The 57,671-nt window shown below is 44.2% G+C and carries 53 protein-coding genes (2 of these 53 cut by a window edge); 27 read left to right on the top strand and 26 right to left on the bottom strand.

Translation table 11 applies throughout. The features are described from left to right. From IQP38_RS15120 to rnk, 4 genes are all read right to left on the bottom strand, one after another. Positions 1-1,167, bottom strand: the 5' portion of a protein-coding gene (locus IQP38_RS15120; RefSeq protein ID WP_226977227.1) for a GGDEF domain-containing protein. 39 nt of this gene lie to the left of the window's left edge; only the first 1,167 of its 1,206 coding nucleotides appear in the window; its start codon is at positions 1,165-1,167; its stop codon lies beyond the left edge, outside the window. Positions 1,168-1,300: 133 nt separating this feature from the next. Next, positions 1,301-2,287: an ABC transporter substrate-binding protein gene (locus IQP38_RS15115; protein ID WP_193837705.1), complete on the bottom strand. Its 987-nt coding sequence runs from the start codon at positions 2,285-2,287 to the stop codon at positions 1,301-1,303. Between the two features lie 227 nt (positions 2,288-2,514). After that, positions 2,515-3,474: a GGDEF domain-containing protein gene (locus IQP38_RS15110; RefSeq protein WP_193837761.1), complete on the bottom strand. Its 960-nt coding sequence runs from the start codon at positions 3,472-3,474 to the stop codon at positions 2,515-2,517. A gap of 238 nt (positions 3,475-3,712) precedes the next feature. Then, positions 3,713-4,120: a nucleoside diphosphate kinase regulator gene (gene rnk, locus IQP38_RS15105; RefSeq protein ID WP_005390213.1), complete on the bottom strand. Its 408-nt coding sequence runs from the start codon at positions 4,118-4,120 to the stop codon at positions 3,713-3,715. 527 nt (positions 4,121-4,647) lie between these two features. On the opposite strand from rnk, the gene nirB reads away from it, so the two are divergent. The 4 genes from nirB (at position 4,648) to cobA (ending at position 9,566) form a co-directional block, all read left to right on the top strand. After that, entirely contained in the window at positions 4,648-7,212 is a 2,565-nt protein-coding gene (gene nirB, locus IQP38_RS15100) for a nitrite reductase large subunit NirB (RefSeq protein WP_193837704.1), read from the top strand. A 13-nt stretch (positions 7,213-7,225) separates the two neighbouring features. Next, entirely contained in the window at positions 7,226-7,549 is a 324-nt protein-coding gene (gene nirD / locus IQP38_RS15095) for a nitrite reductase small subunit NirD (RefSeq protein ID WP_054575426.1), read from the top strand. Positions 7,550-7,752: 203 nt separating this feature from the next. After that, positions 7,753-8,601, top strand: coding sequence for a formate/nitrite transporter family protein (locus IQP38_RS15090; RefSeq protein WP_005387971.1), 849 nt, complete (start codon positions 7,753-7,755; stop codon positions 8,599-8,601). Positions 8,602-8,807: 206 nt separating this feature from the next. Next, the gene (cobA, locus tag IQP38_RS15085; RefSeq protein WP_136976402.1) at positions 8,808-9,566 is read left to right on the top strand and encodes a uroporphyrinogen-III C-methyltransferase; all 759 of its coding nucleotides are present in this window, start codon (positions 8,808-8,810) and stop codon (positions 9,564-9,566) included. Between the two features lie 16 nt (positions 9,567-9,582). On the opposite strand, the gene IQP38_RS15080 is transcribed toward cobA, so the two are convergent. Further along, positions 9,583-10,023: a DUF4174 domain-containing protein gene (locus IQP38_RS15080; RefSeq protein WP_017820187.1), complete on the bottom strand. Its 441-nt coding sequence runs from the start codon at positions 10,021-10,023 to the stop codon at positions 9,583-9,585. A gap of 119 nt (positions 10,024-10,142) precedes the next feature. On the opposite strand from IQP38_RS15080, the gene IQP38_RS15075 reads away from it, so the two are divergent. Further along, positions 10,143-10,631, top strand: coding sequence for an NYN domain-containing protein (locus IQP38_RS15075; protein WP_005387978.1), 489 nt, complete (start codon positions 10,143-10,145; stop codon positions 10,629-10,631). Between the two features lie 87 nt (positions 10,632-10,718). Here IQP38_RS15075 and IQP38_RS15070 read toward each other — a convergent pair whose 3' ends face one another. Then, positions 10,719-12,050 carry an anaerobic C4-dicarboxylate transporter gene (locus IQP38_RS15070; RefSeq protein WP_005376060.1) on the bottom strand — a complete coding sequence of 444 codons (1,332 nt, stop codon included), beginning with the start codon at positions 12,048-12,050 and terminating at the stop codon, positions 10,719-10,721. Positions 12,051-12,469: 419 nt separating this feature from the next. Between IQP38_RS15070 and IQP38_RS15065 the strand changes: the two genes are divergently transcribed. Both IQP38_RS15065 and IQP38_RS15060 read left to right on the top strand, forming a co-directional pair. Next, positions 12,470-13,207, top strand: a complete 738-nt coding sequence (locus IQP38_RS15065; protein WP_193837703.1) for a siderophore ferric iron reductase — start codon at positions 12,470-12,472, stop codon at positions 13,205-13,207. An 89-nt stretch (positions 13,208-13,296) separates the two neighbouring features. After that, positions 13,297-15,468: a TonB-dependent receptor gene (locus IQP38_RS15060; protein WP_193837702.1), complete on the top strand. Its 2,172-nt coding sequence runs from the start codon at positions 13,297-13,299 to the stop codon at positions 15,466-15,468. 49 nt (positions 15,469-15,517) lie between these two features. Here the strand turns inward: IQP38_RS15060 and IQP38_RS15055 are convergent, their stop codons facing one another. Next, positions 15,518-15,709 (bottom strand): DUF2986 domain-containing protein, encoded by a 192-nt coding sequence (locus tag IQP38_RS15055; RefSeq protein WP_042520968.1) that lies wholly within the window; start codon positions 15,707-15,709, stop codon positions 15,518-15,520. A 136-nt stretch (positions 15,710-15,845) separates the two neighbouring features. On the opposite strand from IQP38_RS15055, the gene IQP38_RS15050 reads away from it, so the two are divergent. Together IQP38_RS15050 and IQP38_RS15045 are read left to right on the top strand one after the other, a co-directional pair. Then, entirely contained in the window at positions 15,846-16,355 is a 510-nt protein-coding gene (locus IQP38_RS15050; protein WP_193837701.1) for a GNAT family N-acetyltransferase, read from the top strand. A 14-nt stretch (positions 16,356-16,369) separates the two neighbouring features. Continuing rightward, entirely contained in the window at positions 16,370-16,759 is a 390-nt protein-coding gene (locus tag IQP38_RS15045; protein ID WP_054575964.1) for a nitrous oxide-stimulated promoter family protein, read from the top strand. 49 nt (positions 16,760-16,808) lie between these two features. On the opposite strand, the gene IQP38_RS15040 is transcribed toward IQP38_RS15045, so the two are convergent. Both IQP38_RS15040 and trxC read right to left on the bottom strand, forming a co-directional pair. Then, the gene (locus IQP38_RS15040) at positions 16,809-17,969 is read right to left on the bottom strand and encodes an MFS transporter (RefSeq protein WP_033907039.1); all 1,161 of its coding nucleotides are present in this window, start codon (positions 17,967-17,969) and stop codon (positions 16,809-16,811) included. A gap of 176 nt (positions 17,970-18,145) precedes the next feature. Then, positions 18,146-18,580, bottom strand: coding sequence for a thioredoxin TrxC (gene trxC / locus IQP38_RS15035; RefSeq protein ID WP_005387991.1), 435 nt, complete (start codon positions 18,578-18,580; stop codon positions 18,146-18,148). Positions 18,581-18,742: 162 nt separating this feature from the next. Between trxC and IQP38_RS15030 the strand changes: the two genes are divergently transcribed. After that, the gene (locus IQP38_RS15030; protein WP_053349917.1) at positions 18,743-19,837 is read left to right on the top strand and encodes a ketoacyl-ACP synthase III; all 1,095 of its coding nucleotides are present in this window, start codon (positions 18,743-18,745) and stop codon (positions 19,835-19,837) included. 86 nt (positions 19,838-19,923) lie between these two features. Here IQP38_RS15030 and IQP38_RS15025 read toward each other — a convergent pair whose 3' ends face one another. The 10 genes from IQP38_RS15025 to IQP38_RS14980 form a co-directional block, all read right to left on the bottom strand. Then, positions 19,924-21,249 (bottom strand): DUF1501 domain-containing protein, encoded by a 1,326-nt coding sequence (locus IQP38_RS15025; protein ID WP_104976075.1) that lies wholly within the window; start codon positions 21,247-21,249, stop codon positions 19,924-19,926. Positions 21,250-21,258: 9 nt separating this feature from the next. After that, positions 21,259-22,827, bottom strand: a complete 1,569-nt coding sequence (locus IQP38_RS15020) for a DUF1800 domain-containing protein (RefSeq protein ID WP_104976076.1) — start codon at positions 22,825-22,827, stop codon at positions 21,259-21,261. A gap of 407 nt (positions 22,828-23,234) precedes the next feature. Next, on the bottom strand, positions 23,235-24,497 hold the full coding sequence (locus IQP38_RS15015; protein ID WP_104976077.1) for a hydroxymethylglutaryl-CoA reductase: 1,263 nt from the start codon (positions 24,495-24,497) through the stop codon (positions 23,235-23,237). Positions 24,498-24,851: 354 nt separating this feature from the next. Then, positions 24,852-26,069, bottom strand: a complete 1,218-nt coding sequence (manA, locus tag IQP38_RS15010) for a mannose-6-phosphate isomerase, class I (RefSeq protein WP_193837700.1) — start codon at positions 26,067-26,069, stop codon at positions 24,852-24,854. Positions 26,070-26,193: 124 nt separating this feature from the next. Further along, positions 26,194-27,534, bottom strand: coding sequence for an MFS transporter (locus IQP38_RS15005; RefSeq protein ID WP_017634643.1), 1,341 nt, complete (start codon positions 27,532-27,534; stop codon positions 26,194-26,196). A 6-nt stretch (positions 27,535-27,540) separates the two neighbouring features. Next, positions 27,541-29,043 (bottom strand): signal transduction histidine-protein kinase/phosphatase UhpB, encoded by a 1,503-nt coding sequence (gene uhpB, locus IQP38_RS15000; RefSeq protein WP_104976079.1) that lies wholly within the window; start codon positions 29,041-29,043, stop codon positions 27,541-27,543. Next, entirely contained in the window at positions 29,043-29,651 is a 609-nt protein-coding gene (uhpA, locus tag IQP38_RS14995) for a transcriptional regulator UhpA (protein WP_005376090.1), read from the bottom strand. The genes uhpB and uhpA overlap by 1 nt, the downstream gene beginning before the upstream one ends. A 138-nt stretch (positions 29,652-29,789) precedes the next feature. Further along, positions 29,790-31,184, bottom strand: coding sequence for a hexose-6-phosphate:phosphate antiporter (gene uhpT / locus IQP38_RS14990; RefSeq protein WP_021707729.1), 1,395 nt, complete (start codon positions 31,182-31,184; stop codon positions 29,790-29,792). A 406-nt stretch (positions 31,185-31,590) separates the two neighbouring features. Then, complete coding sequence (gene fdhD, locus IQP38_RS14985; protein ID WP_005460891.1) at positions 31,591-32,421, bottom strand: formate dehydrogenase accessory sulfurtransferase FdhD; 831 nt, start codon at positions 32,419-32,421, stop codon at positions 31,591-31,593. Between the two features lie 53 nt (positions 32,422-32,474). Next, positions 32,475-33,359 (bottom strand): LysR family transcriptional regulator, encoded by an 885-nt coding sequence (locus IQP38_RS14980; RefSeq protein ID WP_054730252.1) that lies wholly within the window; start codon positions 33,357-33,359, stop codon positions 32,475-32,477. A 667-nt stretch (positions 33,360-34,026) separates the two neighbouring features. Between IQP38_RS14980 and IQP38_RS14975 the strand changes: the two genes are divergently transcribed. Continuing rightward, positions 34,027-36,351 carry an FdhF/YdeP family oxidoreductase gene (locus IQP38_RS14975; protein ID WP_085569020.1) on the top strand — a complete coding sequence of 775 codons (2,325 nt, stop codon included), beginning with the start codon at positions 34,027-34,029 and terminating at the stop codon, positions 36,349-36,351. A 195-nt stretch (positions 36,352-36,546) separates the two neighbouring features. Then, entirely contained in the window at positions 36,547-37,023 is a 477-nt protein-coding gene (locus IQP38_RS14970) for a DM13 domain-containing protein (protein ID WP_005376099.1), read from the top strand. A 198-nt stretch (positions 37,024-37,221) separates the two neighbouring features. Here IQP38_RS14970 and IQP38_RS14965 read toward each other — a convergent pair whose 3' ends face one another. Beyond that, entirely contained in the window at positions 37,222-37,671 is a 450-nt protein-coding gene (locus tag IQP38_RS14965; RefSeq protein WP_005376100.1) for a YkgB family protein, read from the bottom strand. Positions 37,672-37,818: 147 nt separating this feature from the next. Between IQP38_RS14965 and IQP38_RS14960 the strand changes: the two genes are divergently transcribed. Continuing rightward, positions 37,819-38,619, top strand: a complete 801-nt coding sequence (locus IQP38_RS14960) for a PhzF family phenazine biosynthesis protein (protein WP_031781164.1) — start codon at positions 37,819-37,821, stop codon at positions 38,617-38,619. Positions 38,620-38,758: 139 nt separating this feature from the next. Continuing rightward, positions 38,759-39,457, top strand: coding sequence for an aspartate/glutamate racemase family protein (locus IQP38_RS14955; RefSeq protein ID WP_053349909.1), 699 nt, complete (start codon positions 38,759-38,761; stop codon positions 39,455-39,457). A gap of 67 nt (positions 39,458-39,524) precedes the next feature. Here IQP38_RS14955 and IQP38_RS14950 read toward each other — a convergent pair whose 3' ends face one another. After that, on the bottom strand, positions 39,525-41,228 hold the full coding sequence (locus tag IQP38_RS14950) for an FAD-dependent oxidoreductase (RefSeq protein WP_104976080.1): 1,704 nt from the start codon (positions 41,226-41,228) through the stop codon (positions 39,525-39,527). A 151-nt stretch (positions 41,229-41,379) separates the two neighbouring features. Here IQP38_RS14950 and IQP38_RS14945 point away from each other — a divergent pair, with 151 nt between their 5' ends. From IQP38_RS14945 to IQP38_RS14935, 3 genes are read left to right on the top strand one after another with little or no spacing between them, the layout of a single operon-like run. Next, on the top strand, positions 41,380-41,670 hold the full coding sequence (locus IQP38_RS14945) for an ArsR/SmtB family transcription factor (RefSeq protein ID WP_005376206.1): 291 nt from the start codon (positions 41,380-41,382) through the stop codon (positions 41,668-41,670). 5 nt (positions 41,671-41,675) lie between these two features. Then, positions 41,676-42,089, top strand: a complete 414-nt coding sequence (locus IQP38_RS14940) for a YeeE/YedE family protein (RefSeq protein ID WP_372036149.1) — start codon at positions 41,676-41,678, stop codon at positions 42,087-42,089. A 14-nt stretch (positions 42,090-42,103) separates the two neighbouring features. Continuing rightward, the gene (locus IQP38_RS14935) at positions 42,104-42,544 is read left to right on the top strand and encodes a YeeE/YedE family protein (protein ID WP_017820171.1); all 441 of its coding nucleotides are present in this window, start codon (positions 42,104-42,106) and stop codon (positions 42,542-42,544) included. Between the two features lie 36 nt (positions 42,545-42,580). Here the strand turns inward: IQP38_RS14935 and IQP38_RS14930 are convergent, their stop codons facing one another. Further along, positions 42,581-43,444 (bottom strand): endonuclease/exonuclease/phosphatase family protein, encoded by an 864-nt coding sequence (locus tag IQP38_RS14930; protein ID WP_104976081.1) that lies wholly within the window; start codon positions 43,442-43,444, stop codon positions 42,581-42,583. 309 nt (positions 43,445-43,753) lie between these two features. Here IQP38_RS14930 and nrdD point away from each other — a divergent pair, with 309 nt between their 5' ends. Together nrdD and nrdG are read left to right on the top strand one after the other, a co-directional pair. Beyond that, positions 43,754-45,874: an anaerobic ribonucleoside-triphosphate reductase gene (nrdD, locus tag IQP38_RS14925; protein ID WP_005388026.1), complete on the top strand. Its 2,121-nt coding sequence runs from the start codon at positions 43,754-43,756 to the stop codon at positions 45,872-45,874. Between the two features lie 84 nt (positions 45,875-45,958). Further along, the gene (nrdG, locus tag IQP38_RS14920; RefSeq protein ID WP_017634628.1) at positions 45,959-46,429 is read left to right on the top strand and encodes an anaerobic ribonucleoside-triphosphate reductase-activating protein; all 471 of its coding nucleotides are present in this window, start codon (positions 45,959-45,961) and stop codon (positions 46,427-46,429) included. 84 nt (positions 46,430-46,513) lie between these two features. On the opposite strand, the gene IQP38_RS14915 is transcribed toward nrdG, so the two are convergent. Further along, positions 46,514-47,899, bottom strand: a complete 1,386-nt coding sequence (locus IQP38_RS14915; protein WP_193837699.1) for an MATE family efflux transporter — start codon at positions 47,897-47,899, stop codon at positions 46,514-46,516. Between the two features lie 120 nt (positions 47,900-48,019). Here IQP38_RS14915 and IQP38_RS14910 point away from each other — a divergent pair, with 120 nt between their 5' ends. From IQP38_RS14910 to IQP38_RS14900, 3 genes are all read left to right on the top strand, one after another. Next, positions 48,020-48,877 carry an AraC family transcriptional regulator gene (locus IQP38_RS14910; RefSeq protein WP_025767758.1) on the top strand — a complete coding sequence of 286 codons (858 nt, stop codon included), beginning with the start codon at positions 48,020-48,022 and terminating at the stop codon, positions 48,875-48,877. Between the two features lie 155 nt (positions 48,878-49,032). Further along, positions 49,033-50,220 carry an aromatic amino acid transaminase gene (locus IQP38_RS14905; RefSeq protein ID WP_047101084.1) on the top strand — a complete coding sequence of 396 codons (1,188 nt, stop codon included), beginning with the start codon at positions 49,033-49,035 and terminating at the stop codon, positions 50,218-50,220. Positions 50,221-50,231: 11 nt separating this feature from the next. After that, positions 50,232-50,915 carry an ATP-dependent zinc protease gene (locus IQP38_RS14900; RefSeq protein WP_005388032.1) on the top strand — a complete coding sequence of 228 codons (684 nt, stop codon included), beginning with the start codon at positions 50,232-50,234 and terminating at the stop codon, positions 50,913-50,915. Positions 50,916-51,044: 129 nt separating this feature from the next. Here the strand turns inward: IQP38_RS14900 and IQP38_RS14895 are convergent, their stop codons facing one another. Both IQP38_RS14895 and IQP38_RS14890 read right to left on the bottom strand, forming a co-directional pair. Continuing rightward, positions 51,045-51,581: a hypothetical protein gene (locus tag IQP38_RS14895; protein WP_017634623.1), complete on the bottom strand. Its 537-nt coding sequence runs from the start codon at positions 51,579-51,581 to the stop codon at positions 51,045-51,047. A gap of 154 nt (positions 51,582-51,735) precedes the next feature. Further along, positions 51,736-52,110 carry a YgiW/YdeI family stress tolerance OB fold protein gene (locus tag IQP38_RS14890; RefSeq protein ID WP_005376220.1) on the bottom strand — a complete coding sequence of 125 codons (375 nt, stop codon included), beginning with the start codon at positions 52,108-52,110 and terminating at the stop codon, positions 51,736-51,738. A gap of 155 nt (positions 52,111-52,265) precedes the next feature. Between IQP38_RS14890 and IQP38_RS14885 the strand changes: the two genes are divergently transcribed. The 4 genes from IQP38_RS14885 (at position 52,266) to modC (ending at position 56,362) form a co-directional block, all read left to right on the top strand. Next, entirely contained in the window at positions 52,266-53,717 is a 1,452-nt protein-coding gene (locus IQP38_RS14885; RefSeq protein WP_193837698.1) for a cobyric acid synthase, read from the top strand. A gap of 69 nt (positions 53,718-53,786) precedes the next feature. Beyond that, a complete protein-coding gene (modA, locus tag IQP38_RS14880) occupies positions 53,787-54,542 on the top strand; it encodes a molybdate ABC transporter substrate-binding protein (RefSeq protein ID WP_047101088.1) in 756 nt (251 codons plus the stop codon). A gap of 27 nt (positions 54,543-54,569) precedes the next feature. Beyond that, positions 54,570-55,259 carry a molybdate ABC transporter permease subunit gene (modB, locus tag IQP38_RS14875; RefSeq protein WP_017634621.1) on the top strand — a complete coding sequence of 230 codons (690 nt, stop codon included), beginning with the start codon at positions 54,570-54,572 and terminating at the stop codon, positions 55,257-55,259. Further along, positions 55,256-56,362 (top strand): molybdenum ABC transporter ATP-binding protein ModC, encoded by a 1,107-nt coding sequence (gene modC, locus IQP38_RS14870; protein WP_005388041.1) that lies wholly within the window; start codon positions 55,256-55,258, stop codon positions 56,360-56,362. Before modB ends, modC begins: the two co-directional genes overlap by 4 nt. Positions 56,363-56,438: 76 nt before the next feature. Here modC and IQP38_RS14865 read toward each other — a convergent pair whose 3' ends face one another. After that, the gene (locus IQP38_RS14865; RefSeq protein ID WP_005376232.1) at positions 56,439-56,876 is read right to left on the bottom strand and encodes a DUF3069 domain-containing protein; all 438 of its coding nucleotides are present in this window, start codon (positions 56,874-56,876) and stop codon (positions 56,439-56,441) included. Positions 56,877-57,149: 273 nt separating this feature from the next. On the opposite strand from IQP38_RS14865, the gene IQP38_RS14860 reads away from it, so the two are divergent. Next, positions 57,150-57,671 carry the 5' portion of a diguanylate cyclase gene (locus IQP38_RS14860; protein WP_017634619.1) on the top strand. It continues 438 nt past the right edge of the window, so the window shows 522 of its 960 coding nt (coding positions 1-522); it begins with the start codon at positions 57,150-57,152; its stop codon lies beyond the right edge, outside the window.

The raw sequence follows: 57,671 nt of genomic DNA, 5'->3' as shown, positions 1-57,671 counted from the left end.
GACAATAGTGAACGAGCTAGCTTTAGAACGTTTTGACTGATACATAGACTTGTCTGCCGCTGTTAATAATTCATGTACATTCGACCCATGCTCAGGATAGAGTGCAATACCAATGCTAGCTCCGACGCATAACTCTTTACCTTTAAAATGAATTACTTTTTCTATTTCTTGGATATAGCGTAGTGCACATGCAGACAGAGACGTACCTGTTGTGTGTGAACGATGAATAATAATAAATTCATCTCCACCAAAGCGGCCTACCATGTCTGATTCGTCGATAATACTTGATAATCTACTAGCTACAGATTTTAACACTGCATCACCTGCCTCATGGCCATGGCTATCGTTAATATCCTTAAATAAATTTAAATCTATAAAAAACAAACTAAAACTATTCTCACTGCCTCTGAAATTACGCGTAAGCTGGATCAAATGTTTTTCTATTGCTCGACGATTGTAGATATTAGTTAAGGAGTCGTGCTCAGACAAAAATACCAAACTTTCTTTTTGACGATTTAGAACTGAAGTTTGATTCTCTACTTCTTCTTTAAGTTTTGATTTTGATATTGTTGTGTGGTTTAACAATGCCGCCATTTTATTGAAGTAACAAGACAGATTTTCAAATTCCGTGAATTGATTTTCTGAAGGGATTTTATAGTCAAAATTTGACCTGCTTAATTGTTTTATTCCATTTATAAACCTTTGAAAGCTTCTCTTGAACTTTATTTTTATATAAAAGCATAATAGCATAACAACCAGAGAGATAAAAATAATACCTGCTTGAGTGTAATAATTTAAATTTTGTAGTTTTGTAGACTTATTATTAAGTATTTTTTTATAAATATATATTATTTCATTATTCATATCCTGGGATACAATGTTTATTCTGGATTGTATGACAGGATTTGATTTATTATAATTTACGACTGAATCATAATGGCGATCTTTGTCTAGTAAATGATTATTTTCGTATTGAACTAAAAAATACAGTTCGAGATTCATTTTTTTTAGGTCTTTAGTAAGGTATAAAACATCTTCATTTTGAGATAATAATTCGTTTAATTTGTTATGAGAAATCATGAATTGTGTGAAATTGTTTTTTCCCCTATTTTGAGTGTAAGCCCAAAGATAACTACTTAATGACTCTAATGATATTTGTATGTCCATTATTTGGTTTAATTGTTTCTTGGCTTTATAATCTTCTATTTTTATGAAGCTTATGTATACTATAACGCTGATACATAGTATTACGCTTAGACTGAATAGTGATGCTAAATAGTGGTTTAACGAACGATGCATTTTAATCTAGACCATCAAAATATGAATTGATATAGTTTTCTTTAAATATTTTTCTGTAATTTGGAATCTGTCCTTCTACATAGTTTTGTTTTAATGCCCAATTAGCTTCTGATTGTAATGTAAATAATAAAGAATTCGTTAAATTTAATCGAAAGTTATAATCATCCCAACTCCAAGATATTTTTTCAACTGTTGTGTTAAGTTTTTGTGATAGTATTTTCATTGTTAAATGAGGGTTTTTATCCATCCAGTTAATTGAGTGATGAAGTGACTTTATTATTTTCATTACTTCTTGATCTGATTTTTCAATGTGTATTTCTTTTGATACAAGCAAAAAGTAAAGTTTATACACGCCAATAATTCCTATGTTCTTTACTTCTTCATTTATTCTATTCTTGGCCATAAATCCGTATGGCTCCCAAGTAGATATTGCATCGACGTTTCCTTGCATTAAATGATTTATAATAACCTGCGTTGTTGATGATATTTTTTCTACTTTTTCTAAATCAATGTCATTTACCTGTAGCAACAAGTCTAAGTAATATTCGCTAGCGCTCTTTTTTATTACACCAACCTTTTTTCCTGGTAATTTATCTATACTTTCTATGCCAGACCGCTTTTTAGTTAGCAGCTTAATATCATTCGTAGAAGATGCAAAAGAAGTGATTAATGCTAAATCTTTGTATTCAAAGCTTTTAAACATCAGTACGCTTTCAGAAAAAGTGGCGTAATTAACATGGTTTTCTAGAAGTAGGTTTGAACATTCGACCCCTCCAAAGCACATGATAAGTTCGACGTTTAAATCGTTTTCTTCAAACGCACCTATGTGCTCTGCAATGATAAAAGGGGCTGACAGAGGCGTCTTAGATATACCGATTGTTGTAGGTTTGTGGATAGCATTTGATACCGTTGTTAACTTTAAATAAGCAACTACTAATGCAGAAAGAACTAAAATTATGATAACTGTAGAAATCTGTTTTGTATCCATCAAAAACAACTCCCTTCATAATAGTAGTAATTAATCTATCAGTTAAATGAGTGTAGTTGCTTATTGGGTTGATGCTAGGAGAGGAGGGGATTTATTTGTATCGTGCCAAATTTATGAGTACCTAGGGGTAATTTCGGTAACTGGCTTAGATATAAAGAATTTATCTTTAGTTAGTTCAAGTTGTAGCAAATGACTGATTTCATAACATGATGATTTATGGAGAGATATCAACTTTTTAAGTTGAAAAATTGTACTCCATTTTTGCCATTTTTCTTTATCTCATACATTGCGTGATCGGCTTTTTGATACACTTCATTAAACGGTTGCTTTCCTTTGTTAAAGAGACAAACACCGATACTCATTCCTATCGTTACTTTATGTAAGTCTTGATTTATCGCTGGAATGATTGAATCTAAGAGTTGATTGCAAAGTTGGGATATTTCCTCTCGACTTGAATGCCAGTTTAAGACAACAAATTCATCGCCTCCTATGCGTCCAACTTGAGACTTGCTTGACGCAAGCTCTGTTAAGCTATTGGCGATATTGATGAGGAGGGTGTCGCCAGTATGATGGCCTAGCTGGTCGTTAACTGCTTTAAAATTATCTATATCAACAAACACTAAAGCAGACTGCTGAGACGGTTCGGTTTGAGGTTGATGATTAAAGTTTTCCTCAATTGCTTTTCTATTTAACAATCCAGTCAATGGATCACTCGAAGCCAACTTGGCCAGTTGCTGCTCATAACGCTTTTCTTTTGTAATATCGATATGAGTACCCATCATCCGTAGTGGTTCGCCATCAGAACCATACTCGACGATGCGCCCTCGATCGTAGACCCAGCTATCACTGCCGTCTTTATGAATCATGCGATGCACTACCTCATAAAGGTCGGTCTTGCCTGCTAGGTGATCTTCAAATGCACCCACCGCAAGATCATAATCTTCAGGGTGGAGATTGTTTTTCCACGTTTCAACCGTCGCGGTTAACTCATGGGGCTGATAACCTAGCATTTTTCCCCACTGCATATTGAATATCGTCAAAGTACCTGAAGGAATATGCTGCTCCCACAAACACAGTCCATTACTGTCGAGTGCAGCATTCAACTTTTCTTGTAGTCGCGCATTCTTCCGCTTCAGCTCTTCATTTTCTTTTTCTAAGCAGGCAATTCGAGTTAGATATTCTTCCATTTTGCGCATAATTTACGTCGTTTTCGGAGCGACAATATACGAAAAATACTTTGCAATTTCTATGATTGAGCTTGGAGATATAAATATTGAATATGCGGTAAATAATAAAGAATCGGTGATGTTACTTAAGAGCAGTAAAGTAAATGCTTGGAAAACAAAGAAGGAAATAGGGGGTAAGCGAGGGGCTCTCCTGGTGCAAAGTCTTAAATGGAGGCCTTTGCACCGGGACTACTGAGGGTTAGCGGTTTAGTGCACCACAACGCTCAGGTTGGTATGTGATATCGACAATTTCAATTGTCTTCACTTGATTATTTGGCATTGGCCAGTCAAGTTTTTGGCCGACAGACAAACCGATCAGTGCGCTGCCTACGGGTGCAAAAATAGAGATATCATCACTGCTTTTCAGTTCAGAAGGGTAAACCAGTGTCTTTGTCATGGTTCTATCTTCACCTGAAAATTTAAACTCTACAGTCGAGTTCATCGTGACCACGTTATCTGGCATTTGTTCTGGCTCAAGAACTGTTGCTCGGTCGAGCTCTGCTTCTAATTCCACAAGCTCCGCTGCGATGTTTGGCATTTTATCCAACAAAGCCGTGATTCGGTTCATATCTAAGCTTGAGATGTAGATAGAATTGTTTTCTGACATTTTATGACTCCCAAATAAAAGGCCGCCTCACAAAAATGGGACGGCACTCTATATGTCAATTACGGTATCAATCATATGGACGCTATTCCATATGAACTAAACCTGATTTTAGTCTTTATAGTGCGACTTAGCTAGTAAAAAATTTTTGTTGTGAAGCTTGATTTTTCTAAATCTTTCAATCACTTCAGATATTGTTCTCTGATCACCTTGAAACGGTGAAGTCAAGTGAGTGCGTCGTTTAGAAGCAAAGCAGGATTTATCGTAGGTGTGCTCGGTTTCGATGGTCAGCCTAACTTCATAAAAGCAAAACGGTATAGTCCGTTGCTAGCATGGCTTCGGTTATCTCAGTTTGTTAAAACTACCAATATCCGTTAATAAATTACTTTTTATTTCGCAATAGTCAGATAAATACGTTCATCTACCCCTTTAGGGTAGTTTGAAATTGTAATTGATTTACATCATGTATTAATTTTCTTTCACAATTAACAATGAGCTCAGTGATAAGAACCTAACCCTTAGGAATTATAATGAGCAAGTTGAAGCTAGTAGTCATCGGTAACGGTATGGTAGGGCACCGTTATATTGAAGACTTAGTCGAGAAAGCTGATATGTCTAATATAGACATTACGGTTTTCTGTGAAGAACCTCGTGTCGCATACGACCGTGTGCACCTTTCCTCTTACTTTTCTCACCATACTGCAGATGAACTTTCTTTAGTAAAAGAAGGCTTCTACGAGAAACACGGTATTAACATGCTGATCGGCGAACGCGCGATTAACATCAACCGTGAAAACCGCATTGTTTACTCAAGCACTGGTCGCGAAGTTCAATACGACAAGCTGATTCTTGCTACTGGCTCATTCCCATTTGTTCCACCTATCAAAGGTCACGAAAGCAAAGACTGTTTTGTTTACCGTACTATCGAAGATCTTAAAGCGATCGAAGCGTGTGCGAAGAAGAGCAAATCAGGCGTTGTTGTCGGTGGTGGTCTGCTAGGTCTTGAAGCTGCGGGCGCATTGAAAGCACTAGGTGTAGAAACACACGTTGTTGAGTTCGCACCAAAGCTAATGGCTGAGCAACTTGACCTTGCTGGTGGTAACCAACTTCGTCAAAAGATCGAGCGTATGGGTGTGAACGTTCACACCAGCAAAAACACGCTTGAGATTGCGGCAGAAGGCACAAACGCACGCAACGTTATGCGTTTTGCTGACGGTTCAGAGCTAGAAACAGACTTCATCGTATTCTCTGCAGGTATTCGTCCACAAGACAAACTAGCACGCCAAATGGAGCTAGAAGTGGCACCTCGTGGCGGCGTTGCTATCAACGACCATTGTCAGACTTCTGATGAGAACATCTACGCGATTGGTGAATGTGCGTCTTGGAACGAAATGTTCTACGGCCTTGTTGCTCCTGGCTACAAGATGGCGACAGTTGCTGTTGATCACCTACTAGGTAACACAGAAAGCAAATTCGAAGGCGCTGACATGTCTGCGAAGCTGAAGCTTTTGGGCGTGAAAGTAGGCTCTATCGGTGACGCAAACGGCCGTACTGAAGGCTGTAAGAGTTACGTTTACCAAAACGAAGAGCAAGAAGTTTACAAACGTCTTATCGTTTCTGAAGACAACAAGAAACTGCTTGGCGCGGTTATGGTTGGTGACACCTCTGACTACGGCGATCTGCTTCAACTTATGTTGAACGAAATCGACCTACCAGAGCACCCAGATGCGTTGATCCTTCCTGCACACGCAGGCGCTGAGAAACCAGCACTAGGTGCAGACGCTCTACCAGAAAGCGCAGTGATTTGTTCATGTTTCGACGTGACAAAAGGCAAGATCGCACAAGCGGTTGCTGATGGTCACCACACATTGGGCGACATCAAAGCAGTGACTGGCGCAGGTACAGGCTGTGGTGGTTGTATTCCTTTAGTGACGTCTGTTCTAAATGCTGAGCTTGCTAAATCGGGTATCGAAGTGAAGAACGACGTGTGTGAGCACTTTGCATACTCACGCCAAGAGTTGTTCCACCTAATCCGCATTGAAGAGATCAAAACGTTTGATGAGCTTCTAGAGAAATACGGCAAAGGTTACGGCTGTGAAGTTTGTAAACCACTGGCTGGTTCTATCTTGGCTTCTTGCTGGGGTGAGCACATTCTTAAGCCACAACTGGTTAAGCTGCACGACACGAACGATAACTTCCTAGGTAACATCCAAAAAGACGGAACTTACTCTGTTATCCCACGTATGGCGGGTGGTGAAGTAACACCTCAAGCACTGGGTGCGCTAGCGAACGTTGCTGCGGAATACAACCTATACACCAAAGTAACCGGCGCTCAACGTATTGGTCTGTTTGGTGCTCAAAAAGACGATCTTCCAGAGATCTGGCGCAAGCTTATCGATGCTGGCTTCGAAACAGGTCAAGCGTACGCAAAAGCACTTCGTATGGCGAAAACATGTGTGGGCTCTACTTGGTGTCGTTACGGTGTTCAAGACTCTGTTGGTCTAGGTTCTTACATCGAGAACCGTTACAAAGGCATTCGTACACCTCATAAGATGAAGTTCGGTGTTTCTGGCTGTACTCGTGAGTGTGCGGAAGCACAAGGTAAAGACCTTGGCATCATCGCGACTGACGCAGGTTGGAACATGTACGTATGTGGTAACGGCGGTATGAAACCTCGTCACGCAGACCTACTTGCAAGTGACCTAGATAAAGAAACGCTGATTAAGTACATCGACCGCTTCATGATGTTCTACATCCGTACTGCTGCGCCACTACAACGCACATCAGTTTGGATGGAAAACATGGAAGGTGGCGTTGACTACCTACGCGAAGTGATTGTTAACGACAAGCTTGGCATCAACGCTCAACTAGAAGCTGACGTAGCGAAGCTTGTAGACGAGTACGAGTGTGAGTGGACTGCGACCATCAACGACGAATCACAACTGACTCGTTTCGCGCACTTCATCAACTCTGACAAGCGCGATGAAAACGTCGTGTTTGTACAAGAGCGCGAACAGCACCGCCCAGCAACCTTCACGGAAAAACACCCTGAAGCGAAAGGCGACATCCTACACGTAGCGATCACTGAAGCATAAGGGAAGTTTGATTATGTCATTTGAAAAGATTTGCCAAATCAGCGACATCGTACCGGGCACTGGCGTTTGTGCTTTGGTTAATGGTCAGCAAGTTGCGGTATTTCGCCCAACACAAGCAGAAGAAGTGCTGGCGATCAGCAACACAGACCCGTTCTTCCAATCAAACGTGCTTTCTCGCGGTTTGATCTGTGAGCACCAAGGCGAGCTTTGGGTGGCAAGCCCACTTAAGAAGCAGCGCTTTAACCTGACAACAGGTGCGTGCATGGAAGACGAACGTTTTAGCGTGAAAGCGTACAAAACGCGTGTAACCAACGGCGAAGTAGAAATCTCTGCGTAAGCTTGGTTTTCATTCCCTCCTCTTAGGGGGAGGGAATGAACTGAAACCTAGATTTAATAGACAAAGGCTTTCCAAGCATCATCTCAGGGGAACAGGGAAGCGAGGTGTTGTAGACAGCGTTCAGGTGTCAACGGGAAGCCTTTCTCTATTCAATCTTTAACTTTTTAACTTTTTAACTTTCAATTTTGGATAAGGACACATTCATGTCTACTGATTTTAAGCCTGCAGAATTCGTGCAAACCATGATCAATGTTGGTGAAGCGAAAACCAATACAAGCACGCGAGATCTTCTGCTTCGCGGTACGATGGCTGGCGTTATTCTTTCGCTTGCGGTGGTGGTTGCTATTACCGCGATTGTACAAACGGGTATCGGCCTTGTAGGAGCACTTGTTTTCCCCGTTGGTTTCGTAATTCTAAGTGTGATGGGGTATGACCTAGTGACCGGTGTTTTTGGTCTAGCGCCTCTGGCTAAGTTTGCTAACCGTCCGGGCATCACTTGGGGTCGTATCTTCCGTTGTTGGGGTCTTGTAGGCTTGGGTAACCTTATCGGTTCTCTGATCGTTGCTTACCTAGTGGCTATCTCACTAACAGGTAACTTCTCTCTAGAACTGAATGCAGTAGCGAAGAAATTTGTGGCTGTTTCTACCGCGCGTAGCCTTGGTTTTGAAAACATGGGTATGGACGGATGGATCACATGTTTCGTACGCGGCATCTTCTGTAACCTAATGGTATGTCTAGGCGTTATCGGCAACATGACAGCACGTTCAGTATCTGGTCGCGTAGCAATGATGTGGTTCCCAATCTTCATCTTCTTCGCTCTAGTATTCGAGCACACAGTAGTAAACATGTTCCTATTCCCACTAGGTATGATTCTAGGTGCGGATTTTGGTATCGCGACTTGGTTGAACTTCAACCTTATCCCAACCATCCTAGGTAACATTGTTGGTGGTCTAGTAATGACTTGTATTCCACTGTACCTAACTCACGCTAAAACTGCGCCTTCTATCAATGCTGAAGAAGAAGTAAAAGCGCAACCTGCAATGGCTAAATAACCATTAACGGGTAATTCGCTTAATATGGTCCCGCTTCTGGATGGGCGGGACTATTCTCTAACTAGATTTCAATTTTTAACTTTCACTTTCGCGACATATTTTATTGATTTAGCTATAAAAAGTAATAACTCCTTAGAGTGGTTTTAGCCCTAAGTGCATAACGCGAGTGTTACTCTTTATATCTAAATTTTTCGATAGGCGTTGATATGACTACTGCTCACTCATCTTTAAACAGCGGCTTTGTTTCTCTTGTTGGTGCAGGTCCAGGTGATCCTGATTTGCTCACAGTAAAAGGCTTAAAAGCCATTCAAGCGGCTGAAGTTGTTGTATACGACCGTTTGGTGTCGAAAGACATTCTAGAATTGGCTCATGCATCAGCAGAGATGATCTACGTAGGTAAAAAATTAGACTTTCACTGTGTGCCTCAAGATCAAATCAACCAAATCTTGGTGCAGAAAGCACAAGAAGGTAAGCGTGTTGTGCGTCTGAAGGGCGGTGACTCATTTATCTTTGGCCGTGGCGGTGAAGAGTTAGAAGAACTAGCGGAATTTGGTATCAAATACGAAGTGGTTCCGGGTATCACAGCAGCAGCGGGTGCAACGGCTTATGCTGGTATTCCATTAACACACCGCGACCATGCGCAAAGCGTTCAATTCATCACTGGTCACGTACAAAAAGATGGTCGTGAGATTGAGTGGCATTCACTGGCGCAATCCAACAACACGCTTGTGTTCTACATGGGTTTGAAGCAAAGCGGCCACATTATGGATAAGCTGATCATTCACGGCTTAGATCCTGAGATGTCATGCGCCATTATTGAAAACGGTACGCGCCCGGAGCAGCGCGTGTTCCAAGGAAAGTTGAACGAGTTATCGAGCATGGCAGAGCAAGCTGTGAGCCCAGCATTGATTGTGGTTGGTAGCGTTACTCAGCTGCACAACAAATTGGATTGGTTCGCAAAGTAATACTGCCCAGAAGTGACTATATTTTACAGGGGCTTTGTTGCCTCTGCATTTCTTGCTTACGCATAGGCATTTGATCAATGAGGTTGTTGATAAACGGCCAGTCTGTTTCTGCGCCCCAACGGTGCTTTTCTAGACCATCTTTACCAAGCAAAATAGCAGTATGAGAACCTTTTTCGACCGCATAAAGACGAGCTAGCATTTTTAGGTCGAACTCTTCTTTAAGCCAAGCAGGAAAAGTATAACCTTGTTCTGTAATGACCAGTGTGACGACATCTCTGTCTTCCAACTCACACTCATTCATAAGTGTTTCTAGCAAGAATTGTTTGACGTATTCATCATTTTCTGGCGCAAAGTAGAGCACACTTCTATGTGGCCAGTATTTGGAGTGCGCTGGATAACCAAATGCTGTCGATGACAAGATACAAGAAAGCAGTATCACTAGTAACTTTCCGCCCATGACAGTTCCCCTAGAAACCCAAATAACTTTTTATACGTTAAGTTTAGTGGAATTGGCTCATTGTGCTTTTTCCAAAACTGGCATAGGGTAGGCAGCAAATAAATTGAGCGTAGAAATAGATGAGTTCGGAAAGCAAACAAAAAATCGCCATTTTGGTTGATGTACAGAATGTGTATTACACCTGTCGCGAAGCGTATCGAAGCAATTTTGATTACAACCAGTTTTGGTATGTCGCCACACAAGGGAAAGAGGTGGTAAGTGCTCGTGCTTATGCCATCGCGAGCAATGATCCCAAGCAACGTCAGTTCCACCATATTCTTCGTGGTGTTGGATTTGAGGTGATGCTTAAACCCTACATCCAGCGTCGTGATGGCAGCTCGAAAGGCGATTGGGATGTGGGTATTACTCTCGATGCAATTGAAATTGCTCCCGAAGTTGAGGAAGTGATTCTAGTTTCGGGAGATGGAGACTTTAGTCTGCTAGTAGAGAGAATTCAGCAGCGCTTCAATAAAACGGTGACCGTTTATGGTGTACCTAAACTTACATCTCAAACTCTGATTGATTGTGCCGACAATTTTGTAGCGATTGATGACGATTTCTTGCTGTAGTTAATAGTGCAATAAAGAAAGGCGAGTCACTCAGGCTGTACGAAAATGTACAATGACTCGCCTCTAATTTATCGTTGATTTGGCTAGTTACGAAGGAATGATCATTTGCCCTAGCAAGTAACCCAAGCAACACGCACCAATCACGCCGATTAAGCCCACAGACATGAATGAGTGGTTGAAGTACCACTTACCAATCTTAGTTGTGCCCGAGGTATCGAAGTTCACAGTCGCGATATCTGAAGGGTAGTTGGGAATAAAGAAGTAGCCGTATACCGCTGGCATCAAGCCGATAAGCAGCGCAGGTTCCAAACCTAAGCCGAGACCAACAGGTAGCATCATGCGAGCCGTTGCAGCTTGAGAGTTCACCACAACCGACACAATGAATAACGCAAGCGCGAATGTCCAAGGGTAGTTGGTTACCATCTCTACGATGCCAGATTTAAATTGAGGCATAGCGTACTGGAAGTAGGTATCTGACATCCATGCAATACCGAAGATAGCAATCGCCGCCACCATACCAGATTTAAATACCACGCCATTTGGTACGTCGCGCGGGTCAGTTTTGGTCGCAAGCAAAATGATACCGCCGAAGCAGAGCATCATCATTTGAATCACAACGGCCATGCTGATTGGCTTCGAGCCATCTACGATGGTACGAATGTCTGGCCACATCGCGATAACGACGATAACCAAGATCGATGCAATGAACAGCAATACAGAGTTACGAGCACTTGTTGGTAGTACTTCATCAAGAGACGTTGCAGTTGTGTTGAGGATTTTTTCTCTCCACACAGGATCTTTCAAACGCTCTTGGTATTCTTCATCGTCGTCTAGCTCTTTACCACGCTTTAGGCTGTAAAGTGACATCAACAACGTACCGAATAAGGTTGCAGGCACAGTAACGAGCAAAATTGAGAGCAGAGTGATCTCGTGTTGAATATCAGAGAGTTGCGCCAAGTAGTAAACTACGGCCGCTGAAATTGGCGAGGCTGTGATTGCGATTTGAGACGCGACAGAAGCGGCAGCCATAGGACGCTCTGGACGAATGCCGTTTTTAAGCGCAACGTCGCCAATGATTGGCATGATAGAGTAAACCGCGTGACCTGTACCAAGTAGGAAGGTCATAAAGTAAGTCACGAACGGAGCAATAAGGGTGACGCGTTTTGGGTTCTTACGAAGCACACGCTCGGCAACTTGCAGCATGTATTTCAAACCGCCAGCGGCTTCAAGAATGGAAGCACATGTTACCACCGCTAAAATGATCAACATAACGGTGACAGGAGGAGAGGTTGGCGGCATCTTAAAGATGAATACTTCAATCACCAAGCCAATTCCGGATACGACCCCAAGGCCGATACCACCATAACGTGAGCCGATATACAGCATCACGAGCAAAAATAGAAACTCAAGATACAACATGTGGATTTCCTTATTCAAAGCAGAGGGCTACATAGCCAAATTACCTCTTTGTATTGTCTCGATATTCAGAAAGAAAATACTTCATGTTGTTCACAATCCGCTGGATAAGAAACAGCAATATTCAATTATTGGCAATAACTCACGCTACACCGGGAAACTGTTAACACAGTTTTATCAGGGTGTTTTTATGCTGTGTATTTTTGCGATCATGTGAGCGTTAAATGCGAAGAGGTTTAAGAGTTTGTTGCTATTCATCGCATACGTAACCAGACCTTACAGCTTCACAGAACTCGGAAATACATTCATAACTAACCCTAAGACTGCTTCTTTGTTATGAAAACGCAAAGGATAATAGTTTGCATTGCGATTGGTGCTTGGGTATAAAGGTGTCAGAATGACTACACCAACAATAAGCCATCATGTCTGAGCAATTTTTCCCGCAACTGTTTCAAACTTCGAGTGAGATTACACCTTACCTACACGGTGATATCGGCGAGATAGGGCAAGAAGCTATCCATATCGAGAATGATATCAACCCGATCATCCAAGGCCTTTACCAGCAAATCTCGGAGGCTCATCCGGAAGCGGGAAAAGCATATTGGTTGACAAGAACGTGGGATTTACTTTGTTGGCAGCCAGTTTATGTCGCATTCATCTCTATTTACGGTTACCACACGTTGCCAAACATTCGCGAGATAGCGCAGCACCTCAAACCTTGTTTTGTTTCTGGGTACCGATTCGCCGACGAAGCGCATATACATGGCGAGCCAGAAGCGTTGATAAAAGAGGCGGGGCGTCAAATCCGAGAACTGTTCGACTTCTATCAACAAGAGATGAGTCAATGGACACGCATTCGTCCTGGCTTCACCCATCAATTGATGTCGGACGGAATCATGGCTTGTTTAATTCGTCTCCAACAGCGCTTTCCGCAAATGACTAACTCGATACTTCAGGAGCATGCGGTCTTGTGGCTAAGCGCAATGGGTTTGGATGTTGATAATAGCCGCTCACTTCATGAGACGGAATCTGATCAGCCGCTAAAGTTAGTAAGAAAAAGTTGTTGTTTAGTCTATAAGTGTGAAGGCAGAAAGCTTTGTGCAGATTGTCCTCGTTTAGAGGAAAATCGACATCTTATGAGCAAGAAGGTTCTTAATTAACATTTATTTAACTTGTGTAACAGTGCTCGATTTGAGAGTGAGAATAAGTATCATTGCATGCTCTTGTTGACAACAAAAAGATAAATACAATGATGAAAAGGACGTTTTCTTTCAATCTCATCGTACTTGCGATGAGCAGTGGATACGCAGTTAGCTCAATAGCAGCAGAAAATCTTCAACAAACATCGACTCCGAGCGATGAGCAATTGGTTGTTGTAGGCAGTGTGATGCCGAAATCGATCTCCGATATTCCAGGAACGGTTTGGTTTGTTGGCCAAGAAGAGATTGCTCAGCAATATCGTGCGGGCAAGACACTGGGTGATATTCTTTCTGCGACCATCCCTTCTTTAGACGTCGGCACCGGTGGTCGAACTAACTATGGTCAGAACCTTCGCGGTAGAGCAATGTTGGTAATGATTGATGGTGTCTCGTTACAGTCTTCTCGCCCGATTAGTCGTCAGTTAGACGCAATAGACCCATTCAACATCGAGCGAATTGAAGTACTATCTGGTGCAACCTCCATTTATGGGGCAGGCGCTACTGGTGGTGTTATTAACATTATCACCAAGAAAGCGTACTCGGATGACTTGTCGTTTGAATCCTACATGAGTGGCACTACAGGTTTTAATAGCAGCGATGACTTTGATTACAAACTCGCTCAGTCTATCTCGGGTGGTAATGAGCGAATTACCGCTAGAGGTTCGGTTGTGTACACCGAGACACAAGGTGCATTTGACGCAAATGGCGACATTGTCACCCCAGACATTTCACAGGGCTCTTTGCAGTATAATTCAACGCTCGATGTTATGGGATCGACCGAGATTCAAATCTCCGATGCCAGCAAGTTAAACCTTGTCGCACAATACTATGACAGCCAGCAAGATTCGCCATACGGTTTGTACATTGTTAACAATAAATTTGTAGATGTACGAGAGGGGTTCGATTCCGACCGTGAACATGGTACAGAGCGAGTTCTCTTAAGTGCGAACTACGCTCACGACAGCGTATTCGGTCATCAACTGATAGGCGAGTTATCTTACCGTAGTGAAGACCAAACCTTTACTCCTTATTACCAAAGTGCCTCTCAACAAAAAACAGAAGTTTTTGCTGGGCGCTTAGCGTTAGCTAAAAGCTGGGAGTCATTCAAACTTGTTTATGGTGTCGATGCGTACTTAGACCGTTTTGAAAGTAACCAGGCTCTGTTCGATCCAACCATTGCGAACAGCTCTGGGAACTTAATTAATCGAACCTATGCCGAAGTGGGGCGTTACCCAGATGTTGATGTGGCGTCTTACGCAATGTTTGTCCAAGGGGATTACCAAATCAATCAAGATTGGTCAGTACAAGCAGGCTACCGCTACCAATACATGGACAATAAGATTGATGATTTTGTTGCCTATAGTATACAAAAGAAGATCGCATCGGGTAATGGTGTATCAGCGGATGCGGTACCAGGTGGCAGCACTGACTACTCTGTGAGCTTATTTAATTTGGGCACCATTTATCAGCTTAACGATGAATCTCAGCTTTGGGCGAACTTCTCTCAAGGTTTCGAACTCGCTGATCCTGCAAAGTACTACGGCCAAGGTAGCTACGATGCCGCGGATGCAAATGGTCACTACGCGTTGAACAATAGCATTAATGTATCTGACTCAAAAATGTCGGGCATCAAAACGGACAGCTATGAAATTGGTTACCGATTAGATACGGATACTGTCGCACTGCAAGCGGCGGGTTACTACTCGGTTTCGGATAACTCAATCAAGTATGACAAGAAGACGCTCCTAATCACCAATGTTGATGACGAGCAACGTGTATACGGTGCCGAAGCAAACATTAACTACTGGGTAAACCGTGATATTTTGTTAGGTGCATCAGGTCACTATGTGGTTTCTGAGCTTAAAACCAACGGTAAGTGGGAAGATCTAAGCGCGGGTAAAGCAAGTACATCAAAAGCGAACGCGTGGGCGGCTTACTATCAGGATGGCTATTCAGTACGTTTACAAAGCCAGACGATGTTTGATTACGAAGATGACGCAAACAATAAACTAGATGGATACACTACGTTTGATCTTCTTGGTAACGTAACACTACCTATCGGGCAGTTAGGTTTTGGTATTCAAAACCTATTTGACGAAGACTACACAACCGCTTGGGGACAACGTGCGCAGATTCTTTATGCAGCACACTACGATGCAGCAGCGTACGACTACAAAGGAAGAGGTCGCACATTCACACTGAACTACAGTGTCGAATACTAAAGCTAACTCTCTCCGAATATCAAAAAAGCCGCTTGAAGCGGCTTTTCTTTTAGGCTTGATCTGTCTGCGCTGTGTCTACAACGTTTTCCGTGTGTTCTGAAGTTTGGTTTTGTTCTTCAGCTTCCATTTTCGCGCGTTCAGCTTTGGAGATATAACGCGGCTTATTGCTCTTATGTAGCTTAGCGTTATGCTTCTTCTGCTTCGCTTTCAAGATCTGATTGATTTTCTTCTTGCGGTTCATGGTGGTGGTCCTTTAATTTAGCGAGGCAGGATAGTTACTTTTTTATCAAGTTACAACTAAATAAGCGCCGGTATCGGTCGCAAAATTCAAGTACGTTCCTATGTCCAATCATCTATCGCGTTTTAATGGAGCCCAAATGAAAACACTGTACACCGAACGTTTGATACTGCGTCTTGTGAGTGTAGATGATGCACCATTTATACTAGAACTTTATAACCACCCAGACTTCTACCGTTTTGTCGGAGACAAACAAATTCGTACCGGATATGAAGCGGCGCGTTACATAAAAGAAAACATGCTACGCATGCAACAAATTAAAGGCGTGAGTTTACTCGTTGTAGAGAAGAAAGAAGATGGGCAACCCATCGGGATTTGTGGGTTGGTTAAACGTGACACATTACAACACTATGATCTCGGATATGGATTTTTACCTTCCGCTTATGGCTTCGGCTACGGAACGGAGTCTGCAACCGCAGTGCTGGAATACGCTAGAGAGGAAATGAAACTCGATAATTTGGTTGCCATCACCAATAATGACAATATTCGTAGTATAAGTTTGCTCAAAAAACTGGGCTTTGAGTTTGAACGAGTTGAGCAGCAATATGATAATGGCCGCACGTTAGAACTTTACACAATGATGTTGTGATTTTTGGATAGCGCATGAGCGATATTTTACTTGGCAAACTCGCCACTGAATTTAAGACAGTAAAAGCCATGGTAGAGGTTTACTGTCATGACCATCATGGAACAAAACGTGACTTATGCTCAGAATGTCGTGAGCTGCTTGAATACGCAGAAGTGCGCCTCGACCGCTGTCCTTATGGAGAGAATAAACCGACGTGTAATAAATGTCCGATTCACTGCTACAAACCAGAGCCGAAAGAACAAATGCGTTTGGTCATGCGTTACTCTGGCCCCAGAATGTTACTGAAACATCCCATCTTGGCGGTTCGTCATTTGCTTCATGAAAAGCGAATGGTACCGGAAAAGCCTGCAGCGAACGCGTCAAACCGTCACAAGCGTTTATCTAAACAAAAATTCGAAGAATAAAAAAACGAGGGCGACATGCCCTCGTTTTCGTTGAGTAGAAGCGGCGTGGTTAGAGGCCAGCGGCCATACGCTGCTTGGTTTTGCTCGCAGCAAGTAGCATGTATACGCCAGTCGCAACCAAAGCGGCAAACAAGTAGCCTAGCAAGCCGTGTTCTTGGCCCATGAATTTATCAGCGACAACAGGACCAGCAACAGAGCCGATGCTGTAGCTAAACAGCATGACTTGTGTCGCAGAGACAATAAAGCGTTCATCAAGACCTTCGCAACCTAAGTTGATTGCAATCGGGTACAAAGCAAAAGTAGCTGCACCTAAAAAGAATAATGCAGCAGCCAATACCACGGCTGACGAGGAAATAAACGTCATACCGATCGAAAAAATACCCAAAATACAGAAAAACGCCATTAGCACTGTGCGGCTCATGTATTTGTTTAACGCGGTCACCATTGGTTGAACTAGCATGCCACCTAGAATCACTAGCGCCATCAATGTACCAATGTCTTGATGGCTAATTTTACGGTTAGTTAACTCAACTGGCATTAATCCGTAGATCGCGCCTAAGGTCAAACCTGAAACAACACAACCAATAATTGCTGCATGGTTTAGTTTGGCAATTTGCTTAAATGATAAAGCGGTTGATTCATGGCTGTTTGGCTGCTCACACTCAATGAACATTAGCACCAGCATCGCCATTAGGATCAACGTCGTGATCGCAATAAACGGAACGCCGCCACTTACGCCAAGCACGCCAATACCAAACTGGCCTAATGCTGAACCACCATAAAGCGATAGCATGTACAAGCTCAAACGTTTCGCACGCGATGCTTCGTCTCCAGACATTAGCCAAGACTCAACAATGACAAAAACACCAGCAACCGCGATCCCCGCAATAAAGCGAGCGGCAAGCCACATCAATCCGTTAGCAAACACGGGTAGTGTGACGATAGTTAGCGAAAATACGGCCAAGCAACCAATAAACGCGTTACGGTGACCAACTTGACGTACGATACGTTCAATAAAAATAGCTCCGGTTAATAAGCCGCCATAAAACACACTCGCCAACCAACTCGCGTAATCTGCTGAGATGTTGTATTCACCGAGCATGAGAGGGATCAAGCTCATTAAATAGCCCGAAGCCACCGCATAAAGAGACAGTGCGACGACTGGAACTGTAACTCGTGGTGATGCTGCAGGAACGACTGTGTTTTCCACTGTTTTGCGCCTATAAGTTAAATGAAATCTAAGGGTTATTCGGCGCGAATATGAGGCTAATAGTTAGGCAAGTAAAATGATAAATTTAAGTCGTTTCGATAAATAATATTTGTTACCTAGATAGGTTGATAAGTTGCATAAAAACGCCAACCTACAAACAAGGTTGGCGTGGAAGATTATTTAGTAAGTGCTTGATTTAACCATTGATCGAATTGAGTTTTAGGTAACGCACCATTGATCATATCAACGCGTTGACCATTCTTGAAAACCATAATGGTAGGAATACTGCGAATACCAAATTGCGTCGCAAGTTGTTGTTGAGCTTCGGTATCAATCTTAACAAAACGAGCCGTTCCGGCTTGCTCATGAGCAACATCAGAGAAAACAGGAGCAAAGCCAACGCACGGGTTGCACCATGGGGCCCAAAAATCTACTACAACAGGCATATCACTTTGTAATAGAGCAGAAAAGTTATCTTGTGTACCTTCGATAGGCGAGCCGTCTAAAAGTGCACTTTTACATTTACCGCAAGTTGCAGATTCGGCAACGCGCTCATTAGGGACACGATTTAGACCGCCGCACGAAGGGCAGCGAGTTTTAAACGATGACATGACTTCTTCCTTTATTACGTATTGATGAAAACATGACTTACCAGTCAGCCTCATTATTTGTATACTTATTTTTTAACCTGCCGAAATAACGCAGCGCAGGTTTGTATTTGAGCCTAAGGTTCTAAGAAATTTTATTAAAATACAACAATAAATAGGTCTGCGATGACAAATTACTACGCTGAAATTACAGGTTGGGGGAAATGTGTTCCGCCAGCCGTGCTCTCTAACGATGATCTTAGCACTTTCCTCGATACTTCCGATGAGTGGATTCGTACCCGCACTGGTATCGAAAACCGCCGTATTAGTCATGTAAACACGTCAGACATGGCGACCGTTGCTGCTAAACATGCATTAGCTCGAGCAGGCGTCGATGCAACAGACGTGGATTTAATCATTGTGGCGACTTGTTCACCAGATTCATTGATTCCAAATATCGCGTCTAAGGTACAGCAGAACCTAGGTATTCGTGCAGCCGCTGCCTTTGACTTAAATGCCGCATGTACGGGATTTGTCTATGGCCTAGAAACGGGCACACGTTTGATTCAATCAGGTAACTATCGTAACGCGATCATTATTGGTGCGGAAAGATTGTCTTTCTACATCGATTGGGCAATGCGAGATACCGCTGTTCTATTTGGTGATGGTGCGGGCGCCGTTGTGTTATCAAGAACGGAAAAAGAAACGGGTTTACTACAGTCTCAAATCGGTTGTGACGCAAAAGGCCGCGATATTCTGTCCGTACCAAAGTTTGGTACTTGTATGGATCGCTTTGCGGAAGACAACGGTTACTGGGATTTCAACTTTGTAGGACAAGAAATTTTCAAACGTGCAGTAAAAGGCATGGGGCTAGCTGCGAAAACCGTACTGAAAGCATCACAGTTAACGACGGAACAAATCGATGTTGTGATTCCGCATCAAGCGAATATTCGTATTATTCAAACCTTGTGTGACCTGTCTGGAATTCCACACGACAAAGCGTTTGTTAACATTCAAAACTATGGCAATACTTCAGCTGCGACCGTGCCAATTGCATTGTGTGAAGCGGTAGAGCAAGGTCGAGTTAACCCAGGTGATAATATGCTTCTTGCTGCGTTTGGTGCAGGTTTGACATGGGGTGCGGCAGTATTGAAATGGGGTGACCGCGTAACGCCAGTTTCTGAAAGTGATGCGGTTCTGCCTGAATGTGAGCAATCCGCGTTAGAATTACTTGAGCGTGCCATTAAGCTGTGTAATGAACGCCGTCGCGACGAGGTGTAACGGACACTCTGCAAACATAAGATGAGTAAGGGAGCGCGAGGCTCCCTTATTTGATGATGCGTTCTACAGCTAACCTGTAAAATATCTTAAGCCATAAAACCCAGGTTTGAATGAGTAAAATTACGGATGTTCGGGAAGACGTATTCCAGTGCAGCGTTATCACTCACGCCCATCCACTGTGCTAGTGTTGAACCAACTTGATCAGCGGCAATTTTGGGTATGAGTCGGCCTTGAGAGTAATCATCGTTTCCGCCCAGTATTAGTTCCGGCCATGTACCGATAGGTTGTTTCCCATTTACCGCGCCTCCAATTAATAGTTGATGGCCACCCCAGCCATGATCAGTACCATTTCCGTTGCTCATCATCCGTCGACCGAAGTCAGACATAGTGAAAGAGGTGACTTGCTTGTTTAGCCCTAACCGTTCGACCGCACGATACATTGCCAAAAGGTTTGTCGCGAGATCCTCAAGTAACACTGGATGACGTGCCAGTTGCGAATCGTGTAGGTCATACCCAGAGTGTTTAACGAAAAAGACTTGTCGTTGCTGCTTCAGGACATCTTGGCTTGCTATCAATTTGTACACGGTTTGCATCTGCTTGCCGAGCGTCGATGACGTAAACAGCGGCTCGTCAGCAATGTGGTTGAGTTGCTCGCTCAGTACACTGCTCATTACCATCGACTCATCAACCATCAAATTAAAATGACCATTAAATGGATTGTCAGTTTGATGAGAGAGAAGGCGATCATAGATCCCCTTGTATAGCGGGTTATCAATCGCGGTAAGCTGAACTGCGCGATCTTTTTTCAGGACGGTTTGGCGGTGTTCCATTGCCCGTAACCAAAGCGAGTTGCCATGCACACTGTATAGCGGTGTTATTTCTGATTCAGAGTTTAATACATCCAACATTCTGCCAGCCCAACCAAGATTTTTAGACTCACTCATTCCACCAAGTAACCAAGCGTCTGTTTGAGAATTATGAGAAAACAGTTGCTCGGGAAGTGATGCTTCATCTTGCTCAATAGCTTGTTTGGTGACGGGGTGGTTGAGAATGCCACTATTGAGCACGATGCTGGCATCGCCTTGTTCGAAAACGGAAGTCAACGCATTTAACTTTGGGTGTAAGCCGAGCTTCACTGGGTGATTTGAGCTATCGACAGCACTCAAATTGATAGGGAGTATGTCTTCTTTGGCGACAGAGAGTGGCCCTCTGACTTTGGAATATTGACGATAGTGCGCCTCCGATAATGGCAGTATGGTGTTGAATGCATCGTTTCCGCCTGCTAAATACACACATATTAATGCTCGAAAGTCATTGGATGGCGCTGCGAGAGAGTAACCTGGCAGACTAAGAGAGGCTAGTGCGCCCATCGATAGCGTGCTTTGTATAAAATGTCGTCGTGAAATATCCATAATTCACTCCTAATCCTGAATATAGAATTCGTCGCCAGAAATGGCGGTAAATATCACTAGAGCGAGTTTTGTTGTTGGCACATAGTCACCACGATAATCATTCAGGGCGGTGAGCATGAGCTCTTTCAATTCAGCAGAAGCCGTTCCAGCAAAGAAACGCTCGTTAACCAATTCGACTAAGGCACGGTGATCGTCCAGAAGAAGATAAAACTCGTTAAGATCGAAGTGGTAGGAATCACCACCTCCTCTACGAGTGCTGGTTAACATATAGTTGACCAAATCGGTATAAACAGACCAATTGAGAAGTTCATACTCTGGAGAGTTAATACCAGACTCCGTAAACTCGTTAGACGGCTGATAGTCTGGAGAGTAAAAATTAAACACGGAAGGAGAACGAAGCGGCCCTTGATTAGCGATGTTCATCATCGTTGTTGCGTCTTCGTAACGTGATCCTTTAACCGTAAAACCTGATGCTCGATGAAAATTAGTCAGGACCAGTATCGGTTCTTTCACTTTTATAGGCGGGGTATCCGTCATCCCTAATGCTTCAGGGTCGAGCAATATGGCTCGAACAACGGCGGTTAGATCGCCTTTTTCTCCTTCCCCATTGTTGTTAAATATCGTAGCAACACGCGCGACGTACTCTGGGCTTGGATTTGAACTGACCAAACGTTGGATAAGTAACTTTGAAACAAATGGAGCAACATTTGGGTGAGACATCAACATATCAATCACTTTTGAAAGCTCTTCTTGTGCGGTTAGACCCGATGGGATCACGTTCCCTAGAAATCGCTTCTCGCCGGTGTCGTGTCTTTGACTGATAACTCGCATCGGTTTCACGAATGCGATGTCGGAATTTTTCCATCCAGTTAATGCTCGCGCGAGCTCTTGAATATCAGTTTGATTGTACGTGGGGATAGGTTTGCCTGTTGCGTGGTTTAGCTTTTTACTGCCATCTAAATTGAGTTCATACAAACCGATAGTGAATAACTGCATTAACTCTCGAGCAAAGTTCTCATCGGGAAGCGTTCCTGTCCCACTATTTTCTTTTGCACTACCGAGCATAGACAAATAGCTCCCCATGACTGGATGGATGGAAACGTCATACAACAGGTCTCGGTAGTTGCCAAACGCATGCTCAACCAACAGATCGTAGTAATTCACTAACCCTGTAGGTTTGCTGGAAAGAACGCCGCCATAACGAGAAACGACTACGATCTGACTCAATGCATAAGCCGTTCGCTGTCTGAGCTGATCTTCAGCAGTAACAACAATCTGATACCAAGCATTTTCTCGGTTTGACTGTAGGCCTTTAGAAAAAGGCGTTTGATAAAGTGGTTGATGGTAGGTTGCTGGCAGGTTGATTTGTTTCTGTATCCAGTCCCCTAACCCGTTTTCCCTAACCTCATTAATTAACGCAGGAGTTGGTCCAAAAGAGGTTTGATAGAGAAAACGCGCAACGGTTTGATCGGATGGGGATTGCTGTATTTGTGCTGATACATTAGACCCATGGCTCAGCAATAAGATAGCCAATCCTAGTACCCAAGCAGAGATTTTATTTAGCTTCTGACGTCTCATAGTTAACTCGCTTACCCGAAGTAACGATTTAAGTCCATTTAACGGGAGTTATTAAGCTCTTTTGAGCTGTTTAGTAAATTTATGAAAATCAAGCAGCTGCATAGGCGAGTATAGTAGCAATAAGTGGTGAACAAAAAACTCAAACGATGAATTTGGTACTATAGTGCTAGAATTTTTTGATGCTATTTTTTCTAAGATACTGATATTAAATATGGCCAATGAAGAGTGACAAGCAGAGGTATCGCAATGGATATAGAAGGGGGACAGCTAAAGTACTGTTAACAAGAGATTGGTATGTTTGTTAAGGCTTAAGTTAGTTTCAAGAAATTATTGAGCCAATAAATAAAGTCCATTGGTTTGCACAAGAGAAAACCACACGGATGTTCTCTTGTACAAAGCAACAAAGGTTATTTTCGGGCAAGCTTATGGTGAGCACGAGAAAAGTGATCGGCACAAAATGCGCCCACAATCGAGAGTTCGCCAGCCAGACAAAGCGAAGCTGCGACTTCGGCTAACGCTTTCGCATTGCCGTTGCCGTGCAAACCCAAAATATCCAAACATGCTTTTTGCGTTGGAAGGCCAGTACCACCGCCAACCGTTCCCACCATGATGTTTGGCAAGGTCACGCACGCGTACAAGTTGCCTTGAGCGTCCACATCCATACGAGTGATTCCAATGGCAGACTCTGCAACGCAAGCGGCATCTTGACCACAAGCAATGTAAAGCGCGGCAAGGGCATTTGCGTAATGCGCGTTGACGCCAATTGTCCCGCTGAGTAAACCACCCACCGTGGTCATTTTGCCAAATTGAACCATAGACTCCGGCGTCGTATGCAGATATTTTTCCACCAACTCAGCAGGAATGGTCACTTCGGCGGATACTTTCTTACCGCGTACCGAGCGCAGTGTGTGTGCGTTTGGTTTTTTGTCGCCTGATAAGTTGCCATCCAAGAATGCTTGAATTGGTTTGATTGGGCTGGTCGCCAAAATATGATGGAACACTTCGTTTGTTGCGATGGTCACCATGTTTTGTCCGGAAGCGTCACCAGTCACGTATTCAAAGACCAAATAAACGTGGTTTCCTTCGATATTTACATTGATGTCTTTGAGTTTGCCATGTGAGGTGGTGGATTCCGCAATTTGACGAAATACGTCAAACTGGGTCACAACCCAACTGACGAACTGGCCGGCGTCAGCAAGGTGATTAAAGGCGAATACTGGTGTTCGGCTCACCCCTTCACTTAGTAACAATGCGCTCGCGCCACCAGCGGCGGTGATAAGATTTGCGCCACGGTTGTAGGAAGCGACTAACGCAGCTTCTGTCGTTGCGAGCGGAACCAAAAAGTCATCGTTCGCATACAAACCGTTGACGCGCAAAGGGCCTGCGATGCCGACCGGCACATTGACAGTACCAATGAAGTGCTCGATGTTGTTGGAGTAAGCGTCGCAATGTGACTGTGTGAAAGGATCAAGAAGATGATCTTTATTGGTCACTTGTTCCAATACTTGCCAACGGCGCGCCAAATGCTTATCCGATAGGCCAGGGCTTAAGCAGAGACGTTTCTCTGGCTTGTGAAACTTCGGTTCTAATGCCGATTGAATCTTACTGCTGGTTTCGATATCGGAAAGGGCGGAGCTTTGAACAGGGTTATCTTGGTTTAACTTCGGCATACAAACGTTAACTGAAAAATCGAACCAGAGATTGTAGTGATTGAGGCTTTGATTACAACGTTGATTATACGTTTTGCAACAAATACCACTGTGCAAGCGCCTTTATTATCCAAGTGATTTGATATTGGAGCGGCGAATTTACTGGAAATAAATGGGTTTTGACAATGAATGTTGCAGTGAATAGAGGAATCTATGGTTCTTAGAGAACTTAGATGGTTTAGACCGCAGCGGCTTTGAGTCGATAAGGTGTAAGAATGAGTGTCTTAAAACCGGACAGGCTCAATCTATGAGAGGAATAAGCTGTCTAACCCAGTCCCTTGGGTCAGACGCTAGCTTGAATCCGTTATCCAGAAGTTAGTTAAAGGTGCGAGCCACACGTCCCGCACTTTGAATACGGTAATGGCCAACGTAAGCAGGAACAAATACCGATTGTCCTTTCGCGGCGGTTAACGTCTCACCGTTATCACTGATGAGTGTCAGGTCGGCATCAATCGCCATCAAAATCTCTGCGCTGTTAGCCTCAATCACTTCATTGTTCGGTTCGTTAAGAATGCTGAAACTAAAGTCTGCCACTGGAACGGGGTAAAGGCTTTGGCAACCATTGGCATTGGGTTCTAGAACAAGGCCGTTAAACGGCTTAGGCACAAAGTCTGTGCATTTAACCAGTTCTTCAACATCCATATGTTTCGGCGTGAGTCCTGCACGCAAAACGTTATCTGAGTTCGCCATGATCTCTAATCCCGTACCTTTAATGTAAGCGTGTGGCGTTCTTGCGCTCAGGAACATCGCTTCGCCAGGTTGCAGCGTGATGACATTCAACAGTAATGGCGCAAACAAGCCGACATCGCCAGGGTATTGAGTGGATAGATCCAAGATGAGCTGGAAAACGTCGCTGTCAGTGCCTTGCTCCGATTGACGTGAAGCGTGGGCAAGAAGCTGTTTCAGTGCTCGCTCTTTTGTTTCTCCTTCCATGGTAAGAATGTGCACAAAGAAATCGCGTAAACCTTGTGAGTTGATTTCGCGTTTGAATGTGTCAAGAGGCGCGCGTAGCTCATCGATATCGCAAAGGCTAAATGCCTCAATAATCTCGGCATACGAGCGAAAACCGTTCATGGCTTGGTAACTTGTCAGCGCGTACACCAACTCAGGTTTGTGGTTTGGATCCTTGTAGTTACGATGGCTTGCGTTTAGTGGGATCCCGGCACTTTGTTCTTTTTCGAAGCCTATTTCGGCATCTTGTTTGCTTGGGTGAACTTGAATCGACAGTGCATGTTCGGCCGCTAAGATCTTAAACAGAAAGGGCAGGTCGCCAAATTTCGCTGCGGTTTCTGCTGATAAGTAAGCGGGTTGGTTTTGTTTGATCAGTTCAGACAAAGGCAGCGTGTTTTGCTCAATCTGAACTTCAGAGCAGCCGTTTGGGTGAGTACCCATCCATACTTCTGCTTGAGGCTCATTCGTTTCGTTAGAAAAGCCAAACAAATCGTGAATAGAAGAGGTGCTTCCCCAAGCGTAGTTTTGGATTTTGTTGTTCATTTGAAAGAAGCTATGCGATGAAATAGTGTTCAAATTCATGAATTTTTCCCATAGTTAACCCTCCGAACTGAATCGGAAGAAAAATTGAGCAGAGATACGTTAAATAAGGTGGGCGAGCGCGGTTAGGTCACTCGCCAATTTGCCCGAAGGGCGATAAGTCGATTTACAACCGAGGTTTTGGTTCGAGTGGTTTTCGTGATGGTTGCGCTTGCAAAAATGGCAGTAACAAAAGGCCAATGACGGCTGCACAAACTGAAATGGTGATGAAGAAACCCGTCCAATGATATTCTTCAAGAATTAACGCCAGTGGATAACCAGACAATGCTGCGCCCATGTAGGCGAACAAGCCCACGAATCCTGTTGCCGCGCCGGCAGAATCTTTGTGAGAGCACTCCGCCGCCGCCATACCGATCAGCATTTGTGGTCCAAAGACAAAGAAGCCGATGGAGAACAATCCCGCGGCTTGGAACGCAAAGTTGGTCAGGGGCATCAGCCAAAGCGCAGAGACAGATAAAAAAATCCCAATCGCGAACAGCAAGTTCATTGGTCCGCGGTTACCGCCAAAGAGTTTGTCTGAACCCCAACCCGCAACTAATGAACCAACAAAACCGCCGATTTCAAACATCGACAGAGCAGCGTTGGCGTTAATCAGGCTATAGTGATGCTGCTCGGTTAAATACAGGTTTCCCCAGTCGTTGATTGCGGTTCGGACGATGTAAACCAACACATAACTGAACGCGAGTAGCCAGATGTATTTGTTGTTAAATACGTACGATTTCAGAATTTCTCGGTAGGTGAGGCCACGTCCGTAATTTTCTTGCGCAAGTTCTAGTGCGTCGTTGCGCCATTGGCCGACACTTGGTAAACCCATTGTTGTGGGTTTGTCGCGCAATCGCCAACAAACGAATAGACCGAGTAATACCCCGATGATGCCGGGTAGAATAAAACCTTCACGCCAGCTGTAGTGCAACGTTATATAGCCCACCAAAATAGGGATCAGCGCGCCACCAACGTTGTGTGCGGTGTTCCAAATCGCCCATAAGAAGCCACGCTCGGAACGTGAATACCAAGTGGTTAACAGCTTCGAGCATGAAGGCCAGCCCCAGCCTTGGAACCACGCGTTTAAGATCCACAGAGTAATGAAAGCCGCGAGTGAGCTAGAAAAGCCGAACGCGATGTTGACCAGACCTGTCGCAATCAATCCTAGTCCCATGAAATAACGAGGATTAGAGCGATCCGAAATCGTGCCAGAAATAAACTTCGAGCAGCCGTAGGTGATGTAGAAAAGCGTACCGATAAGACCCAAATCGCCTTTATCTAAGCCAAGATCGGTAATCATCGCTGGTGCGGCGTAGTTAAAGGTCTTACGGGTAAAGTAGAAACCTGCGTAGCCGATGTACATCCCCAACATAATGTGCAAACGCCAATGGCGGTAACGCTGGTCGATTTGCTCGTTGCTTAGACTCGGTTGAGTAAATTTAGGTGAACGTAAAAATCCAAACATCTTGAGTTACACCTTAGGTAAAGTAATGCTGATTTGTGTGCCGATCACTTGATCGCTGGTGGAGTAGATAACCATTTTTCCACCTAACGCGTGCACACGCTCTTGCATGCCGCGAACGCCCATGCCTTTCATACTGTCCTGAACTTTGAAACCGACACCATCATCGTGAATCATCAATGACACCGCCGTTTCTCCAATTGTCAGTTCAATATTGATCAACTGCGCTTCTGCGTACTTGGCAGCGTTATTTAATGACTCTTGGCATAAACGGAATAGGGTTACTTTGAGTGTGTCACTCAGGCTTGTGTAATCGCCTTGCCAGTTCAGTTGAACAGTCGTTCCGTGATTGGCGAATTCCATCTCTCGCGTCAGTTGCTCGACGGATTCTTTCAAGTCCAAATCATCCAGCATTTTGGGTCTTAGCTTGCTTAACAGTCGCTTAGTAGTGTCGTACACGTTGAGGGAAAGCCCTTCAATCATGTCGGCGCAACCAACGCGTGTTTCTGCGTTATTTACCCGCTTAATGATGTTGGCTTGTGTGCGGATTGCCGTGATGTTCTGGCCGATTTCGTCATGTAGCTCGCGCGCAATATCGCGTCTTACCGATTCTTCCGCTTTGATAAGCTGGCGAGACAAATTCTGATTGCGTGCAAGTTCGCCGCGCAGTTTGTGATTGAGGTCTTTTTGTTTCTGAATCCCTAAGCCGAGCATAATGCCGGTGATGGTTTGCGCCGAGAGAGATAATAACAAATCGGTGATTTCTAGATTTGATACGCCGCTGCGAGCCGCAATCAGCGCAATGCTGTTGAGCATGGTGGCGAGCAGGGCTCCTTGCCAGCCGTAACGCAGAGCAAGCACGATGATTGGAATCGCCATACAAAATGGCGCAAATCGTTTTAGCTCTTCAGGCAAACTGGTTTGCACCAAAATACTGCCGATCAAAAGTAGCGCATAAAGCACGATATGACGCACCTGAAATACAACGGCATTACTTAGTAGGAGAGAGCTAAGCGGAGACCAACGACTTTGGAACAAATAACTCCATAACAAGTAGCACATAGGCACCACGAGCAAGCCTCCAGAAATGCTAGCCAGCCATACCATGTAAACCGAAGGAACGTGAAAACCAACGGCCATCACATTAATAAACGCGCTAATGATAATGACTGCGCTCATCACGGCTAAATGGCGGTTTTGGTCTCCGTAGTAGTATTTTTTCGCAATCAGAGTGACCGGGATACTGGCAATGCTCGCAATCAGCACGGTAAGCCACTGCGGTTGACCCAGTAACATTGCAAGTGCGATGGAAAGTCCCCACTCCGAAAGGTAAATCGTCGGCCAATAAGCGGTGCGAGTGTGTAGGGCGACACCTAATCTTAAAGCGAAAGGAAACAATAAGATCGCCAGTTCGGGATCATTGACAAAGTAATAGGCAATCACCCATAAGCAGAACCAGGCGCAAGCCATAACAAATAGTCCGCAAATGGTGGTAACAGCGTAAGCTCGCATTAAAAGGACTCTTGAGAAAATAGTTTGGCGAGCTCAACGTTGTTTTTCACGCCGAGTTTGTCGATGGCATTCGCACGATGCACATGCACGGTCTTGTGGCTCAAGCCAAGCTCTGCCGCGACAGACTTTACATCCAACCCGGTCGCAAGTAGCTGACATACCTCGTTTTCACGTTTTGTCAGTTGGCATAGAGAGGTGGTGTTGTCGCTAGGCGTTGCAAGTTTAAGTGCAATATCTGATGTGAGGTAACAGCCGCCAGAAGCACTGGTTCTCACGGCTTGAATAAGTTCGTCTGGGCTACAGCGTTTACTAAGATAGCCTTTTGCACCTAGCTTTAGTGATTTTTCCACCATCGCAGGGGAGTCATGCACGCTAAGCATCACGCAGGCAATGCCAGTTGGTATTTCGCTAAGAAAGTTTAAGCCGCTTTCATCTGGCATGGAGATATCTAGGATGACGACATGAGGGTGTACCGCAGGCAAGCCTTTGCGCGCTTCGGCGACAGAGCCGAATTCACCGACAACGGTAATATCACTTTCTAAATTTAATAATTGTGCGAAACCTGAACGCACGATGACGTGATCATCAACTAGAGCAACATGAATCATTATTACAACCAAATAGAGCAGACGACTAACAACAATAAGCTCCAACAGGAGCCAATAGAAAAACCTTTAATGATACTGAATTGATCAACTCATTTTAATGATCTTGCGCGCTTTACCGAAGTAAAGCGCGCAGAGAAGTTAGGCTTGGTTTTGTGCAAGTTGAAGCTTCTTCGCGTGTCGAATCTTCTTCTCTTCCGCGATAGCGACGAAAGCAAGCAAAACAATACAAATCATGGCGGAGGTATCTAGAGCTGCGAAGGTACCTTTCCAACCTGTTAAGCCGAAGATAGGTGTACCGTCTGCAATCATACCGAGACCAAGTTTCGCGAAGCTGTCACCGATTAGGTAAGCGAATGTACCTTTTACGCCGTCAGCCACACTGATTGCTTTTTTAGGGACAAAACCAACTGCGGCAACACCGATAAGAAGTTGCGGACCAAACACCAAGAAGCCCAATACAAATAGTGAGGCCAAGTACATGAACTCGCTAGTGGCGTGCTGGTAGAACTCAAGCGATACGATGATCAAGCCAAGAGACACACAAGCAACCAATGCGCGGCGACCGTTTGCTAGGTCAGACAGGTAACCCCACATCAAAGTACCCACAAGCGCACCGACTTCGAACAGAGTAAAGCCAGAGATTGCCGTTTCTTTTGACAGACCAAGCTCTTGGTACGCGTATACCGTTGACCATTGGTCGATGCCGATACGAACGATGTAAAGGAAGATGTTGGCAAAGCAAAGTAGCCAGATAACTTTGTTTTTAAGAACGTATTCAACAAAGATTTCTTTTTTGGTCATCTGGTTTTCTTCTGCGGCGGTGTCTTCTTCACTCACTGCTTCATCGAAAAGTTCTTCTACTTTACCTAGACCGTAAGCTTCTGGAGAGTCGCTACCAAAGCGCATACCGATAAAGCCAACGATGATCGCGATGATAGAAGGGAACACGAACATGCCGATTACGTGGCCGTCGAATAGGTAGTTAGCACCGAAAAGAGCAACACCCGCTGCGCCCGCACCACCAACGTTGTGTGACATGTTCCACAAGCCTAGGTAAGAGCCGCGTTTGTTACGAGGTGTCCATTTTGTAATGGTTGAGTAACTAGAAGGGCCACCAGTACTTTGGAAGAAACCACTTAGAGCGTAGAAAGCCACCATCAAGAACAGGCTTGCACTACCGCCGCCCATGCTGAAGCTGAAACCAAGCATTGCAAGACCAGAAAGGATCAGCATAAAAGGGAGGAATTGCTTGGTGTTCTTACCGTCAGCGTAGTAAGACACAACGGTTTTACCGATGCCGTATGTGATGGAGAAGCCAAGGCCAATAAGACCTAGGTCTGTCATGCTCAAACCGTAAGTTGAGATCATGTCGTTTTGCGCGACATTGAAGTTCTTACGAATCAAGTACATGGTTAGGTAGCCGATAAATACGACCAAGTAAGATTGGATGAACGGTTTAAACCACATCTTTCTTCTAACTTCGACAGGAAGATCGAGGGTCGGCTTCCGCACCTGTTCGAGGAATTTTAACATGATGAACTCTCTTGTAATTGTTTTAGAAACACAACGGAGACCGTTATGCGCTCTTGTTACCTTTGACTGAGCGGAATTCTAGAGAGTGGTTTTGTAAGGCACATGAGATGGTTGCCTAGATCGGCTAGGAAAAATTCCTAGAAATGCCTAGGAAGGCGGAAAAGCGTGAAAAGAGTCACACAAAATCCTTACTAATTTATGGGTTTTTGACAGGGTTCTTATCGGGTTGGAAAGCGTTCAAATGCAAGCAGGTTAATATACGCAAGCTTAGTGCTGACAAGGGGTGAGCACGTTTGGTTGGAGAGAATAGTGTCTTGTCGCTAAGTATCAATTGGGAACGAGAAGCAAACAACAGAGACCCAGAGGTCTCCGTTAGAAATATTACGAATTCGATTAGGTTGACGTGTTAAGGCGCGGGGCTGTATAGACGCGGCGAGCCGTGTTTTGGCAAGTGAATTAGGTTCAAATGGTTTCTTCTTGCCCATTCGACAGTTAACGCTGTAGGCGCAGATAAGCAAACCAGAGTGGGGATACGCGCGCGAACGGCTTTGTGGATCAACTCCAAGCTGCAACGGCTTGTCATGATAGCGAAGCCACTTTGAGGTTCGATGTGATTGTTGGCCAATGCGCCAATCAACTTATCTAGCGCGTTGTGACGGCCGATGTCCTCTCGGCACAACTTGATGTTGCCTTGTAAATCTGAAAATAAAGCGGCGTGTAGCGCGCCAGATTCACGTGCGGCTTCTTGATGCAGTGCGACTTTGTCTCGCAGCCCTTCGAATACATCGGAGCGCGGAGGAAGAGACGGTGTTAGCGGTGCTAAATCAGGCAAAGCTTGTTCCAGAGCCTCGACGCCACAAATGCCGCATCCGGTTGTGCCTGCAAGATTCCGACGTTGTGTTTTTAGCGCCCAGAAAGCGCGGTTGCTGATTTCTACTTCCGCATAATGAGATTCGTGATCGCCACCAATTTCAATGTCTTTGATCTCTTTGAAGTCGTGGACGATGCCTGTGCTTAGGCTAAACCCTTTCACAAAGTCTTCCAGATGGCCTGGCGTCACCATCATGACCGCTTGGCTAATGCCGTTATAGCTGATAGCTAAAGCTGACTCACTCGCCAGCGACATTTGTTGCACTGGGCGGCCATCAATCAATTCTCGGTAATTGAACGCACTTGGTTGAGGTGGTGCTTGATTGAAATCGGACAGTTCAAAATAAGATTGAGTAGTACATCTCATGAAATCACCTCATAAGCCGTTATGTATGCCAAAAATTGACGTGTGGGTTGTTGTTATCGATTGAATATGTTCTTCGCTTCTGCGAAGCACTGATCGGTTAGCGCGGAGAAGGGTTCTTGTTTTCGCTTTAACAAACCTAGCGGGGCGTGAACGGCGGCTTCTTCGATAGGGATAATGCGAAGCGTATCGTTCAACTCTTCTAATCCACAGTTCAGCGGCATAATGGCGCAACAAAGGCCACTGGTTACTGCTTGGATCAAGTGAAAGGTGGAGTTACTTTCAATGACGGTTTGCGGAACCAGCCCTTTACTCACAAAGCTAAGATCAATTGAGTGGCGATAGTGCATACCCTTCGAAAGCAGCCCTAGCGGAATGTTATTGAGTGACTCCCACAACACTTCAGATTCGGCAAAATCGAAATGACGCTCATCGAATAAAACGCCAAGTTTGGTCGAGTATAGCTCGATAACATCGAAGTAAGCGGTGTTGACTTGATCGACATAACACATCCCCAAATCAAGTTGATTGCGATTGAGTTGGTCTATGATCTGTTCGGTCGTCATGGAGAGTATTTGAAAGCGTAACTCAGGGAACTGTTGAGCTAATGGTTTGAGCAATTCCATCGGGTTTTGGCTGGCGAGTGGCACCATTCCAAGCCGAAGTGAACCGACCAACTGACCACGGCAGTTAGCAGCCTCGGCTTGCAGTCCATCATGAGCGGCTAAGACGGTTTTCGCCCAAGCTAAAATGCGTTCTCCTGCTTCAGTAAACCCTTCAAATCTTTGACTTCTTTGGATTAATTCGAGATCGAGTTCTTCCTCTAAGCTTCGGATTCTCATGGACAAGGTAGGCTGCGTAATGTGGCACAATGCGGCGGCTTGACCAAAGTGTTTGGTCTGTTCAAGTGCGATGAGATATTTAAGTTGTTTGATATCCATAATGGCTTGTTAACCTTGCGTTGTGAGTCACATGTACGGGGGGAACTCCCTAAAAAGGGCACAGCACTACCGTACTTTTTAAGCGCTGGAGCGTTTTAACTGGGGAATGGAAAACCAAAACCAAGTCAAGAATAAAACCTCACTCAAAATTGATCTGAATCAAGGCTATTCCTGATATTAATTAGGGTCAAATTTAAAGTATCTATAGTGTGATAGATATTATCTATTATCAAGAGTGGCGATTTTATTGAGTTCGTTAAGCGAACTAGGTGGAATCGGATGGGAAAACGATTAACCTCATAAATTGTATTGATTAAAAATGTGATGACCGTCAGTGGAAAAATTCGTCATAGATTTTGTTTATCACTCGGTCAGGATTATCAATTGGACGCATATTGAATAACGACTTAATCTTTGATTTAGATCAAGACGCAACAATGCGCATTGAATCTAACAGTCTTAGAAGCAGTAGGCGGGTATCCGATATCAAGAATCTAGATAAGTAAACGCTCGGACAAGCGAGAGCATGTTGAGTGGTTACTTATTTGGATTAAAAAATACATGGATTAGAAACTAAGCCCTTCAATACTTCCGCATTATCTCAATAAATAACGCGCTTGTTTTCACGGGCACCCTGCTTGCTGGTATATCTGCGAGGAGTAAAGTCGTGAGCCAAAAAGAACAAATAAAAACATACAAAGGTCCAGCTGGTGGTTGGGGTGCACTGAAAGCCGTAACCAGAAGTTGGTGGGGCAGTGAAAATGCAGTTAAAAACATTCGCACTATGCTCAAAACCAACCAAAATGGCGGTTTCGACTGCCCTGGATGTGCATGGGGCGAGTCGCCAGATAGTGGTAAAGTCAATTTCTGTGAGAATGGCGCGAAAGCGGTAAACTGGGAGGCGACCAATCGTCTGGTTGATCCTGAGTTTTTTGCCAATCACAGCGTTTCTTCTCTCTCAACGCAAACCGATTACTGGTTGGAATACCAAGGCCGTATCACGCACCCAATGCGATACGATGCTGAATCCGATCACTACGTGCCAGTCTCTTGGGATGAGGCTTTTGCACTTGTCGCGAAACATCTCAATCAATTGGATTCACCACACCAAGCTGAGTTTTATACCTCTGGTCGTGCAAGCAACGAAGCGGCGTTTTTGTATCAGCTATTTGTGCGCGCATTCGGTACCAATAACTTTCCAGATTGTTCCAACATGTGCCACGAAGCCAGTGCTATCGGGATGAAAGACACCATTGGCGTTGGTAAAGGCACAGTGATCTTTGATGATTTTGAAGAAGCTGATGCGATTTTCGTGATTGGTCAAAACCCGGGTACGAACCACCCACGAATGCTTGAACCTCTGCGTGAAGCGGTAAAACGTGGAGCACAGGTTATCTGTCTAAACCCGCTGAAAGAGCGCGGATTAGAGCGTTTCCAAAACCCACAGATGCCGATTGAGATGTTGAGTAACGGTTCAGAGCCTACCAACACGGCGTACCTGCGTCCTGCTTTAGGTGGAGACATGGCAGTGTTTCGTGGCATCGCGAAATTCTTGTTGCAATGGGAACGCAAGGCATTGCAAAACGGTGGAAAAGCGGTATTTGATCGTGAATTCATCAAGCAACACACAACAGGTATTGATGAGTATTTGGCTGAAGTGGACGCAACCTCTTGGGAACACATCGCGGAACAATCGGGTCTTGATTTAAGTGAAATCGAGATGGTGGCGAGCATGTATCGACGTGCAGAACGTGTGATCATGTGTTGGGCGATGGGGTTGACTCAGCATCGTCACTCTGTGCCAACCATTAAAGAAGTCGCAAACGTGCAAATGTTACGAGGTAACGTTGGTAAGCCGGGAGCGGGGCTTTCACCAGTGCGTGGTCACAGTAACGTTCAGGGCGACCGTACGATGGGCATTGATGAAAAACCTTCAGATCTGTTGTTGGATCGCATTGAAAGTCGATTTAACTTTGACGTCCCGCGTGGTGAAGGCCACAACACTGTGCAAGCCATTAAAGCGATGGAAGAAGGGCAAGCGAAAGTATTTATCGGTTTGGGCGGCAACTTTGCACAAGCAACGCCAGACACAGAACGTACGCACAACGCGATGCGAAACTGTAATTTAACCGTACACATTTCGACGAAGTTAAATCGTTCTCACCTTGTCACAGGTAAAGATGCGCTTATTCTTCCATGCTTAGGCCGTACCGAGATTGATCAGCAAGCGACTGGCCCACAAGGCGTGACGGTTGAAGATACCTTCAGCATGGTACATATCTCATTTGGTCAGCTAAAACCGCGTTCGGAGCATTTGCGTTCAGAACCAGCGATTATTGCCGGTATTGCCAATGCTACACTCGGGGCAAAACCAATTGATTGGTTGTGGGCGATTGAAGATTACGACCGTATTCGCGATTTGATTGCAGACACGATTCCGGGCTTTACCGACTTTAACCATAAGCTTAAACACCCGGGTGGATTCCACTTGGTAAACCCAGCTGCCGAGCGTCGATGGAATACACCAAGCGGCAAAGCACAGTTCAGCTCTAGCGAGTTGCCGAAGCAGTTGATCAGCGAAGCGATACTCGAAAAAGGCCAAAAGCCAGATTTGATCTTGCAAACCATGCGCTCACACGACCAATACAATACGACACTTTACGGCTTGAATGACCGTTATCGTGGAGTATTTGGTATGCGCGAAGTGCTGTTTATCAATGAAGCGGATATTCGTAAACTCGGTTTTGAACCGGGCGACAAAGTGGACATGGTGTCATTGTGGGAAGATGGCGTTGAGCGCCGTGTGAGCGGATTTACGCTTGTTGCCTATGATGTACCAGCAGGTCAGGCGGCGGCTTACTATCCAGAAACAAACCCATTAGTTCCTTTGGACAGTTATGGGGATAGAACGTTTACGCCAACCTCTAAGTTTATTGCGATAAAATTGGAAAAATCGACATCCGATAAGATCGCTTTGGTGGAAGCGGAATAGTGACCAAACCGGCACAACGACATTTCCGATAAGCAAACGGCTGATATTAATTATCAGCCGTTTTTAATTGCGCTCAGTCTGCATTTAGTGCGCATAGCTTGTGTATAATGTTAATGACATTATGCTGCTCGATAATAGACAGATAAGGCCGATTTGAATCTAATTTCAAGTAGTAAAACTAATAAGAAGATGCTTATGACCTTGAAAAATATAATTAAATTAACAATCAGTCACTTAGTGGCAGTTTCTATTGGCATTGCGATAGGTATCTATACTTTACCGATCCTTATTGCACCACCTGCGCCGACCGATGAACAAGTTGCTAAGAGCAAGCAAGGTGCAGAATACAGCGCAGTGTTTAAGAGGGAACTCAAAGGTAGCGACGCTTTTCATTGGGGAGAGGGAGAAATTCATTTGAGTTCTGAAGTCATTACGTTGGTAGGAAAACTCGCTCCCGGACCAGACTATAAACTCTATCTATCTCCTAAGTTTGTCGAAACGGAACAAGAGTTTAATGACCTTAAATCTGAGATGAGCTTAATTGGTGATGTCAAAACGTTCGATAACTTCGTTGTTGAGGTTCCTCAAAGCACTTCAATTTCTGAATACAATACGGTTGTTGTATGGTGCGAGACATTCGGTGAGTTCATTACTTCGGCAAAGTATCAATAAACCTTAGCAGTAGAGTGAAAGGCTTTTCTTTTCACTTTACGCTAGGATGTTGTTTCGCATAATTAAGAGGCAAAGACTCTTAAACACTCTAAATTTAAGAGCCTTTGTTTAGAGTTATTGACAGAACCATTCGACCTGTAAGTCGTTTGCACCTTTCAGGCTACGTTCTGGAAAAACAAGATTTCGAACTATTTAGAGTTATTCTCTGTTTGGCTTGTTTCGTTCGATGACGCTAATCGCAATGGCTAAAAATAGAATATCTTTTACTAAAAAGAAGTTTGTCACCAAAACCCCATCAGACACTTTCCATGTATTCGGTGTCGTAATTAGAAAGCTGAGTGTCGCAAGAAAAATAATTGCGGCGGCTATGCCAGAAAAATAAGCGACTCGTGTGTTTTTAAGGCCAACGATTAATCCAATAGCGACAATGATTTCTGTTGCGCCAATGATGTTTGATACGGCTTGAACTGACATCACATCATACAACCAACTCATCAGAAAATGATTTTCAACGAGCGGTTGTATAAGCTTGGCCTCTGTAGGTGTGAATTTATAAATACCAATCCATATTAGAACTAAAGAAACGCCGAAAACTCCGATAAGATATCCAATTGAGTCACATTGATGATGGCTTTTTACGTTTTGCATAATTAACTACATTCTCCTGTTTGTTAGCGCTTCCAACAAGACCTATAAGGTTGGTAGAAAATTTCATAGGTTTTTTTCGCTCAAACAACAGATATTAAAAATCACGTGATACAGAATTACGTGTTTGATAGAACTTAAGGATATTTCGTGGAAGTTAAAATTTTTCAGGTTGACTCGTTTACATCAGAGGTTTTCAAAGGTAATCCCGCGGGTGTTTGTATCACAGAGTCAAGCCTTGATGAGGAAACGATGTTGGCCATCGCGGCCGAGATGTCGTTATCTGAAACGGCATTTCTGTCACTCAGTACAATGCAACTTCGTTGGTTTACACCGAGGACGGAAGTTGCTTTGTGTGGACACGGCACACTTGCAACGGCGCACGTTCTGAAAGAGCAGGGGTTATATAATACTGGAGATACGATTGAGTTCGTTACGCTATCTGGGGTTTTAACTGCACAACTCGATCATGAAGAAATTCATTTGGTGTTTCCTGCTCCAACTTTAGATATGCGAGCTAGTATTAACAAAGACTTACTTCATGGTTTGGGGCTAGATGCCGCCAATGTAGTCGCCTACGGTCAGTTTGATAATAAGCAGTTGGTCGTCATTAATGATGAATTTGTGCTTGAACAGCTCGACCCTGATTTTGGTGCGCTGCTTAAACAAAAAGGCCGTGGCGTCGTCATCACTGCTCAATCAAGCACTGACGCCGATTTTGTCTCTCGATACTTCGCGCCTTGGGTAGGTGTTAATGAGGACCCAGTTACAGGCTCTGCACATTGCGCTTTATGTGTTTACTGGGCTAAAGAGCTCAACAAAAAGCAACTGAAAGGCTTCCAAGCCTCCAAGAGAAGTGGGGTCGTCCATACAGAGTTGTTAAGCACTGAGCACGTTAAGCTTTCTGGAAATGCAGTAACGATATTGCGAGGATATATGAGAATCGCGTAGCGGTCCTTGTGGGAATGATTTTATTTTCGTGTTACCCAATGCTCAATAGTGAAGACGCTTGAATGCTGCTTATTTAAGTGGCTGATTTTTTTTGTAAAAACACCCCTGGCACGGTGGTGTATAACGATTGGAGAGTTATATGAAAACTATCGGTCTTCTAGGTGGTATGAGCTGGGAGTCGACGCTTAGTTATTACAAATTGATCAACGAAGGAGTCAAAGAGGCGTTAGGCGGCCTAAATTCCGCAAAAATTTGTATGTATAGCGTGAATTTTTCGGAGATAGAGAAACTTCAACATCAAGGTAAATGGGAAGAAACGGCAAGCATTCTATCTGATGCTGCATCTTTAATAGAAAAAGGGGGCGCTGACTTCATTCTTATTTGTACTAACACAATGCACAAAGTTGCGCCTCAAATTGAAGCCAGTATTAATATCCCCATACTACATATCGCAGACGCGACTGCTGAGTTACTTCGTGAGAAAGGGGTTCAAAAGGTCGGACTCCTTGGTACTCAATTCACAATGGAGCAAGACTTTTATAAAGGAAGGCTTTCCGACCGTTATGGGCTTGATGTCGTCATTCCCGATCAAGACGACCGCTCTAAAGTACATAACATTATTTATAAAGAGTTATGCCAAGGTGAAATCAAAGAGGAGTCAAGGACGATATACTTGCAAATTATTGAAAAACTAAAAGAGCACGGAGCTGAAGCTGTGATTCTCGGGTGTACTGAAATTGCCTTACTTGTAAACCAAAGTCACACCGATGTTACACTACTCGATACCACTTCTATCCATGCTCAAGCAGCAGTCCGTTTGGCAATTGAAGGTGAATGATCTACGCTTTCTTTCCTGCAAAAAAAGAGAAAACCAAGCACGTGGTTTTCTCTTTTTTATTATCAAGTTATAAGCGAGCAAATTTGAGAGTTCTGTATCCACCAATCAAGTTGCGGGCTTTGTAACCATTGTTGACCAGCTGACGGTATGCTACGTTACCGCGTAACCCAACTTGACAGTAAATCACGATCTCTTTGTCTTTAGGAAGTTCGTGCATGCGACGACGTAGTTGATCGACAGGAATATTAATTGCACCTTCAAGATAACCAACGGACTCCAATTCACCAGGATTACGAACATCAAGTAACAGTTGGTCTTCTGTCAGTGAATCCATTTCATCATAATGAATCGCGGTCGCATCGCCTTTGATGATGTTATTTGCCACAAACGCCGCTTGGTTAATTACATCTTTAGCAGAGCCATAAGGTGGCGCGTAAGTGAGCTCGAGGTGTTGCAGTTGCTCTACCGTCATACCAGCACGCTGAGCAACTGCCATTACGTCGATACGTTTATCAACACCGTCTTTACCTACTGCTTGCGCACCTAATATTTTACCTGTTACTGGATCAAACAGCATTTTGAATGACACGGTTTCTGCACCTGGGTAGTAACTCGCGTGACTTGCTGTATGCACATACACTTTTTCATAAGCGATGTTTTCACGTTTCAGCTGTTTCTCGTTTTTACCAGTAGAAGCGACGGCTAAATCAAAAATCTTACAGATCGCCGTGCCTTGCGTACCTTGGTAAGTTTCTTGGCGGCCAAGCATGTTGTCTGCTGCCATTCGGCCTTGACGGTTTGCCGGGCCCGCAAGTGGCACTAGAGTTTGCTCGCCAGTCACAAAGTCTTTCTCTTCTACCGCGTCGCCGACAGCGTAGATCGAAGGATCGCTGGTTTGCATGTATTCATTGGTATAAATACCACCAAGAGCGCCGATTTCTAAGCCAGCTTCTTTCGCTAATTTGGTCTCGGGGCGAACACCAATTGCCATAATCAAAATATCGGTGGTGAGTCTTTCACCGTTGTTTAGTGTTAATTCCAATTCACCTTCTAGATGTTGGTGTTTTTCGCTCTCACCAGAGTCGAAACTTGCCACGTGCTCGTTAGGTACGAATTTCACCGACTCAAGTGCGACGCCAAGTTTAAGGTCGATGCCTTTCTCACGAATTTCAGCATGTGCGAAGCCAGCCATTTCACGGTCAACGGGCGTCATCACTTGATCCGCCATTTCAACTAATGTGGTTTTTATGCCTAGCTGGTGGAAGGCTTCCATCATTTCCAAACCGATAAAACCACCACCAACGACCGTAGCGTGTTCAACTTTGTTGGTTTCGATCGTTTTAATGATGCGATCCATATCTGGAATATTGCGCAGCGAGTGCGTTAACGGGTTATCAATACCCGGAATAGGCGGCACAACTGGACCTGCGCCAGGGCTGAGTAGAAGAAAGTCGTAGCTCTCTTGGTATTCCGAGCCATCAAGCAAATTCTTAACCGTAACCGTTTTGTCTTGACGGTTAATAGAAACCACTTCGTTCATCACACGGACATCAACATTGAAACGCGCTAAAAAGCTCTCAGGCGTTTGAAGAAGCAGTTTGCTGCGCTCTTGGATATCACCACCAATGTGATAGGGTAAGCCACAGTTTGCAAATGACACAAATGGACCGCGTTCAAACATAATGATTTCTGCATCTTCACTTAAACGACGAGCGCGAGCTGCTGCAGATGCACCTCCAGCAACCCCACCAATAATCACGATTTTGCTCATGGATTTCTCCTGCTGAATGATCGAAAACGCCTACACCTTACTTAAATAAATTAGCTGAGTCTAATGTTATTTAATCTACATTAGCATTGACTTAATAGTATTAATTAGTAATATCTAATGAAATGTAATGTAGTAATGAAGAGGCATAAGAATGGGCGACAGTATGCTACAAAGTGCGACCGAAGCGAGTGAGCTGCTTAAAATTATGGCTCATCCAGAGCGCCTAATCGTGATGTGTAAGCTGATTGAAGGCGAGAAAGGGGTCGGTGAACTGTTTGAAGGTTCATCATTAAGCCAATCTGCTTTTTCACAACATCTCACCGTATTGAGAAAGCACGACATCATTAAAGCTAGGAAGGTTTCTCAGCAGGTATTTTATTCAATTTCTGATGAAAGAGTTGGTCCGCTGGTTGAAGCGTTTAAGCAAGTTTTCTGTAAGTAATTAGTTTGGCGGTTGCTATGTTTGAAGTTCCTTGGATGTCGCTGTTGGGCGGCATAATAGTTGGCGTATCAGCGATAACACTGATGCTATTTACTGGCAAGACTGCTGGGATCAGTGGGATCTTAAACGGTGCCGTTGAGAGCGCAGACCGCGTTTGGCGAATTGTTTTTTTAATTGCGATGGTATTAGGTGGCTTGTTTGCTGTTTATGTTCTTGGCGGGCATGTACCAGATCAGTACAGCGGTTCTCTTATTTTAGTTATCGTTGCTGGCTTGTTAGTCGGTGTTGGTACGCGTATCGGCAATGGTTGTACTAGTGGCCATGGCATTTGTGGAATAGGGCGTTTCTCAATCCGTTCTGTGGTCGCGACGTGTACTTTTATGGCCACAGCCATGTTAACCGTCTTGCTAGTATCGTGAGGAATAGTGTCGTTATGAAAACTCACGTAATGAAAAGTATTAAGCAAATGTCCGTTGTTGCATTTTCTGGTGTGCTCTTTGGTATTGGTATGGTGGTCTCTGGTATGGCAGATCCGGCAAAAGTGATCGGCTTTCTTGATATTACCGGTTCATGGGACCCAAGCTTAGCCTTCGTTATGGGCGGAGCACTTGTTGTGTTCGTTCCTGCTTATCTTTTATTAATAAAGCCAAGAAGCGAATCTGTGTTTGGTGATGAGGTTGTCTGTCCGACTTCTAAAACGATAGACAAAAAGTTAGTCGGTGGTGCAGCACTGTTTGGTATTGGTTGGGGCTTACTGGGTGTGTGTCCTGGTCCTGCGGTTGCCAGCCTTTTTACTGGCAACACACAAGTTCTGCTCTTTATAGCGGCAATGTTGGTTGGGTCATTCACCGCTAAAAGAGTGGTTCGTCAATAAAGAAAGTACTTCAACGTTAAAAAGAGTACTTAAACGCTAAAAAGTGAGTGTCGTAGAAACCGGGCAATGGTCACTCAGTTTATAGTCGAGTACATCTTGTGTTTTGAAAACGGTTTGAACACCAGACGACGCCTTTAAATCACCACTCGCAATAATGTGGTCTATCACCGAGCGGAATTGGTGGGTTTTATTCGGATTACGATTAGAGCGCACTTTACATTCCGCTTTAGTGTCTTTAGTCACTAGCTTTGCACTAGTATTGTCCGATATCACGTCCCACAACCAATCTCCTTGATAACCCAAGTTGTGGTTAAAGTCGCCAAGCACGACATAATGTTGTTTGTTGTCCTCGCGCGCCTTTATCCACTTAGCTAGTGCCTGTCCTTGTTGTTTCACTATCTTACAATCGCGGTTATTACGATACGCGCCACTGCAACCCGCTTTCAGATGTACAGAGAGTAGGTGAGTCTCGTGTTCTTGGTTTGGATTTAAAACAAGGTAGCTCGCGAAGCGAAGCTTGCTGTTGCCTCGTGTGATAGAGAAGTCTGGCTTGTCTAATACGCTTACGCCATTGCGCACGGCAAAGCCTGTGTATTGGTTGGTGTCGTTAAACTGAAGGTGTCGGTTGGAGGCGTTTGAACGATCGGAAAGATAAATAGTGAAGTCATTGCCAACGGCTTTTTGGATGGCAGCAGCACTTTCGACTTCTTGAAAAGCAAAAATGTCGGCTTGTGTTTTATCCACATAGTGGGTCAGCTTTTCAAAATCTTGTGGTGTTCTCGACACTTTTCCACCATCTATAGATAACCATTCTATGTTCCAACTGGTTAGATTGATGGAGTTTTGAGCAAATGAAAGAGAACTAAAAAGTAATATTAACGTAACAAAAAGTGATCGCATTTTGGCCTGTTGCACTCCTATCTTTTAGCGTATTCCTTTCCATCCTTTATCCTACAAGACCTCCAAAAATAGCAAGTAGATTTAGTACCAATTTTGCAATTTTCATGGTTTTCTTCGCAACTGAGATCAACGCCAATAAGATCGATTTCTTCTTGTTCGCTAGCCAATCTTTATTGATCAAAATCAATGTTTTCGAGTGGTGCTTCTCGTTAAATACGCCACAATATATTGTGTTGCCAAAATAAAAAACAACCCCATATAGTGTGTTTGTGGATAACTCTGTGAGTATGCTCGGGTAAGGAGAACAAAGTGAAACCAATCGTAATCAAACGCGACGGATCAAGAGCTCCGTTCAACAGGGATCGTATCCAAGCAGCAGTTGAAGCAGCAGCGGAAAACAAAGATAAAGATGTCGCTATTTATGCTCTTAATGTGGCTCTTGCTGTCGAGTTACAGTTAAGAGAACACGATGAAGTTCACATCCATGAGATTCAAGACTTAGTCGAAAATGAACTCATGCAAGGTCCTTACAAAGCCCTAGCGCGTTCTTACATTGAATATCGCCACGATCGCGACATCGCTCGTGAGAAGCAAAGTGCACTAACTCGCGAAATCGAAGGTTTGATTGAAGAAAGTAATCTGGATCTAATCAACGAGAACGCGAACAAAGACGGCAAAGTAATTCCGACTCAACGTGACTTGTTGGCTGGTATCGTAGCGAAACACTACGCGAAGACGCACATTCTTCCTCGCGATGTGGTTCAAGCGCACGAAGTGGGTGACATTCACTACCACGATTTAGACTACGCACCGTTCTTCCCAATGTTTAACTGTATGCTTATCGATCTTAAAGGCATGCTGACGCATGGTTTTAAAATGGGTAACGCTGAGATTGATACGCCAAAATCAATTTCGACTGCAACAGCGGTAACAGCGCAAATCATTGCTCAAGTCGCGAGCCACATTTACGGCGGTACAACCATCAACCGTATTGATGAGGTTCTAGAACCGTACGTAATCACAAGCTACGAGAAACACCTAGAGATCGCAAAAGAGTGGAACATTGCTGAGCCAGAAGAGTTCGCAAAAGCACGCACTGAGAAAGAGTGTTACGACGCGTTCCAATCTCTAGAGTACGAGGTAAACACGCTACACACGGCGAACGGTCAAACACCATTCGTTACGTTTGGTTTTGGTCTTGGTACAAGCTGGGCATCACGCCTTATCCAGAAATCGATTCTGAAGAATCGTATTGCAGGTCTAGGCAAGAACCGTAAAACAGCGGTATTCCCTAAACTTGTATTCGGCATCAAAGATGGTTTGAACCACAAATCAGAAGATCCAAACTACGACATCAAGCAACTTGCGCTTGAGTGTGCGTCTAAGCGTATGTACCCAGACATTCTTAACTACGACAAAGTAGTGGAAGTAACCGGTTCATTCAAAACGCCAATGGGTTGCCGTAGCTTCCTTGGTACTTACGAAGAAAACGGTGAGCTGATTCACGAAGGTCGTAACAACCTTGGCGTCGTGAGCTTGAACCTTCCTCGTATCGCTATCCGTGCAAACGGAAGCGAAGAGAAATTCTACGAGCTTCTAAATGACCGCCTACGTCTTGCTCGTAAAGCACTAGAGACACGTATCTCTCGCCTTGAAAACGTGAAAGCACGTGTGGCCCCAATCCTATACATGGAAGGCGCATGTGGTGTTCGCTTGAAAGCAGACGACTCAATCGCAGATATCTTCAAGAACGGTCGTGCGTCTATTTCTCTTGGTTACATCGGTGTACACGAGACAATTAACGCGCTATTCGGTACAGAAGCGCACGTTTATGATGACGCTGTTTTGCGTGAAAAAGCGGTCGCGATCATCAAGCATCTAAAAGATGCTGTGAATCAATGGGCTGACGAAACAGGTTATGGCTTCAGCTTATATGCAACGCCAAGTGAAAACCTATGTAGCCGTTTCTGCCGCATCGATGCGAAAGAGTTCGGCGTAATTGAAGGCGTAACAGACAAAGGTTACTACACCAACAGCTTCCACCTAGATGTTGAGAAGAAGGTGAACCCATACGACAAGATCGACTTTGAGATGCCTTACCCAGAAATCTCAAGCGGCGGCTTTATCTGTTACGGCGAGTTCCCGAACATGCAACGTAACGTTGAAGCACTAGAAAACGTATGGGACTACAGTTACACCCGAGTGCCTTACTACGGTACAAACACGCCAATTGATGAGTGCTACGAGTGTGGCTACAACGGCGAGTTTGACTGTACAAGTAAAGGCTTCACTTGCCCAAGCTGTGGTAACCATGACTCAACTAAAGTATCAGTAACACGTCGAGTTTGTGGCTACCTAGGCAGCCCAGATGCACGCCCGTTTAACTTCGGTAAGCAAGAAGAAGTGAAGCGCCGAGTTAAACACCTGTAAGGTTTACTACCACTCGTTTTAACACTTTGAAAATCAACTTTAAACAGGTTGATTTTCTCTTTCGCGATAACACAGAGACGCATTATGAATTACCACCAATACTATCCAATTGACGTTGTTAACGGACCGGGTACGCGCTGCACGCTGTTTGTGTCGGGTTGTGTGCATCAGTGCCGTGGGTGTTATAACCAGTCGACGCAACGTTTGGATTCTGGTGTACTTTTCACGCAAGAAGCGGAAGACAAAATCATCGCTGACTTAAACGACACGCGTATCAAACGCCGTGGCTTGTCGTTGTCGGGTGGAGATCCGCTTCACCCTGCTAATGTGCCTCATATTTTGAAGATAGTGAAAAGGGTGAGAGAGGAGTGCCCAGGTAAAGACATTTGGGTTTGGACTGGCTACACGCTGACGGAACTGAATAACGCGCAAAGGGAAGTGGTGCAATACATCGATGTTTTGATTGATGGTAAGTTTGAACAAGACAAGAAAGACCTCAATCTCGAATGGCGTGGCAGTTCAAACCAAATCATTCATCGCTTTACGGACATCTAATCAAGCATTCTCCGCACATAAAAAGGGCTCACGCGTGCATAACGGGTGAGCCCTTTTGGTGTGAGTTCGTTAATGTCTTTTTGGTTACGCCGTCACCGATTGGTCATCTTCAACCATATTATTTATCCAACGTTTAGATTGAATACGGTAAGTCGTCAGTACGCCTTTCACTAACTCTTCCGCGAGCAGAGACATCAAGACAAAATGCAAAGGCAGCCCTAACACCATGCCTGTGTAATAAGTAAGGGGGATGCCAATAGCCCACTGACCGAACGTGTCGATGAAAATGCTATAGCGAATATCAGCGCCACTCTTTAGTACGCCGCCAATCCCAACCATGTTAAACACCCTCAAAATCATACCTAGCGCCATGACTAAACATACGTTAAGTGCCATGTCTGCATCGGTTAACGGGCTCAGTACCAATAGGTGATGAATCATGGGCGAGCTCAACCACACTAGGAAAAACAGCAAGGTGGCTAAGATTGCGCTGGTTAACACATACCACCACGCCGTTTTCTCGACTCGGTCATAATGTTTTGCACCAATATCATTCCCAAGAAGAACGGATGCAGCGACCGCAAATCCCATAAAGGTTGAAATCAGTACCCCTTCAATCGGTGATAAGAATGAGATGATCGCCAGTTCTGAAACGCCCAATTGACCATAGATGATGCTGTAAACGATCAATCCACCAGTCCAAAGCGCATCGTGGACCAACATGGGTAAAGAAACCTTAAAGTACTTTTTTCGATACTGTTTTAAGCGGCCTTGTACCCAATCGAACTTAGTCGGAATTAGGTAAGCATATCGTTTGTAGAAAAAATAAATCAAGACGGCGGTTTGGAAAAATCGAGAAACAAAACTACCTACGGCTGCACCAAATACGCCCCATTGAGGGAAACCAAATAAACCAAAAATCAAAACATAATTAAGCGCGACGTTAACGACAATGGCGGAGATACTAACGTTGGTTGCCAGTTTGGTTTGGCCCACGGAGCGCAATACCGCTTCAATCGGTACTACTATCGCCGTAGCAATGAGGCTAAAGCCCGTAACCACAAGATAATCACGTGCATAAGTGACGTATTCAGGATCGTCTGACATAAAAGAGACGATCTCTTCATCAAAAATCGCATAAAGAACGATAAACGGCAGCGTCACCAAAATGGAAATAAACCAAGATTGCGCCAACGTTCTGCGAATTCCGGCTAGGTTTCCTGAGCCGTAGTATTGCGAAGCAAGTACGGTAACTGCACCGCACAGGCCAAAGACAACCGCTAGGTTGAAGAAAAAGATACGATTTCCAACTCCAACTGCTGCCGTTGCAGATTCTCCGAGTAGGCTTACCATGAAAATATCCACGACGCCGAGCAAAGCAAAAAGCATGGACTGAAGTGAAACAGGTATGCCAATCGTAATCAGCTTTTGCCAAAATGCTTTATCGATGTATTCGCGTGTTAAGAGCATCGCATTTCTCCTTAAAGATTAATGCGAGTAGTTTATCCTCATGATTTGGCGGTGTATTTTTCAAAGGAATCCAAAACCTTTGTAAAACTCTCTACTAACGCACATGTGAGCCAATAAATCATGGAAGATAAACAAGAACGCTACGCGATTTCAGAAAAAACTTATCAAGAGTTTATTGATCACAGTCGAGTATTAGCACTTGAGGAGAGAGGCATTGTGCAGTGCGGCATTGCCACTTGTCGTGACTTCTTCTCTGTTTATCGTAAAAACCAAAAGAAACACATGCTGCTCTATACGGTGCGTGGTAAAGGGTGGCTAGAGAGTGGGACTTATCGATACGATTTGGAACCGGGCTCGTTGATTACAGTACCCGCAGGTGTTGAAAACGGTTTTGGTATAGAAGAAGAACCTTGGCAGATCGCGTGGCTTTTTCTTGCTCCTGATAGAGAGTGGCCGATATTAGAATGCGATGTTCGCTACCAGCTTTCATCTACACCTGAAGTGATGTATGCATGTATCCAAACGTTACTACGCAGCATTAACCTTCCAATCGATTATGGTGGTGCGGTAGGTGAGCATAGTGTGGCTCAGTTAGAGCTGATGTTAAACATGCCGCCCTCAGAGTCGATATCACGCAGCCAATTGAGGCTTCGGCGTGTATTTGACCTTGTCCAACGTCAGCTCCATAAGGATTGGAGCGTTGAGCAGGTGGCGGCTCTATATCCATGTTCGGAGCCTCATTTGCATCGACTGACTCAAAAGCAGTTTGGTCGAAGCCCAATGGCACATTTAACGCGTATGCGCATGGAATATGCTGCTAGGTTACTTCGTTCAACAGAATGGCCAATTCAGCATATTGGAGAAATAGTCGGATATCCGACCAGCGCTAACTTTAGTACACGTTTTAAAGCGTGGTCGACCATGACACCAAGAGAGTTTAGAAAAAACGGTAGAGTGGATTGGTACAACGAGGAGTGAATCGTTCTTTTTCTGAACGATAGAGCGCACAAAACTCACCGCAATCCAGAATTTTGTTCTCTAATTGATGAAATAAGTGAAAAATCATTTCGTCATTTTTTGCGATGGTGTTAACGTGAGGTTCGGTACTTGAATTTCAAAGGGTTATGACTTTCATGTTTTCTAATCTCCCAACTCCCGTATTAGATCCTATTTTATCTCTATCCGTTGCATACCGTAACGATGAACGTCCAAACAAGGTTGACCTTGGCATTGGCGTATACAAAAACAGCGCAGGCGAAACGCCGATTATGAAAGCCATTCAAATGGCGCAGGATGTCGTTGTTGAAACTCAAAAAACCAAGTCTTATGTTGGTCTTGCAGGTTGCGAAGAATTTAATAAAAGCATGATCGATTTGCTACTGACGGGAACGTCTGCAATGGATCGTGTTGCAGCTATTCAAACGCCAGGTGCAAGTGGTGCGCTGCGTATGCTCGGTGATCTAATGAAGATCGCACAGCCAGATACGACGGTTTGGATTTCCAACCCAAGCTACGTAAACCACAAGCCAGTGATGGAAGCAGCAGGCCTTAAAGTTAAGTTCTACCACTATTTCTCTTCGGAAACGAAACAAGTAGACACCGAAAAAATGATGGATGATCTTGCGAAAGCTGGGCCTTCAGATGTGGTACTTCTTCATGGTTGTTGCCACAACCCAACTGGTGCGGATATTGACTTCTCTGCTTGGCAAGCCATTACAGAATTGTCGCAGAAGAACGGTTTCATCCCATTTGTGGACATTGCTTACCAAGGCTTCGGTGATGGCCTAGAAGAAGACGCAAAAGGCCTTCGTTTTATGGCAGATAACGTTGAAGAGATGTTGATTACTACTTCATGTTCGAAGAACTTTGGTCTGTACCGTGAACGAACTGGTGCAGCGATTGTGGTTGGTAAGAACATGCATGATGTAACCAATGCAAAAGGTAAACTCCTCACTCTAGCTCGCTCGACTTACACGATGCCACCCGACCATGGTGCAGCTTTAGTTAAGACCATTCTGCAAGATGACAATCTCACTTCCGTTTGGAAGCAAGAATTGAGTGAAATGCAACATCGTTTGGTTAGCCTTCGTCAAAGTTTGTGTAACGAGTTGAGAAACAACCATAATACAGATCAATTTGATTTCATTGAGGGTCACAAAGGCATGTTTACTGTGCTAGGCTTTAGTGGAAACCAAATGGCGCAACTGCGTGAAGATTATGGCATTTATGGTGTTGGCGATGGTCGAATTAACATTGCCGGACTTACCGAAACTCATATTCCATACGTAGCGGACGCAATTAAGAAAGTATCTCAAGCTTAATTGGAGTGTGGATGAAAAACTGGAAACTGATTCTGCCGCTTATGATGAGCGGCAGTTTAATTGCTTGTACGTCAACTCAAACGACGCAGGAACCTGTTGAGCCAGAGTCGCCAAAGGTCGAAGAGCCCGTTAAAGTCGAGCCAGAAGTGAAACCTGATGTAGATCCAAAGCCAGAGGTGGAGCCCAAACCAGAAGCGAAACCTGAGAAAAAGCCGGAACCAAAGCCTAAGAAGCCAGTCAAGGTCACAAAAACACCCGATGGCATGTTAATTCTTGGTTCTGAAGAATGGGTTTATGTTCCTGAAATTGACCAGACTTTCAAGGCTAGAGTCGATACAGGTGCGACAACATCATCAATTAGTGCGACTGACATTGTTCCGTTTGAGCGTGATGGTAAAGACTGGGTTAAATTTAAGATAGATTTAGGTGACAAAGACACCAAAGAATTTAAAGTACCCGTTGAGCGCTGGGCTAAAGTTAAGCAGTCTTCGTCAGAAGAGGTGGATAAACGAGCGGTGGTAAAAGCCTACATTACCGTTGGGGATCACAAAGAAAAGACAGAGTTTACGTTAGCGGATCGCGGACATATGACGTTTCCAATTTTGCTTGGTCGAAGCTTTTTTAGAGATATCGCCGTTGTAGATGTATCGAAAAAATATGTGCAAGATAAACCTAAAAAAACCGCTAAAAACTGATGTATTACAGCTAGTTTCTGCTACAAGCTAATGATTCGTGATTAACAAAAAATGGCCTCCAAAATTGGAGGCCATTTTTATTGAATCATATGCTTGCTTGTGATGCCCTGGTAGTCATAGTCATGTCCACTAAAATGCAAAACGAGCAGACATTACAATTTGCTGGCCATAGACACCATTATTTTTGAAATCTGCACCAAGCGATAGTTGCTGAGTTGAGTGGAATCGTGCGCCCAGATTGTAAATGGTGTTCGAATCGTCATTATCTATGATTTGGCCGATACGGCCATGTAGCTCAACATTTTGCATAAACCAAATACGAGTGCCAATATTCACTTCCGTGCGCCACTCGTCGCCCACTTTATCACTGCCGTTCTCTTTAATGTTGTGTACCAACATTTGGCCATAAATATCTGCAAATTGGCCTGCTGGCCCATTAAAGCCTATACCACCAGCAATGTCCCAGTCTCCGCTGAATTCACTGTCTGCGCGAGCAATGAAATGGGTATTCTCTGTAAAGTAGGTATTGAACTCGCCACCAAATGTACCAGGGCTAGTGCCCATGCGAAATTCCATCGTGTTGTAGTTGAAATTATTTGCGTGTGCGGAAAGTGGCAAAATAGCACACAAACCAAAGGCTGCAACCTTTAGAGCTTTACCTAGCATGGTGTCTCCGGGCAAGATGATTAAAATGAACAAAAAAATGGTCTGCAAAAAGCAGACCAAGATTGATAAAGCTATCATTTTAAGTGCTTGCCGTCACTATTTAGCTGTAATCGTCACTACATCATGTTGATATGCACAGCAATCGGGGTTTGTTTTACATGACCACGAGTTGTTCGACTTCAATCTCTGGTTTGTTCCCGCCTTCAAATTCGCCAAACAGACGGACTTTAGTCGTGTGATCAATCGGAGTATTTAGCTGAATATCGTCATCGAGTTCGACCATCACTTCACCGGAACCATCGCTAAAGACAAACTTATCCGCGCGAACTTGACGCAATAAGTTACCTTCAACGACCACATCTTTTTCAGTAAACATATTGGAGTCGTTTAGCAAGGCATCCAATTTTTCCACAGTGACAGGACCGTTAAACTGCAAGTTTGATTGGTTTTGAGCGTTATCTTTCGCGAACGCGATAGAAGGAGCAATAGCTAAGGCGGCGATTGTTGCGATAATTGTATTCTTTTTCATGTTACATCCTCATCGGTTTGTTTTGATGGGGTCATTAAAACAGGGCTTGTTTGAACCAATGATGATTTCAACATTCATATTCTATTCATTTGCTTGAGTAAGTGGGGACGATGACGTTATGATTGTTCATCTTCCTCTATTCCTTACAAACATTCATGAAATCAGCGATCCCATCTTTAATGGTTCAAGGCACCACTTCGGATGCCGGAAAAAGTGTCCTTGTGGCAGGTTTATGCCGTGTATTAGCACGAAAAGGGATAAATGTTGCCCCATTTAAGCCACAAAACATGGCACTAAATAGTGCGGTAACCAAAGATGGCGGTGAAATAGGTCGAGCACAGGCCGTTCAGGCACAGGCGTGTAATATTGAGCCAACTGTACATATGAATCCGGTTTTAATTAAACCTAACAGTGATACAGGTGCTCAGATCATTTTGCAGGGTAAGGCGATTTCCAATATGGATGCGGCTGGCTTTCATGATTACAAGAAAGTGGCGATGGACACGGTGTTAGATTCCTTCTCTCGTCTGACTCAAGAATTTGATTCGATCATTATCGAGGGCGCGGGGAGTCCTGCTGAAATCAATTTACGAGAAGGCGATATTGCAAACATGGGTTTTGCTGAGGCCGCTGATGTACCAGTGATCATTGTTGCTGATATTGATCGTGGTGGAGTGTTTGCACATTTGTACGGAACACTTGCGTTACTTTCTGAATCTGAACAAGCGCGAGTAAAAGGATTTGTTATCAACCGTTTTCGAGGTGATATTCGTTTATTGCAATCGGGCCTCGATTGGCTAGAAGAAAAAACAGGTAAACCTGTACTTGGTGTACTTCCTTTTCTTCATGGTTTGAATTTAGAAGCAGAAGACGCGATCACTGCGCAGCAAGAGTTGCACTCTGAGGTAAAACTGAATGTTGTTGTGCCTGTTTTAACCCGGATTAGTAATCATACTGATTTTGATGTGCTGCGATTGAATCCAGATATCAATCTACGTTATGTAGGTAAAGGCGAAAAAATAGATAAAGCCGACCTTGTTATTTTGCCTGGGACCAAATCAGTGAGAGACGACTTAGAGTATCTAAGAAGCCAAGGGTGGGATAAAGATATCTTGCGTCATATTCGTCTTGGTGGAAAAGTGATTGGTATCTGTGGTGGCTACCAGATGCTTGGAAACTTGATTGATGATCCAAACGGCGTCGAAGGCCAACCAGGTCAAAGCGAAGGACTTGGCTTGCTTGATATCACTACGACGCTAACTAACAGCAAACAGCTTACAAACACACAAGCACAGCTTTCTCTTAACGGCAAAACAGCCAATGTAAAGGGTTATGAAATCCATGTAGGGCGAAGTGAAGTACGGGGCCTGCAACCTCTTACATTCAGTTCCGGTGAAGCGGAAGGGGCGATCAGCGAGTGTGGCCAAATCATGGGAACCTACCTTCACGGGTTCTTTGACGAGGCAGATGTCTTAAGCCTGGTATCAGAATGGGTAAACGGCACCCAAATCAAACAACAAGACTTTGAAGAGTTAAAGGAGCAAGGCATTAATCGCATCGCAGATGCGATAGAACAACATATGCGCCTTGATTTTTTGTTTAAATAGCACATTAACTGATTGAACTTTATATTCAAATAACCTGTTCTTTCGCTTGCCTTGTATTGGAGTATCTCTATGAAAGCATGGAAACAGCATGCTTGCCTTGCGGCAGTATTAAGCATTTCATTTTCAGCAAACGCAGCAACGAACCTAAAAGTGTATGCAGCCTCTTCTATGACGAATGCGATTAACGAGATCGCGCAAAACTTTGAAGAAAAGTATGACGTTTCTATCACTCCCGTTTATGGTGGTTCTTCTTCTATCGCTCGACAAATTATCAATGGCGCACCAGCGGATGTATTCATTTCTGCGAACACGAAATGGATGGATTATTTGGTCGATAAAGACGTCATTTATCGTGACAATGTCATAAATCTAGTGCGCAATAGCTTAGTGTTGATTGCTCCCCAGTCTTCAGAATTAACCTCATTTAACTTTTCTGATGCAAAGGCATGGGAGAGGGCATTGCATGGAAATCGTCTTGCTTTAGGCAATCCGACGTCAGTACCTGCTGGTATGTACGCGAAAGAGTCATTGACTACACTGGGTGTATGGAAAGCGGTTCAAACTCACGTCGCACCAGCAAAGAATGTGCGCTTAGCTTTGGCGTTGGTTGAACGTGGAGAAGCGCCTTTAGGTGTGGTCTACAAAACCGATGCTCAGTTAACTGATAAAGTCAAAATTGTCGGCGAATTTGCGAGTGATACGCATGCGGCTATTGTTTACCCGGCTGCAATTGTGAATGATTCTACTGAGTCGGAGCAGTTCTTCCAGTACCTAAAATCGGACGAAGCCGCACGCGTTTTTGCTCAATATGGCTTTCAGCAATAAACCGGCCTTCAATTATAGGAACGAAGCGTGACAGAACTGGAATACCAAGCCTTAATGTTAAGCCTCAAAGTAGGCGCGTACGCAGTACTTTGGCTGATTCCTCTCGGCGTTTTTCTTGCTTGGCTACTTTCTCGAAAAACGTTCTTTGGTAAATCGATTCTCGATAGCTTAATTCATTTACCACTGGTATTGCCGCCAGTGGTAATCGGCTATTTGTTGTTGATTTCTTTAGGACGACAAGGGTTCCTTGGAAAGTGGCTCTATGAAAACTTAGGGGTAGTCTTTAGCTTTAATTGGAAAGGGGCAGTAGTCGCTTGTCTTGTCGTGGCTTTGCCTTTGATGGTTCGTTCAGTACGCTTAAGCTTAGATAGCGTCGACCCTAAATTGGAGCACGCAGCCTCTACGTTAGGCGCTTCTCCTTTAAAAGTGTTTCTCACCGTCACGTTACCACTGACCATTCCCGGAATTATTACGGGCACGATGCTGTCATTTGCTCGTAGTCTTGGCGAATTCGGGGCGACGATCAGTTTCGTCTCTAACATTCCGGGTGAGACCCAAACGATTCCGCTGGCAATGTACAACTTTATTGAAACGCCAGGTGCAGAAATGCAGGCGGCTCGTCTGTGTATCATTTCTATCGCGTTAGCCTTGTCTACATTAATGATCTCTGAATGGCTAAATCGTAAAGCGGCAAGCAGATTGGGTGCGAAGCAATGACGATTAAAGTCCAATTTAAACAAATGCTTGGTGAGACTGACTTCGACATCAAACTTAAGTTACCTTGTAACGGAATTAGTGCCTTGTTTGGACGATCTGGTGCAGGTAAAACGACGTTGATTAACATCATCAGCGGATTGGTCACTCCAAGGCAAGGGTATGTTGCGGTTGGTGAGCATGTTTTGTTTGACAGTGAACAGGGAATCAACCTACCAACGCACAAGCGTGGTATTGGTTATGTGTTTCAGGATTCACGTTTGTTTCCTCACTATTCGGTTCAAGGCAATTTGTTATATGGCGTTAAAGAAAAAGATGACGAGTATTTTGATGCAGTCACCGAACTCTTGTCTATCAAACCGTTACTAAAGCGCTTTCCGGTATCACTTTCTGGTGGTGAAAAGCAACGTGTTGCGATTGCGCGCGCATTGCTATCTAAACCCAATTTGCTTTTGATGGATGAGCCACTTGCCTCACTCGATATGCCAAGAAAGCGTGAGGTAATGCCTTTTCTCGAGGAGTTGTCGGAGAAGGTAAATATCCCTATTATCTATGTCACACACAGTCTCCAGGAAATTTTAAGGCTTGCTCAGCACCTTGCAATTATTGACCAAGGTAAAATTTCGAGTTCAGGTAAACTTGAGGAAGTGTGGGCTTCTCATGCTATGCGTCCATGGCAATCTTTCTCAGATCAAAGCAGCTTATTTGAAGGCCGGATTGCTGAACATCATGAACGTTATGCACTGACTTGTATCAGCCTTGCACCTAATGTATTCCTGTGGGTGCAAAAGATTGACGGAACACCAGACACGCCAATACGCTTGCAAGTGCGTGCCAACGACGTTTCTATCACGCTCGAGCAACCCAAGGCGACGTCGATTCGAAATATTTTGCCTGCTATTGTCGATTCCATTGAGGCGTTTAACGCAGCCGATGACAAGCAGAGTATTAATGTATCACTCAAGCTAGACGAGAAATGTTATTTGTGGGCAACGATCACACCGTGGGCCCTTGATGATCTCAACCTAAAAGTTGGTAGCCGTGTTTTTGCACAAATTAAAGGTGTCAGTGTGACACAAAAAGATATGGCACTAGCGCCTCATTAACCGTTTAGACTGATTTACGCTTCATGATCAAAAAAGGCCGCAAAGTGCGGCCTTTGTTACTAGAAGAATGTCGGAATTACTTCGCGAATACTTCTTTGAATTCACGCTTAAGAAGTGGGTCACGACGTGCTTTCTTAAGTTGCTTAACCATGTCTTTCACACAGTTGTGAAGCACATTATCAAGTAGTTGAGCACGGTATTCTTCTTTATCTTCATCTGTCATGTTTTCTGGCAGATTAAGAGTCGGAAACTCTTCCATCACATTAATACCAGCGAATGCTTGGCCTACAGAAACTAGAGCATGAAACTGTTCAAAGTTGTCTAGAATGTTCTGTGCACTTGCTGGCATTTCGTCCCATGATTCACGTACCGCTTCTTCAGACACTTCATGGATAGAGGTAACCATTTCGAACATTTGCTCTGGAACTTCGTCAAATTCGATAACTTTACGTAGCTCTGGAGAAATGCTGGCTAGATCGATTTTTTTACTTTCGCTGTTAGTTGCTTCTGACATGGTGTGTCTCTCATTACAAAAAGGCGGGAATATTAATACCAAATGCATCAAATAGCTATACCCATTAATCCACAAGATGACCAAAGTGAATGAGTTTGTTGAACTTCTGCTCACAGGCCATGATTAGATAGGGTAACGTCCAGTCTAACTGCTTTATGCAATGGATTCCGTGATATTCAAACAAAAATATAGCACTTAATTATGAGTCGAATGCAACAACTCTATGAGTATGGTATATGTTTAATAAAGACATAATTAAAAATGGAACGCGTTATGCAACCGACAGGGACATCGATGCGAATCCTTCTGGTTGACGATGTTCAGCTAGACAGGATGCAGTTGGCTATTCGTCTAAAGCAACTTGGACATATTGTAAAAGCCGTAGGTAGTGGACTAGAGGCGTTAAATACCTACGAGAGTTTTGATCCGGAACTGGTGTTACTCGATATATCAATGCCAGATATGAACGGTTTTGAAGTCTCTCTTCATATAAGAGAAACGTTTCCGGATTGGATCCCTATTATTTTCTTGAGTAGTCACGAAGAGCCAGAAATGATTGCTAAAGCCATAGACGCGGGCGGTGATGACTATTTAATTAAGCCGGTAGATAAACTGGTACTGAACTCTAAACTTATCGCAATGCAGCGTATTGCTCATATGAGACGAGAGCTTAAGCAAGCGACAGCTCAATTGGAGCAAGTTAATCAACTTTTGACTCAGCAAGCGAATGAAGATGGCCTAACCAAACTCTATAACCGCCGTTATATCGACCATAAGTTGGAATCGATGGTTGCA

The organism is Vibrio sp. OPT41, assembly GCF_015163595.1.
Lineage (GTDB): Bacteria > Pseudomonadota > Gammaproteobacteria > Enterobacterales > Vibrionaceae > Vibrio > Vibrio alginolyticus.
This window is presented reverse-complemented; position numbering and strand designations above follow the sequence as displayed.

What these genes read in the sequence shown, in the direction of transcription:
- IQP38_RS15050 (WP_193837701.1), top strand. Translation starts at nt 15,846, where the DNA reads ATGAAAACACTGTACACCGAACGTTTGATACTGCGTCTTGTGAGTGTA.
- IQP38_RS15070 (WP_005376060.1), bottom strand. Translation starts at nt 12,050, where the DNA reads ATGTTGTATCTTGAGTTTCTATTTTTGCTCGTGATGCTGTATATCGGC.
- uhpB (WP_104976079.1), bottom strand. Translation starts at nt 29,043, where the DNA reads ATGCGAGCTTACGCTGTTACCACCATTTGCGGACTATTTGTTATGGCT.
- IQP38_RS14905 (WP_047101084.1), top strand. Translation starts at nt 49,033, where the DNA reads ATGTTTTCTAATCTCCCAACTCCCGTATTAGATCCTATTTTATCTCTA.
- fdhD (WP_005460891.1), bottom strand. Translation starts at nt 32,421, where the DNA reads ATGAGATGTACTACTCAATCTTATTTTGAACTGTCCGATTTCAATCAA.
- IQP38_RS14950 (WP_104976080.1), bottom strand. Translation starts at nt 41,228, where the DNA reads ATGAGCAAAATCGTGATTATTGGTGGGGTTGCTGGAGGTGCATCTGCA.
- IQP38_RS14930 (WP_104976081.1), bottom strand. Translation starts at nt 43,444, where the DNA reads ATGCGATCACTTTTTGTTACGTTAATATTACTTTTTAGTTCTCTTTCA.
- nirD (WP_054575426.1), top strand. Translation starts at nt 7,226, where the DNA reads ATGTCATTTGAAAAGATTTGCCAAATCAGCGACATCGTACCGGGCACT.
- rnk (WP_005390213.1), bottom strand. Translation starts at nt 4,120, where the DNA reads ATGTCAGAAAACAATTCTATCTACATCTCAAGCTTAGATATGAACCGA.
- IQP38_RS14980 (WP_054730252.1), bottom strand. Translation starts at nt 33,359, where the DNA reads ATGGATATCAAACAACTTAAATATCTCATCGCACTTGAACAGACCAAA.
- IQP38_RS14895 (WP_017634623.1), bottom strand. Translation starts at nt 51,581, where the DNA reads ATGCTAGGTAAAGCTCTAAAGGTTGCAGCCTTTGGTTTGTGTGCTATT.
- IQP38_RS14965 (WP_005376100.1), bottom strand. Translation starts at nt 37,671, where the DNA reads ATGCAAAACGTAAAAAGCCATCATCAATGTGACTCAATTGGATATCTT.
- IQP38_RS15065 (WP_193837703.1), top strand. Translation starts at nt 12,470, where the DNA reads ATGTCTGAGCAATTTTTCCCGCAACTGTTTCAAACTTCGAGTGAGATT.
- IQP38_RS15015 (WP_104976077.1), bottom strand. Translation starts at nt 24,497, where the DNA reads ATGCCGAAGTTAAACCAAGATAACCCTGTTCAAAGCTCCGCCCTTTCC.
- IQP38_RS14900 (WP_005388032.1), top strand. Translation starts at nt 50,232, where the DNA reads ATGAAAAACTGGAAACTGATTCTGCCGCTTATGATGAGCGGCAGTTTA.
- IQP38_RS15060 (WP_193837702.1), top strand. Translation starts at nt 13,297, where the DNA reads ATGATGAAAAGGACGTTTTCTTTCAATCTCATCGTACTTGCGATGAGC.
- IQP38_RS15020 (WP_104976076.1), bottom strand. Translation starts at nt 22,827, where the DNA reads ATGAGACGTCAGAAGCTAAATAAAATCTCTGCTTGGGTACTAGGATTG.
- IQP38_RS14890 (WP_005376220.1), bottom strand. Translation starts at nt 52,110, where the DNA reads ATGAAAAAGAATACAATTATCGCAACAATCGCCGCCTTAGCTATTGCT.
- IQP38_RS15115 (WP_193837705.1), bottom strand. Translation starts at nt 2,287, where the DNA reads ATGGATACAAAACAGATTTCTACAGTTATCATAATTTTAGTTCTTTCT.
- cobA (WP_136976402.1), top strand. Translation starts at nt 8,808, where the DNA reads ATGACTACTGCTCACTCATCTTTAAACAGCGGCTTTGTTTCTCTTGTT.
- IQP38_RS15005 (WP_017634643.1), bottom strand. Translation starts at nt 27,534, where the DNA reads ATGTTTGGATTTTTACGTTCACCTAAATTTACTCAACCGAGTCTAAGC.
- IQP38_RS15090 (WP_005387971.1), top strand. Translation starts at nt 7,753, where the DNA reads ATGTCTACTGATTTTAAGCCTGCAGAATTCGTGCAAACCATGATCAAT.
- nrdG (WP_017634628.1), top strand. Translation starts at nt 45,959, where the DNA reads ATGAATTACCACCAATACTATCCAATTGACGTTGTTAACGGACCGGGT.
- IQP38_RS15080 (WP_017820187.1), bottom strand. Translation starts at nt 10,023, where the DNA reads ATGGGCGGAAAGTTACTAGTGATACTGCTTTCTTGTATCTTGTCATCG.
- IQP38_RS14910 (WP_025767758.1), top strand. Translation starts at nt 48,020, where the DNA reads ATGGAAGATAAACAAGAACGCTACGCGATTTCAGAAAAAACTTATCAA.
- IQP38_RS14885 (WP_193837698.1), top strand. Translation starts at nt 52,266, where the DNA reads ATGAAATCAGCGATCCCATCTTTAATGGTTCAAGGCACCACTTCGGAT.
- modC (WP_005388041.1), top strand. Translation starts at nt 55,256, where the DNA reads ATGACGATTAAAGTCCAATTTAAACAAATGCTTGGTGAGACTGACTTC.
- IQP38_RS14915 (WP_193837699.1), bottom strand. Translation starts at nt 47,899, where the DNA reads ATGCTCTTAACACGCGAATACATCGATAAAGCATTTTGGCAAAAGCTG.
- IQP38_RS15055 (WP_042520968.1), bottom strand. Translation starts at nt 15,709, where the DNA reads ATGAACCGCAAGAAGAAAATCAATCAGATCTTGAAAGCGAAGCAGAAG.
- IQP38_RS15045 (WP_054575964.1), top strand. Translation starts at nt 16,370, where the DNA reads ATGAGCGATATTTTACTTGGCAAACTCGCCACTGAATTTAAGACAGTA.
- modA (WP_047101088.1), top strand. Translation starts at nt 53,787, where the DNA reads ATGAAAGCATGGAAACAGCATGCTTGCCTTGCGGCAGTATTAAGCATT.
- IQP38_RS15030 (WP_053349917.1), top strand. Translation starts at nt 18,743, where the DNA reads ATGACAAATTACTACGCTGAAATTACAGGTTGGGGGAAATGTGTTCCG.
- trxC (WP_005387991.1), bottom strand. Translation starts at nt 18,580, where the DNA reads ATGTCATCGTTTAAAACTCGCTGCCCTTCGTGCGGCGGTCTAAATCGT.
- IQP38_RS14945 (WP_005376206.1), top strand. Translation starts at nt 41,380, where the DNA reads ATGGGCGACAGTATGCTACAAAGTGCGACCGAAGCGAGTGAGCTGCTT.
- IQP38_RS14955 (WP_053349909.1), top strand. Translation starts at nt 38,759, where the DNA reads ATGAAAACTATCGGTCTTCTAGGTGGTATGAGCTGGGAGTCGACGCTT.
- nirB (WP_193837704.1), top strand. Translation starts at nt 4,648, where the DNA reads ATGAGCAAGTTGAAGCTAGTAGTCATCGGTAACGGTATGGTAGGGCAC.
- IQP38_RS14935 (WP_017820171.1), top strand. Translation starts at nt 42,104, where the DNA reads ATGAAAACTCACGTAATGAAAAGTATTAAGCAAATGTCCGTTGTTGCA.
- IQP38_RS14865 (WP_005376232.1), bottom strand. Translation starts at nt 56,876, where the DNA reads ATGTCAGAAGCAACTAACAGCGAAAGTAAAAAAATCGATCTAGCCAGC.
- uhpA (WP_005376090.1), bottom strand. Translation starts at nt 29,651, where the DNA reads ATGATTCATGTTGCTCTAGTTGATGATCACGTCATCGTGCGTTCAGGT.
- IQP38_RS15110 (WP_193837761.1), bottom strand. Translation starts at nt 3,474, where the DNA reads ATGGAAGAATATCTAACTCGAATTGCCTGCTTAGAAAAAGAAAATGAA.
- IQP38_RS14970 (WP_005376099.1), top strand. Translation starts at nt 36,547, where the DNA reads ATGACCTTGAAAAATATAATTAAATTAACAATCAGTCACTTAGTGGCA.
- uhpT (WP_021707729.1), bottom strand. Translation starts at nt 31,184, where the DNA reads ATGTTAAAATTCCTCGAACAGGTGCGGAAGCCGACCCTCGATCTTCCT.
- IQP38_RS15025 (WP_104976075.1), bottom strand. Translation starts at nt 21,249, where the DNA reads ATGGATATTTCACGACGACATTTTATACAAAGCACGCTATCGATGGGC.
- IQP38_RS15075 (WP_005387978.1), top strand. Translation starts at nt 10,143, where the DNA reads ATGAGTTCGGAAAGCAAACAAAAAATCGCCATTTTGGTTGATGTACAG.
- manA (WP_193837700.1), bottom strand. Translation starts at nt 26,069, where the DNA reads ATGAATTTGAACACTATTTCATCGCATAGCTTCTTTCAAATGAACAAC.